This window comes from Variovorax atrisoli (genome assembly GCF_014195185.1).
Classification (GTDB): Bacteria; Pseudomonadota; Gammaproteobacteria; order Burkholderiales; family Burkholderiaceae_C; genus Variovorax; species Variovorax atrisoli.
On record NZ_JACIBG010000004.1, the window covers coordinates 226,229 to 282,958 of the forward strand.

A 56,730-nucleotide genomic window follows, 5' to 3' on the forward strand; every position below is an offset into this window, starting at 1 on the left:
TGCGCGACCCCGGCCTCGTCTGCCGCACCGTGGGCCGCATGGAGCGGGTTCTGATCGCCACGCCCGAGCTGCTCAAGCGCACCGGCCCCATCACGCTCGCCCGGCTGCCCCAGGTGCCGTGCGTGGGGCTGATCCCGTACGTGACGGGCAATGTGCGGCTCATCAATCGAGCGGGCCGCTCGCGCATCGTGCCGCTGGACACGCCCATCCGCACCGACAGCCTGCTCGCGAGCTACCGCGCGATCCTCAACAGCGCGGGCATCGGCGCGGCGGCGCCGTGGATGTGCCATGACGACATGCAGGCCGGCCGCCTCAAGCGCGTGCTGCCGAACTGGTGGCTGGAGCCCATCGGCGTGCACGTCGCGCTGCCGCCGGGGCTGTACCGGCCGGCACGGGTCACGGCCTTCGTGGAAGCGCTGCGGCGGCGCATGCACGCCCTGCCGGGCTTCAGGCCGGCGGGGTGAGACCCGGCTGCATCAGCGCGACGACGGGATAGCGGCGCCATCCCGCTTCCGCATGGCGCCGGCCGTGCGCGAAGATGAAGCCCAGCACCGCCTGCGGGTCGCCCAGCTTGTCGGGGTTGTCGGCCTTCCACTGCTCGAACAGGCGCTTCAGCCCGGGCTCGTCTTCCAGCATGCGCAGCGCGGTGTCCTCGAAGACGTAGGCCGAGAAGTTCTCCTTCTTCTCCAGCACGCTGTTGAAGAAGCCCCAGCGGAAGAAGCTGTCGTGCGCGAGCGGCTCCAGCGTCTCGACGGCATAGCGTGCACCCGGCTGGTCCAGCGAGACGAGAACGTCGCCCGCGCGCGCCTGGAAGGGCTCGGTGCTTTCCGACAGCACCACCTCGTCGTGGAACATGTGGCCTTCGTAGGCGTTGGGGCGGGAGGCCACGTCGCGGATGCGATAGACGCGCACCGCGTCGAAGAGCCGGTCTTCCTCGAGCCGCTCGAGCGCGACGCCGTTCCACGCCAGCCGCTCGATCGCCTCGCGCCATGCCTGCGGCACGAGGTAGGCCCTGGGCGCAGCGGCCGTCGCTTCCTCGATGCAGCGGTCGAAATGGACGATGTCCTTCTCCCACGGCTGGCTGCGGTCGTAGGCCAGGCGCTCGTAGTTGCCCAGCAGGCTGGGCGTGCGGACCGCACTGTAGCCCTTGAAGCGCAGGCTCGCGGGCCGGCTGCGGTCGTTGCGCCAGGTCAGCGGCCAGCGCGTCTGCCGCGCGGCTTTCGCCTTCGCCTCGCGGCGCAGTTCCTGGATGCGCGCAGCGTTCGCGATGGCGAAGTCGAGCACCGTCTCCACCAGCGCCCGCATCGAGGCCACGCGGTCGGCGAAGGGCTTGAGCATGTGGGTCTCGGGCATGAAGCCGATGGTGTGGTGCAGCGCGGCGTAGCCGGTGGAAAAGCGCGGCAGGTCGAGGAAGTCCTCGATGCCGTCGTCGGGCGTCTCGGCCAGCAGGTTCATGTACGGGCAGGTGGGCCAGCCGCGCCGCTCCATGCCTGCGTAGATCGCGGGCAGCATGCTCTCGCGCAGGAAGGCGCCGAGCCCGCCGCCGAGCTTGTCGGGCTGGGTCGGGATCAGCGTCATGGTGTAGCTGTAGTCCGCGCCGTTGGAGGTGTGGGTGTCGACCATCACGTCCGGGTCCCACGCGGTGAAGAAGCGGTTGAACACCTGCGCGGCGAGGCTGTCGCACTTGATGAAGTCGCGGTTCAGGTCCAGGTGCCGGCCGTTGCCGCGGAAGCCGAAGGATTCCGGCCCGAGCTGGTTCACGCGCGAGGTGCTCTGCCGCTCGATGCAGCCGTCCACGTTGTAGACCGGGATGAACAGGAACACAGTCCGGCCCAGCGCCGCCAGCCTGTCGGGCCGCGTGCAGAAGTCGCGCACCAGCGCCATGCAGGTGTCGATGCCCTCGGGCTCGCCGGGATGGATGCCGTTGTTGTTGAAGAACACCGGCCGGCCCTGCCGCTCGAGCGTCTCGCGGTCGAACACGCCGTCGGCGCTGACCACGCCGGCATGGAGGGGAACGCCGGTGTCCGAGGTTCCGATCTCGCCCCAGCGCAGCACGCCGGGGAAGTCCCTGGCCAGCCGCTCGTAGAAGGCGATGCATTCGGCCCAGGTGGCGGTCTGGTTGCCGTTGCCTGCCTCGAAGGGCGTGACGTACGAGGTGTCTTGTGGAGCGGTCATGGGAAGAAGGCTACAGTAGTCGCCCTTCCCGGTCATCCAGCCCTTTTCTTTCTTCCAAAGAGCCAGACAAGGCCGCAAGCAATACACATTCATTCAAGGAAACGACATGGGCGCCCAGTGGAAAGCCAAGCACAAGGACATCGCCGCCAACGCCAAGGGCCGGCTGTTCGGCAAGCTCGTCAAGGAAATCGTGGTGGCCGCGCGCAACGGCGCCGACCCCGCCTCCAACTCGCGCCTGCGGCTGGCGGTGGAACAGGCCCGCAAGGCATCGATGCCCAAGGAAACGCTCGACCGCGCCATCAAGAAGGGCGCGGGCCTGACGGGTGAATCGGTCAACTACGAGCACGTGATCTACGAAGGCTTCGCACCGCACCGAGTGGCGGTGATGGTCGAATGCCTCACCGACAACGTGAACCGCACCGCACCCGAGATGCGCGTGCTGTTCCGCAAGGGCCAGCTCGGCACCTCGGGCTCGGTGTCGTGGGACTTCGACCACGTCGGCATGATCGAGGCCGAACCCGCGAAGCCCGATGCCGACCCCGAAGTGGCCGCCATCGAGGCCGGCGCGCAGGACTTCGAGCCGGCCGGCGAGGACCACCCCGCCGTCTTCCTCACCGACCCCACCGATCTCGACCTCGTGAGCCGCGCACTGCCCGCGCAGGGCTTCACGGTGCTGTCGGCCAAGCTGGGCTACAAGCCGAAGAACCCCATCGATCCCGCGAGCCTGGGCGCCGAGGCGCTGGAGGAAGTCGAGAGCTTCCTCGCGGCCATCGACGCGAACGACGACGTGCAGAACGTGTACGTGGGCCTGGCGGGGTGAGCATCCTTGTCGGCAGGTGCCTGTGCGGCGCCGTTCATTACGAGGTGGCCGACGAGTTCGCCTACTCGCTGAACTGCCACTGCTCGGACTGCCGGCGCGCGACCGGCTCGGCCTTCAAGCCCTTCGCGGGCATCGAGCGACGCAAGTTCGCCATCACGCAGGGCGAGGACGGCATCGCGGTCTACGGCGAGCCCGACGCGGGCGACCTGCACTGCGCGAAGTGCGGCTCGCTGCTGTGCTCGGTGGTGCGCGAGGGGCAGTACGTGCACGTCACGCTGGGCACGCTGGTCGATGCGCCTTCCATCCGCCCGAGCGCGCACATCTTCGTAGGCTCGAAGGCGCCGTGGTTCACGATCACGGACGACCTGCCGCAGCACCAGGGCCACGTCGGCGCACAGTGAGCGGCGGGCTCAGGCCTCGCTCGCCTGCGCGTCGACGTGCACCAGCTCGTTGATGGCCTGCATCAGCGTGGCCGCGCTGACCGGCTTGAACAGCACCGGCACGCCCCACTCGCGCACGCGCTGCAGCCGCTCGGGCGCGGTCTCGCCGGTGATCAGCAGCATCGGCGCATCGAGCCTGAAGCGCTCGCGCAGGCGCAGCCCGACCTGCAGTCCCTCCGCGCCCTCGGCCAGGCGGTAGTCGCACATGAGCAGTGCCACGGGGTTCAGGTCCGCATCGGGCTGCATGAGCACTTCCGCCGCCTCGTCCTCGTCGGCCACGGCCACCGCGTCGATGCCGTAGGCGCGCATGAGCTCGGTCATCGCTTCGCGGATGTCCTCCTCGTCGTCGATCAGCAGCACGCGCCCGCCGAGTTCCGGGACCTGGAAGAAATGGCGCACGAGCGATTCGGAGTCCGGCAGCGGAAGGCCGTCGCGCGGCGCCTCGCCGGCCTCGGCCAGCGGCACGGTGAGCCGGAAGCGCGTGCCGCGTCCGGGGCGCGAGCGCATCTCGACCTCGTGGCCGAGCAGCCGCCCGAGCCGGCGCACGATCGAAAGCCCGATGCCCAGGCCCCGCGAGCGGTCGCGCCCCGGGTTGTTCACCTGGTAGAACTCCTCGAAGATGCGCTCGGCCTGCTCGGGGGCGATGCCGATGCCGGTGTCGCGCACCTCGATCCACACCTGCTCGCCGCGGCTGCGCGCAACCACCGTCACGCCGCCCTGGCGGGTGTACTTCAGCGCGTTGTCGACGAGGTTGGAGAGCATGCGGTAGAGCAGCTGCCGGTCGCTGCGCACCCACAGGCCGCTGGCGCGCACGCGCAGCTGCAGACGCCTGCGCTCGGCCTGCACGGAGAAGGTGTTGTGCAGCGGAAGGAACAGCTCGTCGAGCGACAGCGCGTGCGGCTCGGGCTCCACCACGCCGGCGTCGAGGCGGGAGATGTCGAGCATGGTGTCCAGCGAGGCGCCCAGCGCGTTGACGGCGCGCATCAGCCGCTCGACGTTCCTTTCCTCGGGCCGGTGGCGCAGCGTGTTGCCCAAAGCGGCGCCGAAGAGCGCGATGGCGTGCATGGGCTGGCGAAGGTCGTGGCTGGCGGCGGCCAGGAACTGGGTCTTCTCGGCGCTGGCGCGCTCGGTGGCCGCGATCTGCTCGCGCAACTGGGCCGCTAGCGCCTCGTTCTCGAACTGCAGGATCAGCGTGGCCGTCAGCCGCTTGTTCTGCCTGACGCCCTCGCTCAGCGTCAGCACCAGGTTGACGAAGGCGAAGCCCGCCAGGAACCAGTTGAGCGCGCCGCCGTACCAGGCCAGCGAGAGGATCAGCCCGCTCATCATCGGGATGCCGTAGCCGAACATCGCGTTGCGCAGCGGCCAGCGCGCCTGCACGGCGCGGGTCCAGCTGCCCATGATGACCACCGTGACGAAGGTGGTGAGCATCGAGTCCTGGATGCTCACCAGAAAAAGGCTGCTGGGCGCGGTCACGGTGCTGATCGCGGTGACGATGCGCGTGTACTTCCTGGCCCAGGCCGGCGTCTCCTCCAGCGGCACCTGCGGCGTCCAGCGCGGCGTGGCGATGGCATACAGGTCCACCAGCACGATCGCGGTGATGAGCGCCACGATCAGCAGCCTGAAGGCCGGATCGACGAAGAAGTAGCCGAAGCACCCGATGCCGATGGCGAAGCCCATGTGCGCCACGATGGCCGTGGTGTGGCCCGCGTACAGCGAGGCCACGTGCTCGCGCAGCACGCGCATCTCGAGGGTGGGGTCGAGGGGCAGGTGCCCCGGGGCCGGATCGTTCTTGTTCATGTCCCTTGTCTCCCTTCGGGGTCTTCGTCGAGCCCCGTTTGCCTGCCTGCGCAGGATTCGGCTCAGCGCAGGCTGCTGATCAACTGCGCGCGCGAACGCATGCCGAACTGCAGAAGGATGCCCGCGACATAGTTCTTGACCGTGCCCTCGCTGATCTCTGCGAGCACGGCGATCTCATGGTTGCTCTTGCCCTCCAGCAGCCAGTTGAGCACCTGCAGCTGCCGCTTCGTGAGCTTGTGCCGCGCATGGTTGGACGACGGCGCCACCGCCTCCGCCGGCGCAGGCGGCGCGGGCGGCTGGTAGTTCACCGCGTCGCCGCCGAGCAGGCCGCAGGCGCGGATGAAGCTCACGACCTCGCGCAGCGTGGCGGACTTCGGCAGGTAGGCGAAGGCGCCCAGCGTCATCGCACCCTGCGCGAGGGTGTCCTGCGCGAGCGAAGTGGTGCCGGTGCCCGACAGCACCACGACGCGCGCGGCGGGATGGCGCTCGCGGAACGCCATGAGGCCGCTCAGCCCCTGCGTGTCGGGCAGGGCCAGGTCGAGCAGCACCAGCTCGATCGCGTCCTCGTTGGCCTCGTAGACGGCCATCGCCTCGGCCAGGTCGCCGGCCTCGAGCACCTCGATGGGCATCGCCGAGGTGTTGGCCTGCAGCAGCGCGCACACGCCCATCCTCACCAGGTCGTGATCGTCCACGACCAGGATGGCGCGCGGCCGGGCGGGGTCCTGCGATGCCTCCTGTGCCGGGGATGAGGGCCTGTCGGTCTCTGTCATCCCGGGATGCTAGGGGTCGCTTGTGGGCACCGTAAGTGCCCAAAGTCATGGCCGCGCCCGGCGATGTCAGAGAGGCTCGAGCCCCACCCTCTTCATCATGGCCTCGGTGAATACCATTTCTCTAGTGAAGCCGCTCGTGTAGGCCGGCCCGTCCTGCATGTCGACCCTGCCCCCCTGCTCCTGCAGCGCCGCGATCACCCTGGGCTGTGCCAGCGCCTTCTCGAAGGCTGCGCGGATGCGCTGCACGACCGCATCGGGCGTGCCCGCCGGCACGGAGATGCCGCCCCACGAGGTGAGCTCGGCCCCCTTCACGCCCAGCTCGGCCAGCGTGGGCACCTGCGGCAGCATGGGGTTGCGCGTCGTTCCGGCCACCGCGAGCGCGCGCAGCTTGCCGCCTAGGATCTGCGGGTAGGCCACCGCGAGGATCGGCATGCCGAACGCGACCTGGTCGCCCAGCACCGCGTTGACCAGCTCCGAGGCGCCCTTGTAGGGCGCATGCAGCGAGCTGACGTTCTCGGCCGACAGCAGCATCTCCACGCCCAGGTGCGAGGGCGTGCCCACGCCGCCCGAGGCATAGGCCAGCCGCCCGGGTTGCGCCCGGGCCTTGGCCACCAGGTCGGCCAGGCTGCGGATGTCGGAACTGGCGTTCACGATCAGCACCACGTCGGAACTGGACAGCCGCATCACGTGGCGGAAGTCCTTCAGCGCGTCGTAGCCCGGGTTGCGGTACATGCGCATGTTGGCGGCCATGGGCGCGGCCGAGTAGATCCAGGTGTAGCCGTCGGCCGGGGCCTTGGCGACGATGCGCGCGCCGATGTTGCCGGCCGCGCCGGCCTTGTTCTCGATCACTACCGGCTGGCCGATGACCGGCGCCACGGCTTCCGCAAGGATGCGCGCGGTGATGTCGGGCCCGGTGCCGGCCAGGTAGGGCAGCACCCACTTGATGGGACGGCTGGGGTAGGCCTCCTCGGCCTGCGCGAGGCCCGGGCCCAGGGGCAGCAGCAAGGCGGCCAGGGCGTGGCCCAGCAGCCTGCGGCGGTGCGGATCGGTCATTCGTCTTGTCTCCGGTTTCTTGTATCTCTTCGTCTCTTCGCTGCTTCTCGGAACGCGCGAGGCGCCCTAGCCCGTCTCGGACGCCAGCAGCTCCTTGGCGATGGTGTTGCGCTGGATCTCGCTGGTGCCGGTGAGCACGCGGTACATGCGCAGCAGGCGGAAGAGGAACTCCACGCGCCGGCCCTGCACGATGCCTTCGCCGCCATGGATCTGCACCGCGCGGTCGGCCACGCGGAAGGCGGTCTCGGAGCAGAACAGCTTGGCCATGGAGGCCTCGGCGCGCGCGTCCGAGCCGGCGTCGATCTGGCGCGCGGTGTGGATCATCAGCGCGCGTGCAGCGGCCAGCTCGGTCGCCATGTCGGCCAGCATGTGCTGGATGGCCTGGAACTGGCCGATGGCGCGGCCGAACTGCCTGCGCTGCAGCGCGTAGTCGCGCGCGTCGCGCAGCGCCACCTGCGCCAGCCCGACCATCGCCGGGCAATGAAGCAGCCGGTTGACGGTGATGCGGCCCAGCGCCAGCGCCAGGCCGCGGCCCTGCTCGCCGATCAGGTTCGCGGCCGGCACGCGGGCGTTCTCGAACACGATGTTGCCGGTGCCCGACTGCCCCGCCATGGTCTTGTAGCCCGACTCCACGCGCACGCCCGGTGCAGACAGGTCGACGAAGAAGGCCGACACCTCGCGCTGCGCGGGATCGGTGGCGGTGGAGGCGACCAGCACCGCGAAGTCGGCAAAGGGCGCGCCCGAGATGAAGCGCTTGCGGCCGTTGACGACATAGTCGTCGCCGTCGCGCACCGCGTGCGTCTGCACCGCGCCGGCGTCGGAGCCGGCCTGCTCTTCCGTCAGCGCGAAGCAGATGGCCTTCTCGGCCTCGGCCACGGGCACGATGAAGTTCTTCATCTGCCACGGCGTCGCGAAGCGCGCCAGCGCACCCACGCGCGGCGGGCCGCTCAGCTCGCCGAACACGTGTGGCGCGAAGGGCGAGCCGGTGGCGTAGATCGCTTCCTTGATGAGCGCGTGGTCGAGCACCGCGAGGCCCATGCCGCCCATCTTCTGGGGCAGCGTCATGCCGTAGAAGCCCAGCTCGCGAGAGCGCTTCCACACGCGCTGCAGCAGCTCGCGGGACGCGCCGCGCTCGCTGTCGACGTCGTGCTCGCGCGCGAGATCGGCCAGTTCGCCGTTCAGGAAGGCCTGCACGCGCACGATGACTTCGGCTGCGCGCTCCGAGCCCTCGAAGGGGCCCGCGAAGATCGGCGCCATGTTGTTGGTGACGGGTGTCGTCGTCGCATCCATCTCAGTTCACCATCCTCTCCTGGCCCGCCCAGTACGGGGCCTGCACCGCCTTGCGCATCACCTTGCCGTTGGGGTTCTTCGGCAGCGATTCGACGAACTCGATGCGGCGCGGGCGCTTGAAGCCGGCCAGCCGCTCGCCGCAGAAGGCGTCGATGGCCGAGCCGTCGGCTGCGCGGCCGGGCTTGAGCACCACGTGCGCCGCCACCGACTCGCCCCACTTGTCGTCGGGAATCGCGAACACGCAGGCTTCCTGCACCGCCTCGTGCTGGAACAGCACCGCCTCGACCTCGGACGGATAGACGTTGAAGCCGCCGCTGATGACCATGTCCTTCTTCCGGTCGACGATGTAGACGTAGCCCTCCTCGTCCATGCGCGCGAGGTCGCCGGTGTGGTAGCGGCCGTTCTTCAGCACCTCGGCCGTGAGCTCGGGCGCGCGCCAGTAGCCGGCGAAGATGTCCTCGCCGCCGACCACGATCTCGCCGATCTCGCCGGTGGCCACGGGCTGGCCCTCGTCGTCGAGGATGCGCACGTCGCATTCGAGCAGCGGGCGCCCGCAGGAGGCCAGCCGCTCGGGGCGCGCGGCGCGGGCATGGAGGTGATCGTTCGTGGTCAGCGCGCACACGCCCGATGTGGTCTCGCCCGCGCCGTAGCCCTGCGAGAGCACGGGGCCGAACACGTCCATGGCCTTGAGGATGCGCGCAGGCGCCATCGGCGCGGCGCCGTAGCCCAGGCGCTGCAGGTCGGGCAGCGGGCGGTACTGCCCTTCGAGCTCGCCCAGCAGCATGTTGATCATGGTCGGGACCATGAAGGTGTGCGTCACGCGGTCGGCACGCATGTCGGCGATGAAGCGCGCCGGCTCGAAGCCCGAGAACAGGCGGATCGTCACGCCGCTGCACAGCGCCGGCACGATCTGCATGCCCGAGGCGTGCGTGACCGGCCCCACGAGGCCGAGGATGTGGCCCTCGTGCATGCCCTCGGAGCGGATCAGGAACTTGCGCAGCTGCGCGAGCCGGTTGCCGAAGGTCTGCATCGCGGCCTTCAGCACGCCCGAGGAGCCCGAGGTGTAGTGCAGCACGGCGAGTTCGTCGGCATGCACTTCCACCGGCGTGAATGCATCGCTGGCGCGGGCCAGCGCGGCCTCGTAGCCGGTGGCGTCGTCGCCATCGATCAGCAGCAGGCGGGGCATCTCGCCGCGGATGTGCGCACGGAAGCTCTCGGCGCGCTCGCGGGTGGTGACGATGATCGCCGCCTCGCTGTTGGCGGCGATCTCGCCCACTTCGCCGGGCGACAGGCGCGAGTTGAACGGCGCCTTCACGAGGCCGGCCTTGTAGCAGGCGATCTCGACCTCGACGATCTCGGCGCAGTTGGCCAGGTAGATGCCCACGCGGTCGCCGCGCGCCAGGCCGAGGCCCAGCAGCGCGTTGGCGAGGCGGTTGCTGCGCTGCTCGAGCTGCGCGTAGGTGAGCGTGCGCGCGGGGCTCATCACAGCGACGCGGCGCGCGTTGGCGCGCGCGCTGCGCGCCACGAGGGCGCCGACGTTGGCGACCATGCGCCTGGGGGGAATGGATGGGGGATTGATGCTTGTCTCCTGGGTGCCGCGACGTGCGATCGCGCATGTCGCCGTTCCGCTCTTGCGGTCAGCGGCACTGTTCCAGAAGCGCGGCTGCAGGAGAAATACTGTTTGCTGATCCGGGGCCATCACCGGAATTGATGGCCTTCGCCCGATGGCGCGTGCCCTTGTTCGCGCCCGGGCTCAGCCGCGCATCGTCCACTCCGCCATCCACTTGCGCTGCCCGATGAGGCTCTTCGCTTCAGCGGTCAGCGCATCCACCACCACCTGCGCGACGGCATCGAGCGGACGCTCGGGCGTGACCAGCGTGTAGGCGCGCGAAAGCTCCGGATTGACCACGCGAGCGACCAGCCAGCCTTCGCGAGGCGGCGGACTGTCGCTCAGCGCGCAGGCAGGCACGAAGGTGAAGCCGGCGCCATTCAGATAGAGGGAGCGGATCACCCGTGCCGAGTCGTGCTCGTGGCCGATGTTCAGCGGCACGCCGCGCGCATTCGCCGCGCCTTCCACCGACTGCCGGATCGCGAAGCGCCGCGACTGCAGCACCAGCGGCTGCGCCGCGGCGTCGGCAAGATCGATCACCGGGTACTGCGATGCCGCGGCGCCTGCGTCACCCTTCGCCGGGCGCCGCCGCCCCGCGGGCACCGTGGGCGCCGCGCGCAGCAGCCGGGCGACGCGGCCATCCGTATCGCGCCCGCAGAAGTACATGCCTTCGCGCGCCATCGGCCTGCAGCGCAGGCCCTCCAGCGGCGGCGTGTCGACCAGGATGCCGACGTCGGCGCGGCGCTCCAGAACGGCCTTGCACACCGTCAGGCTCAGGCCGTCGAGCACGAAGACGCGCACGCGCGGATGCGATTCCTTGAGCGCCGCGAGCACCGGCCCCATCAGCAGCGAGGCGAGCAGGAAGGGAATGGCCAGCGTGACGGAGCCCTCGGGACCCTGCGGCAGGCGCTGGATGCGCTCGCGCATGGCGTCGGCGTCGCTCAGCAGGCGGCGGGCGTCGTCGTAGAGGCGCAGCCCGGCCGACGTGGGCGTGACGCCGGCATGCGAACGCTCGAAGAGCTGCACGCCGAGTTCGCTTTCCAGCTTCTTGATCTGCGCCGTGAGCGCCGGCTGCGCGACGTACAGCGCCCCGGCCGCGCGGGAGAGGCTGCCGGCTTCGAGCACGGCGATGAAATAGCGGAGGGTGCGCAGGTCCATGGGTTGCGAGTGTGGGGCCGGGGCTGGCTACTATGCCTCGCGGGGTCGTTCTCGGGCCTCGCAGGCCTCCCGGGCAGGTAAACCCTGATCGGCGATCAGGCATCTGTCCGGAAACTGGACACACTATTTGCCTGAATAACTTACATACGCCGGCAGCGGCCCAGGAAATCTGTTGTGGATCAAGGCGCAGGCGCACTGGCATGTCCCGTGCAACGCAAGCCCATCCGATCCACAACATGCGCGGAGTCATCGCGGGCCGTCAAGCATCCCGCACTCGTGCCCGCGCCTGGAGACAACCATGGACACCCCCCCTCGATCCGGCGGAAATGCGCCGCAGGCACACGACAGCGTCGCGGCCTGGTTCGACCCCCTGCTGTCCGAAAGGCTCGCACAGGCCGGCTTCGGCACGCTGCAACAGCTGGCGCAGCGCATCAACGATGCCGGAGTGACCTGGTGGTATCCGGTGCGGGGCATCGGCGTGAGGCGGGCCGAGCGCGTCGTGCAATGGCTGCGCGAGCAGCAGGAGAGCACGGGCATGCAGGTGGACCTGCGCTGCGTTCGCGAACACGGACGCGCCCGCTCGGCGCCCTGCGATGCCACCCCGACGGCTGCGGCGCGCGGCTCGGATAATGCGCGCTTCGTGTCAGCAGCAACAGAGCAAGGATGAGCGCAGCGGATTTTCTTTTTTCTCCCGAAGTACAGAAGCTGCTCACGGTCCTGTACGCGGCGCCCGCCGATCAATGGTTCCCGACCGCCGAGCTCGCTCGCCGGACCAGGCTGGCCGAGCCCGAAGCCGCCGCCACCGTCGAGCATCTGGTCGGCAGCGGCATCGTGAAGCGGCAGGCCGCGAAGGGCGAGGAGCAGCCCGAGGCCATCCGGATCGACCGCTCCTTCGTCTTCCACGACCAGCTGCGCAGCATCGCGCTGCGATCCTTCGTGGCGGCGGAGCCGATCCGTTCCATGCTGCGCTCCAAGTTCAAGGACTCGGTCGTGCGCGCCCTGGTGCTGGGCGAGGACGCGCAAGGCACCATCGAACTGCTGATCGCGCACGGCCAGCTGGTGCCCGACGAAGCCGCCATGGCGGCGGCATGCCAGAAGCTGTCGAAGTCGATGGGCCGGCACCTGAATGTGCACGTCGTTCCGCTCGCGCGGCTCAACGGCATGCCCGCGCGCGATCCGCTGGCTGCGAAGCTCTCCGCGCCCACGGTGCACGAGATCATCGCGCTGGGCGACACCAAGGCGGCGCTGCCCGCCGAGCGCGGCGGCCTGCTGCAGGCGGCCAGGAAGAAGCTGGCGACGCTGGGCAGGCCTTAGCTGGCAGGCCCCGGAAAAGCGAAAAGGGCCTGCTCACCGAAGAGCAGGCCCCTTGCCTGAATCAGGAACCGGGAAGACCGGCTTCAGAACGGAATGTCGTCGTCCATGTCGTCGAAGCCCGACGACGACTTGGCCGGTGCCTGGCGCGGAGCCGGCGCGGGAGCGCGCGGTGCAGCCGCGGGTGCGCGCGGGGCATAGCCGCCACCGCCGCCGCCGCCGCCGCCACCGCCGTAGCCGTCGTCGTCGCTGGGACCCGACGGACCGCCCTGGCCCTGGCGGCTGCCGAGCATCTGCATCTGGTCGGCGCGGATCTCGGTGGTGTACTTTTCGATGCCGTCCTTGTCGGTCCACTTGCGCGTGCGCAGGCTGCCCTCGACATAGACCTGCGAACCCTTGCGCAGGTACTGGCCGGCGATCTCGGCCAGGCGGCCGTTGAAGACGATGCGGTGCCATTCGGTGGCTTCGCGCATTTCGCCGCTTTGCTTGTCCTTCCAGCGATCGGTGGTGGCCACGGTGACGTTCGCGACCTGGTCGCCGCTCGGGAATGTACGCATCTCGGGGTCGCGCCCCAGATTGCCGACGACGATGACTTTATTGACCGATGCCATATGCACTGCCCCTGATAAGTGGATGGAGGAGAAGGTTGAGAAGAACCCTCGATTGTGCCCCAAGGCGACTGCCCGCAATCCCCTGAGGTGCCAGAATGGCCCGGACCGATGAATCGCGAACCCGACTTTTTCGAGCATCTGCGCGCCGAGCTGTCCAGCGGGCGGATCTGGCTCGACCGTGCCATCGTGCTGGGCTACGCCATCGCGGCGGGCCTCTTCGTGGTGGGCTTCACGCTGGCCAGCGACTGGGTCTTCGGCCAGTTCCACCGCTTCTACCGCGCCTGGCCCTGGGCCCTGCTGCTGACCACGCCGCTGATCACGGCCGGCATCGTCTGGTTCACCCTGCGCTTCTTTCCCGGCGCGGGCGGCTCGGGCATCCCGCAGATCAAGGCCGCGCTGCACCCGGCCCTGCCCGACGAGCGGCGCTTCGTGTTCGCCTCGCTGCGGCTGACGGTCGCGAAGATCGGGCTGGGCGTGGCCGGTTTCGCGGCCGGCCTGTCGATAGGGCGCGAGGGCCCCTCCGTGCAGGTGGCGGCGGGCGTGATGCAGCACGCGCGGCGCTGGCTCTCGCCCAACACGGCCATCGACGGGCGCGCGCTGCTGGTGGCCGGCGGCGCGGCCGGCATCGCGGCGGCCTTCAATGCGCCGCTGGCGGGTGTGGTGTTCGCCATCGAGGAGCTGTCGGGCCGGCTCGAGGCTCGCTCCAGCGGGCTGATCATCACGGCGATCGTGCTGGCCGGCCTGGTGGCGGTCTCGGCCTTCGGCAACGTCAGCTACTTCGGCGTGATCCGCGTGCCGCGGCTGGGCTGGGACGTGCTCGGGCCGGGCCTGCTGGTCACGCTGTTGAGTGGCGCCGCGGGCGGGCTGTTCGCGCGGCTGCTGATCGCCTCCCTTACCGGCACGGCCGGGCGCTTAAACCGCTGGCGGGCGCGCTTTCCGGTGCGCTTCGCGGCCGTCGGCGGACTGGCTGTGGCCGTCATCGGGCTGGTCACGGGCGGCGTCACCTTCGGCGCGGGCTCGGAGGCGGTCAAGCAGATGCTGCAGGGGCATGACGAGCTCACGCCGCTCTACACGGTGCTCAAGTTCGTCGCCACCTGGCTCACGGCGTGGTGCGGCGTGCCGGGCGGGATCTTCGCGCCGTCGCTGTCCATCGGCGCGGGCATCGGCGACGCGGTGGCGCGCCTGGCCGCCAGCGAGCACGGGCCGGCGCTCATCGCCATGGGCATGGCCGGCTTCCTGGCGGCGGTGACGCAGGCGCCGCTCACCGCCTTCATCATCGTGATGGAGATGGTCGACGGCCACTCGATGGTGCTGAGCCTGATGGCCGCCGCGATGCTGGCCAGCCTGGTCTCGCGCATGATCAGCCGGCCGCTGTACGACACGCTGGCCGAGCACATGGTGAGCCGCGCGATCAGCACCTCCGCCGGCACCGAAGCGGTGCACCCGCCGCCTGCAGAAACCCCGAAGTCCGAACCGCCGGTTCCCTCCGGCTCGCCATGAAATCGTGGGCGGTCTATCATGTCCGGTTGCCCTCGGACGATCGCCTGCCTTGAATTCAAAAGCCACCGCACCCACCGCCCGTAGCGAAGCCGACGCGGAAAGCGCCCGCGACGCGGAACTCGAACGCAACACCTACCTCGGCGCAGTGCTGGCGCAGCAGCGCATCAGCATCCGCGGCGCGCGCACGCACAACCTGAAGAACGTCGATCTCGACATCCCGCGCAACAAGCTGGTGGTCATCACCGGTTTGTCGGGCTCGGGCAAGTCGAGCCTTGCCTTCGACACGCTGTATGCCGAAGGGCAGCGGCGCTACGTCGAGAGCCTCTCGGCCTACGCGCGGCAGTTCCTGCAGCTCATGGACAAGCCCGACGTCGACGTGATCGAGGGCCTATCGCCCGCGATCAGCATCGAGCAGAAGGCCACCAGCCACAACCCGCGCTCCACCGTGGGCACGGTGACCGAGATCCACGACTACCTGCGCCTGCTCTACGCGCGCGCCGGCACGCCCTACTGCCCCGACCACCACCTGCCGCTGCAGGCGCAGACGGTGTCGCAGATGGTCGATGCGGTGCTGGCGATTCCCAACGAGCCGCGCCTGATGATCCTGGCGCCCGTGGCACGCGAGAAGAAGGGCGAGTTCGTCGAGCTCTTCGCCGAGATGCAGGCCTCCGGCTACGTGCGCTTCCGCGTCGACGGGCAGATCTACGAATACAACGACCTGCCCAAGCTCAAGAAGACCGAGAAGCACGACATCGACGTCGTCATCGACCGCCTTCGCGCGCGTCCCGACATGCAGCAGCGCCTGGCCGAGAGCTTCGAGGCCGCGCTGCGCCTGGCCGAGAGCCGCGCGATCGCGCTGGAACTGGGCGCGGAAGGCGCTCCCGACAAGGAGCACCTGTTCAACGCCAAGTTCGCCTGCCCGATCTGCCACTACTCGCTGTCGGAGCTGGAGCCGCGCCTGTTCTCGTTCAACTCGCCCGTCGGCGCGTGCCCGACCTGCGACGGCCTGGGCAGCCGCGAGGTGTTCGATCCGGCGCGCGTGGTGGCCTTTCCGTCGCTGTCGCTCGCCAGCGGCGCCATCAAGGGCTGGGACCGCCGCAACGGCTACTACTTCAGCATGATCGAGAGCGTCGCCAAGCACTACAAGTTCGACGTCGACGCACCCTTCGAATCGCTGCCGGCCTCGGTGCAGCAGGTGCTGCTGTACGGCTCTGCCGCCGAGGAGATCAAGTTCAACTACACCATGGAGTCGGGCAACTTCGCGGGCAAGAAGCTCACGAAGAAGCACCCCTTCGAGGGGATCATCCCGAACATGACGCGGCGCTACCGCGAGACCGACTCGGTGATGGTGCGCGAGGACCTCGCGCGCTTCCGCAACATGCAGCCCTGCCCCGACTGCGGCGGCTCGCGCCTTCGCCCCGAGGCGCGCAACGTGTTCCTGGTCGACGAGAGCGGCGCGGACAACGGCACCGAGCGCCCGCGCATGGCGATCTTCGAGCTCAGCCGCCTCACGCTGCGCGATTCGCTCGGCTGGTTCGAGAAGCTCAAGCTGCGCGGCGCCAAGGCCGAGATCGCGGAGAAGGTGGTGCGCGAGATCGGGCTGCGCCTGAAGTTCCTCAACGACGTGGGCCTGAACTACCTGAGCCTCGACCGCAGCGCCGAGACGCTGTCGGGCGGCGAGGCGCAGCGCATCCGCCTCGCCTCGCAGATCGGCTCCGGCCTCACCGGCGTGATGTACGTGCTCGACGAGCCCAGCATCGGCCTGCACCAGCGCGACAACGACCGCCTCATCGGCACGCTGAAGCACCTGCGCGACATCGGCAACAGCGTGATCGTGGTCGAGCACGACGAGGACATGATCCACGCCGCCGACCACGTGATCGACATGGGCCCCGGCGCCGGCGTGCACGGCGGGCGCGTGATGGCGCAGGGTACCTGCGCCGAGGTCTCGTCCAACCCCGACTCGCTCACCGGCCAGTACCTCTCGGGCGCGCGCAGGATCGAGGTGCCGAAGCACCGCACCGCGTGGCTGCCTTCGACGAAGCAGCCCGCCTTCCATGAAGGCAGGAAGCCCCCGCGCTTTCCGCCGAGCCCCGCCGCCGAGCGCCGCGCCGCACGCGAGGCCGCGCACCTCGCCACGCAGACCGACCTGCAGGAGATCCGCGTGGTCGGCGCCACGGGCAACAACCTCAAGAACGTGAGCGTGGCCTTCCCCGTCGGCCTGCTGACCTGCGTGACGGGCGTGTCGGGCTCGGGCAAGTCCACGCTGGTGAACGACACGCTCTACACGGCGGTCGCGCGCACGCTCTACCGCGCGCACGAGGAGCCGGCGGCGCACGAGTCGGTGGAAGGCATCGAGTACTTCGACAAGGTCATCAACGTCGACCAGAGCCCCATCGGCCGGACCCCGCGCAGCAATCCGGCCACCTACACGGGCCTGTTCACGCCCATCCGCGAACTCATGGCCGAGACCAACACCGCGCGCGAGCGCGGCTACGGCCCGGGGCGCTTCAGCTTCAACGTGGCGGGCGGGCGCTGCGAGGCCTGCCAGGGCGACGGCGTCGTCAAGGTCGAGATGCACTTCCTGCCCGACGTGTACGTGCCCTGCGAGGTCTGCCACGGCCAGCGCTACAACCGCGAGACGCTCGAAGTGCTCTACAAGGGCAAGAACATCGCGCAGATCCTGGAGATGACGGTCGAGGCCGCGCACGACTTCCTCAAGGCCGTGCCCACCATCGAGCGCAAGCTGCGCACCCTGCTCGACGTGGGCCTGAGCTACATCAAGCTGGGCCAGTCGGCCACCACGCTGTCGGGCGGCGAGGCGCAGCGCGTGAAGCTCGCGCTCGAACTCAGCAAGCGCGACACCGGCCGCACCCTCTACATCCTCGACGAACCGACCACCGGCCTGCACTTCGCAGACATCGAGCTGCTGCTGAAGGTGCTCCACCAGCTGCGCGACGCGGGCAACACCATCGTCGTCATCGAGCACAACCTCGACGTCATCAAGACCGCCGACTGGCTGATCGACATGGGCCCCGAAGGCGGCGCCGGCGGCGGCACGGTGGTGGGCCAGGGCACGCCGGAGGACATCGCGGCGAACGAGGCGAGCCATACGGGGCGCTACCTGAAGCGGCTGCTGGAGCAGAAGTAGCCGCTGCTGGCGCCTGCAGGCCGTTCATGGACTGTGCGGGCGCTGAAGGGATCAGACCTCCGGACGCAGAGGACGCGAAGATCACGCAGAGGTCGAAGAAGAGACCGAAAACATTCTTGTGTTTTCCTTTCGCGCCCCTCGCGAAACCTTCGCGTCCTCTGCGTCCGGCTGCGCGCTCCTGATCCTGCCTCTCAAGTCGTCGTCTGCACGTGCAGGCGGCTCGTCTTGCAGCGGTGCAGCGCGCGGTAGTGCTCCAGCGGCCGGCCGTTGGCGCCGTAGGCGATCGATTCGATGCGCAGCAGCGGCTCCGGCTGCGGCAGGTTGAGGAGGTCGCAGGTCTCGGCGTCGGGCAGCACGGCGTCGATCCAGCGTTCGGCGCGCACCAGGCGCAGGCCGTACTGGCGGCGCAGCACGTCGTAGAGCGAGCGGTCGTCCAGGCGCGTGCGGTGCAGGCCGGGTGCCAGGTCGGCGGGCACCACGGTCTCCACCAGCAAGCGCAGTTCGCCGTCGACGCTGCGCAGGCGCTTGAGCGCCACCACCTGCGTGTCGTCGGTCAGGCCGAGCGAGGCGGCCTCCTGCTCGGTGGGCGCGCGCAGTTCCTGCGTGAGGATCTGCGTGCGCACCGAGCGGCCCTTGCGTTCCATCTCGTCGGAGAAGCCGAGCACGGTGGAGACGAAGTCCTCGTCGCGCTCGCGCGCCGACACGAAGGCGCCGCGGCCCTTGATCTTGTAGATGAGGTTGTTGCGCACGAGGTCGGCCAGCGCCTCGCGCACCACGATGCGCGAGATGCCGAACTGCTCGCCCAGCTCGGCCTCGGACGGCAGCTTGGCGCCGATGGGCAGCACGCCCTGCAGGATCTGCATGCGAAGCGCGTCGCGGAACTGGGCCCACAGCGGGGACTCGGAGTCGCGGTCGAGCACGGTCGAAATTTCGGTCGGAGAGTTCACGTCGAAGCTTGGCCCAGGGCCTGAGGAGTCATCAATGATGCATCGAAAGACGCCGGTGCATCGGCGGCCACCGGCGAAAGCCGCACGCCGTGGCGCTCGCGCAGCGCAGTGGCGCAGGCGTGCAGCTCGGCGTGCTGCTGCGCAGCGTCCCAGCCCAGCGCATCGGCGGCGATGCCTGCGATCTCGGCGAGCGCGGCGTCGGTGACCAGCCCGCGGATGGCCAGCAGCGTGCGGCGGATCACGAGGTCGTCGAGATGCACCACGCCGGTCTCGAGGCAGAGATACGAAAGCTCGGCCACCGAATAACCGGGCGCGTGGCGCAGCGGCATGTCGCCCGATGCGGAGAGGCGCTGCGCCAGCGGCAGGGCCTTCGATCCATAGCGCTTCAGCAGCACCTGCGCGCGCGTGCGGCTCATGCCGGAGGCGGCGACCAGGCGATCGAGAAAACGCTCGGTCGCCTGCGCATCGGCCGGCAGCTCGGCGCCGCCGCCGATCGGCAGCATGTCCGTCGATGCCGTGCGCGGACGGCCCAGTTGCTTCAGCACTTCGTCGACGGCCTCTTCCGCGAGCGCGCGGAAGGTCGTCCACTTGCCGCCGACGAGGCCGACGACCGGAATGTCGCGCGTGGCGCTGGGCGGATCGAGCACCACCGAGTGGTCGCGCGAGATCTGCCCCGGCTTGTCGGCGTCGGAGCGCGCAAGGGGCCGCACACCGACGTAGGTGTAGACCACGTCGCCGCGGCCGAAGCGCAGGTTGGGGAACACCTCTGCCAGCACTTCGAGCAGGTAGTCGACCTCCTCGGGCTCGGTCTCGATCCTGTCGGGGTCGTCCACGGGGATGTCGGTGGAGCCCACCAGCACGCGGTCGAGGAAGGGGTAGACGATGCACACGCGCCCGTCCACCGCCTCGAAGTAGGCCATGCGGCCCTGCAGCGCGTCGCGCAGCGCGGGATGGTCGAGCACGAGGTGCGAGCCCTTGGTGCCCATCACGCGCGGGCCGGCACCGCCGAGCACCGCAGTGCTGCGGTCGAGCCACGCGCCGCTGGCGTTCACCACGGTGTCGGCCGTCACGCGCACCAGCGCGCCGGTGATCTCGTCGCGCAGCGTGATGATGTTGCCGGCGCAGCCCATCACTCGGCAGTAGTTGGCCGCGGCCGATCGCGGCTGGTCGCGGCAGGCGTCGCCGATGAGTTCGAGGATGAGCCACTCGGGGTGGCTGATCCACGCATCGAAGAAGGTGGCCGTCCAGCGCACCGCCGAGCGGAACAGGCTGCGGTCGCCCGGGGGAACGCGGCTGATGCGGTGGTTGGGCATCACGCGCTGGCGGCGGCCGAGCAGGTCGTACAGGCGAAGGCCCGCGGCCACCGCCAGCAGTCCGCGCGTGCGCTGCGGCGGCTTGCGGCCGAAGAACTTCAGCGCGCTGCTCATGAGCCCACCGAAGAAGCTCGACAGCGGCACCACCGTCTTCAACGGCTGCACCAGGTGCGGCGCGTTGCGCAGCAGCAGGTTGCGCTCGCGCGTGGCCTCGGCCACCAGCGAGAAGCTGCCGTTCTCCAGGTAGCGCAGGCCGCCGTGGATCATGCGCGAGGGCGCGCTGCTGGCGCCCGCGCTGAAGTCGCCCTTGTCGACGATGAGGCAGTCCACGCGCTGCAGGCACAGGTCGCGGAACACGCCCACGCCGTTGATGCCGGCGCCGACGATGACGGTGGAGAAATGTCGGTCCGCGAGCGACGCGGGGCGCACGAAGGGCAGTTGCCACGCGCTCATCGGGAGACCTCCGCGCTGCGCGCTGCGGTGCTGCCGGCGGCGGCCGTCACGCCGCCCGCCAGATGGGAAAACACAGGAGACATGGTGTCGATCAGTTCGTTGAAGCCGGCGTTGAAGTCGGCATGGGCGCGCGCCAGGGCGGCGTCGGGCTCGACGGTGTCGCAGGGCGCGAGCAGCGCGCTGCCCTGCTCCGCTCGGTCGATGCCCTGCGACATGGCGGCGTAGATGGCGGCGCCGCGCGCCCCGGTCTCGTCGTCGGCGCAGCGCTCGACCGGATGGCCGAGCAGGCCCGCGAGCAGGCGCACGAGGCGCGTGTCGCTCGCGCCGCCGCCAAGCACGGTGCACGCGGACACAGGCAGCCCGCAGGCCGCGAGCCGCGCGATGTGGCGCGCATGCAGCGCCGCGACCGCATCGACCACCGCGCGCGCCATGTCGCCGCGCGTGTGATGGCTCTTGAGGCCGACGAAGCCCGCGGTCACGCCGCCGCCTCCGTTCACGAACGGCAGGAAGCGCAGCCCGCCCGCGCCCAGCGGCACCGACATCGCGAGGTCGACCACCGCACGCGCATCGGGCAGGCCGAGCACGCCGGCCAGCCATGCGATGTTAGCCATCGAGGAGGGGCTGTTCTCCATGTAGAGCCGCTTGTCCTCGCGGCCGAAGTTGACGACGGCGGCCACGGCGGGCTTGGGCTCGATCACCGGCCCGATGACGGCGTTGACGCACCAGGTGCCGAAGACCGACACCGCGCGCGAGCGCCCTTCGGCGCAGATCGCGGTCATCGAGGCCAGCAGGTCGATGGCGCCCATCGCCACCGGAATGCCCGCGGGCAGGCCGCACAGCGCGGCCTCCGAAGGCCGCAGCCTGCCGACGATCTCGCCGCTGGGCACCAGCGGGCCGAAGACGCGCGGCCCGAGATCGGCGATGCCCGAGGCATCGAAGGCCGCCTGCGACCACGTGCCCGTTTCGATCGACACCAGCCCGGCCGTGCTCGCGTCGCTGGCGTCGGTGGCGACCTCGCCCGTCAGCAGGAAGCCGAGGTAGTCCTTCGCGAACATCAGCCGGCGCACCGCGCCGCGCTGCACGGCGTCGGTGCCCAGCAGCTCGGCCGCGATCACCGTGGGCTGGCCGGGCCAGGGCTGGCAGCCCACGTCGGCGAAGAGTGCCGGGCCGTGGCCGAGCGCGAGGGAGCGGGCGCGCGCGTCGGCGCGCTGGTCGGTGGAGGCGACGGCCCGTCCGCCCACGAGCTCGTTGCGCGCGTCGAGCGCATAGAGCCCGGCGCCGTGGCCGGTGCAGCCGATGGCGCGGACCTCCGACACGCGGTCTCCGAGTTGATGGGCGACGTCGCGCAGCACGTGGGTCAATGCGGCGCGGATGGCCGCGGCCCCCACTTCGCATCCCCCTCCGGGCAGCCGGTCGTGCGGCAATGGCATTCGTGACAGGGCGACGCTGCGGCCGTTCCCGGCTTCGAGGGCCAGGGCTTTCAGGCTGCTCGACCCCATGTCGATGCCGATCAGTATGTTGGGCTTCATGTCATAACAGCTTCGGCTGAATAAAAGCGGCCTGCCAGTAGCGTTTCCCCTAGTTATCCCTCCAAATGGCCAGCGCGTACATTCTAGCCTGTCATAACAACTGATGTGACAAAGCGGTTCCGAGAGCTGCCCTGAAAAGCGGCATCCACAAGCTGTGCACCCAACGTGAGGAGACAAAGAATGAGGCGTAATTTCCTGAAGTCCGCCGCGGCCGCCGGCATCGGCCTGGCCGGCGCGAGCGCATTCGCGCAGCAGCAGGCGGCTGCCCCCGCCGCCGGCGGCGGCCTGCGCGGCAATCCCAGCGACGTCTACGTGATGAACGTGATGGTGTCGGGGGTCGAGTACTGGTTTCCGGTCTACGAAATGATGAAGCAGCTCGGCCGCACGCTCGGCGTTCGCACCCGCTACACCGGCACGCCCGAGTACGACGTGAACAAGCAGCTCGCGTCCTTCGAGCAGGAGCTGGCGCGCAAGCCCGCGGGCATCCTGCTGCACCCGATGAACCCCGACCCGTTCATCGAGCCGATCAACCGCGCCGCGGCGATGGGCATCCCGGTCGTCACCTTCGCGGCCGACTCGCCCAACTCCAAGCGCACCTCCTTCGTCACTTCCGACAACGACCGCGAGGGCAACCAGGCGGCCGACGCCATCGCCGCGTCGCTGGGCGGCAAGGGCGAATACGCGGTGCTCGAGAACCCCGGCCAGGACAACCACGACCGCCGCATCGCCGCCTTCATCAACCGCATGAAGACCAAGCACCCCGGCATGAAGCTGGTGGGCCGCGCAGCCAGCAACCAGGACCCGAACAAGGCCTACCAGGCGGTGCTGAGCCTCGCGCAGGCCAACCCGAACCTGGGCGCCCTGTTCATGCCCGAGGCCAACTCGGCCCTCGGCGCGGCGCAGGCCAAGGTGGAGACCAAAAAGAACATCAAGGTGATGTGCTGCGACGTGAACGCCAAGATCCTCGACATGATCAAGTCGGGCGACGTGTTCGGCGCCATCAACCCCAACCAGGGCATGCAGGGCTACATGGGCATGATGATGCTGTTCCTGGCCAAGAACCCCGGCCTCATCGACCCGATGAACGACGCCAAGCGCAACGGCACCAACCCGATGTCGGTGCCCTTCCTGGACAACGGCCTGTCGGTGGTCAGCAAGGCCAACGCCGACGACTTCTACTGGGACAAGTACCTCGCCCGCCGGGGCACCAAGGGAATCGGCGAGTGAACGCAGTGGGCGCATTGCTCGAACTGCGCGGCATCAGCAAGCGCTTCGGCGCTTCGCGCGCGCTCACGGGCGTGGACTTCTCGCTGCGCCGCGGCGAGATCCACGCCCTTTGCGGCGAGAACGGCGCGGGCAAGTCCACGCTGATGAACATCATCGACGGCATCCACCAGCCGGACGAGGGCACGATCTCGCTCGACGGCAAGAAGGTGGTGATCGACGGCCCCGCGCACGCGATGCGCCTGGGTATCGGCCTGGTCCACCAGGAGATCGCCCTGTGCGGCGACGCCACGGTGGCCGAGAACATCTTCATGCCGGAGATCAACGCCGGCAGGAGCGCGTGGATGAACTACGCGAGCCTCGACGAACGCGCCGCCAAGGTGCTGCAGCGGCTGGGGCAGGACATCGACCCCGCCGCGCTGGTGAAGGACCTGAGCATCTCCACGCAGCAGCTCATCGAGATCGCCAAGGCGCTCACGCTCGACTGCAAGGTGCTGATCCTCGACGAGCCCACGGCCGCGCTCACCGACAACGAATCGGCCGCGCTCTTCCGGGTGCTGCACGACCTCAAGGCGCAGGGCATCGGCATCATCTACATCAGCCACCGCATGGCGGAGATCTTCGCGCACTGCGACAGCGTCACCGTGCTGCGCGACGGCCGCCACGTGCACACCGGCCCGCTGGCCGAGCTCGATGCCGACGGCCTGGTGCGACGCATGGTCGGGCGCGACCTGGGCAACTACTACCCGCCGAAGCAGGAAGAACCGGCATCGGGCGAGCATGTGCTGGAGGTGACCGACATCGCCGACGGCGAGCGCGTGCACGGCGTGTCGTTCAGGCTCGGGCGCGGCGAGATCCTCGGCATCGCGGGGCTGATGGGCGCCGGCCGCAGCGAGCTCGCGGAGACCATCTGCGGCCTGCGCACCGCGCGCAGCGGCAGCGTGCGGCTGCGCGGCAGGCCGCTCACGATCCGCAAGTACAGCGACGCGCTGCGCGAAGGCATCGCCTACCTCAGCGAGGACCGCAAGGCGGCGGGCGTGTACCTGGAACTGCCGATCGCGCAGAACATCGCGTCGATGGCGCTCGCGCGCGTGAGCTCGCGCTTCGGCCTGCTGCAGCGCGCCGCCGAGCACAAGCTGGCCGTGAGCCTCGGCGCGCGGCTCAAGCTCAAGTCGGACGGCGTGGACATCGACGTGGCGAGCCTGTCGGGCGGCAACCAGCAGAAGGTGGCCATCGCCAAGCTGCTGGCCACCAACCCGTCTGTGCTGCTGATGGATGAACCCACGCGCGGCGTGGACGTGGGCGCCAAGTCGGAGATTCACCACATCCTGCGCGACCTGGCCAGCCAGGGCGTGGGCGTGATCGTGATCTCCTCGGAGCTGCCCGAGATCATCGGCCTGTGCGACCGTGCGCTGGTGATCCGCGACGGCCGGCTCGCCGGCGAGGTGCAAGACAAGGACATGACGGAAGAGGCCCTGCTGCGGCTGGCCTCCGGACTTTGCGAAGAGGAAACGACAGCATGAACTACCCAGCACAACTGGACGCGGGCGCCGCGGGCCTGACGCCGCCGCAGACGACCGAGGGATCAGGAGGAGGAACGAAAGGAGGCCCCGTGAAACCCGCCAGCAGGCTCGCCAGCATGCGCGAGCTGGGCCTGTTGATCATCATCGCCGCGCTGTGCGTGGGCATGAGCTTCGCATCGCCCTACTTCCTCACCTGGGACAACGTGCGCGCGATGCTGCTGTCGTTCTCCATCGAGGGCATCGTGGTGGTGGGCATGACCATCCTGCTGATCGTCGGCGGCATCGACCTGTCGGTGGGCTCGGTGGTGTGCTTCGCGATGGTGATCACCGGCAAGCTCTTCCTCATGGGCTTCGATCCGTGGACGGCGGGGCTCATCGCTATCGCGGCCAGCGCCATGATCGGCGCGATGATCGGCGGCTGCGTCACGCGCATCGGACTGAACCACTTCATCGCCTCGCTGGCCTTCATGGTGATCGTGCGCGGCCTGTGCCTGGCGCTCACGCAGGGCACGCCGCAGTCGCTGTTCTCGCTGCCGGCCGAGTTCAAGTTCATCGGCCAGGGCACGCTCTTCGGCGTTCCGGCGGTGATCCTGATCTTCCTGGCGATCGTGGTGGTGAGCGACTTCGTGCTGCGCCGTTCCTCGCTGCTGCGCCGCGTGTTCTACACCGGCAGCAACGAGAAGGCGGCGCTGTATTCGGGCATCCGCGTGGGCCACGTCAAGTTCTGGGTCACGGTGCTGTGCGCCGCATCGGCCGGCCTCGCGGGCGTGATCTACACCGCGCGCTTCGGCGCCGCCACGCCCACCTTCGGCGTGGGCATGGAGCTCAACGTGATCGCCGCAGCGGTGATCGGCGGCGCCAGCCTCAAGGGCGGCTCTGGCACGGTGCTCGGCGCGGTGCTGGGCCTGGCGCTGCTGTCGGTGGTGACCAGCTCGCTGATCCTGCTGGACGTCTCGCCCTACTGGCAGGACGTGATCAAGGGCGTGATCCTGCTCGCGGCCGTGACCATCGACCACCTCATGAACACGAGAAAGACCAAGCGATGAACAACATCAGCACCAGCAACGCATCGGCCATGAAGAAGACCACCCTCGGCCCCTCGGGCATCGAATGCTCGGCCATCGGCCTGGGCACCTGGGCCATGGGCGGATGGATGTGGGGCGGCGGCGACAACGCGGCCGCCGTGCTCGCCATCCAGGCCTCGCTGGATGCGGGCGTGAACCTGATCGACACCGCGCCGGCCTACGGGCTGGGCCGCTCCGAGAGCATCGTCGGCACCGCGCTGAAGGGCCGCCGCCACGAGGCGGTGATCGCCACCAAGTGCGGGCTGGTGTGGCACACCCGGAAGGGAACGCACTTCTTCGAAGAAGACGGCCACCCGGTGTACCGCTACCTCGGGCGCGAGTCGATCATCCACGAGGCAGAAGAGAGCCTGAAGCGCCTGCAGACCGACTACATCGACCTCTACATCACGCACTGGCAGGACGCCACCACGCCCGTGGCCGAGACCATGGACGCGCTGCTCGAGCTCAAGAAGCAGGGAAAGATCCGCGCCATCGGCGTGAGCAACGTGAGCCCCGAGACCCTGGCCGAATACCTGCAATATGGCCCGGTCGACGCGGCGCAGGAACGCTACAGCCTGATCGACCGCGAGATCGAGCAGACGCTGGTGCCGCTTTGCACGGAGAACAACGTGGCGGTGCTGGGCTACTCCTCGCTCGCGCTGGGCCTGCTCGCGGGCCCCATCGACCCCGAGCGCAAGTTCACCGGCGACGACCAGCGCGCGACCAACCCGCGCTTCAGCGCCGACAACCGCGCGAAGCTAAAGGCCTTCTTCGAGGAACTGGAGCCGCTGCGCCGGCAGCTCGAATGCTCCTTCGGCCAACTCATGATCGCCTGGACGCTGGCGCGCGGCAGCGTGTCGGTGGCGCTGTGCGGCGCTCGCGCGAGCAAGCAGGCCATCGAGAACGCGGGCGCCGGCTCGGTGCGCCTGCACGACGCGGCGCTGGAGCTGATCGACGGCGCCGCGAGCAGGCACCTGGGCTCGCTCGGCTGAGCCCTCCTCTCTTCTGTCACACATCAACAAGCAAGGACTTCTCTCCGTATGTCGAAGGACAAGACCGCACGCCTGAACCGGCTGCTCAACAACGGGCGCTGCCTGGACATCGCGCTCGACCACGGCGTGTGCAACGAGCCCACCTTCCTCGAAGGCCTCGAGGACATGCCCGCGGTGATGGAACGCCTCGTGGCCGCGCGCCCCGACGCGATCCAGCTCAACTACGGCCAGTCGGACCTGCTGCAGGACCGCCCGGGCCGCGACAAGCCTGCCCTCGTGATGCGCATCGACATGGGCAACCCCTACAACGCCACGCGCCACCGAGTGATGTGGGCGGTGCTGCAGAACGAGCACGACCCGGTGCTGCCCGCCGTGCAGCAGGATGCCGCCTGCGTGGTGGTCAACCTCTTCATGCTGCCCGACGAGCCCGACCTGTTCCGCCAGTGCGTGCAGAACATCGCGCGCGTTCGCGCCGACTGCGACCGCTACGGCATGCCGCTGATGATCGAGCCGCTGGTGATGCAGGCACCGTCGGCCGGCAGCCGCTACTCGGTGGACGGCGATGCCGAGAAGATCGTCACGCTCGTGCGCCTGGCGCGCGACATGGGCGCAGACATCGTCAAGGCCGACCCCACCACGGATCCCAAGGACTTCCACCGCGTGGTGCAGGCCGCGCGCTGCCCAGTGCTCGTGCGCGGCGGCGGCCGCGAGGACCTGCAGCAGGTGTTCGCGCGTTCGCGCGTGCTGATGGACGAAGGCGCCGTCGGCATGGTGTACGGGCGCAACGTCTACCAACACGGCGATCCGTCGGCGGTGGTGGACGCGCTGATGGCCATGATCCACCGCGGCGCGAGCGCCAAGGAGGCATGGGACATCTACGAATCGGGTGGCGCGAAATGACATGACGAAGACGCGCCCTCTCTAGGAGGAGGAAACAAGGAAGAAAAAGCCTCACGGCGGGCGGCGGATGCGTCGCCCGCCGGGGTGCGTCCTGCGCGCGCGTTTTCCATCCCACGCGCGGCAGGCGGCAAGGAAGAGAAGAGAGAGACAAGAAGACAACAAGACAAGACGGACACGGAAGTTAGTTGGCCAAGAAGAAAACGGTTCCCCTGCGGACTTCAAACAACCTGGAGGCAACGATGAAAATCCGGTATTACTTGATGGCGTTCCTGCTGCCGTTCGTCACGCTGCTGACGCACGCGGCAATCACCGGGGTCAGTCCGATGACGACCCTGAGCAACATGGCGACGGCGATGGCCGAAGCCGTGGCCGACCCGCTGCCGCTGCAGGGGCCCGGCCTGGGCAATCTCACCTACACCTCGGCGGAGCTGTTCAAGCCGGTCTCGATGATCACGAGCGCCGCGCACCCGCTGGACCCGGCGCACAGCAGCGCCTACGAGTCGCGAGAGGTGCCCGCCACCTACCCGGGCCGCAAGGACTACGGCATGAACGCGGGCATCATGATCAACGGCTACTTCCTGACGTCCTTCGCGCCGGACAGCGGCCTCGGCCCGGGCGGCTTCCTGCTGTACGACATCTCGAACCCCCGTCAGATCAAGCTCGTGAAGAAGATCTACGAGCCCGAGGGCCGCACGCAGGAGTTCCGCGAGACGCACTCCTTCGGCACCGCGAAGATCGGCGGCAAGACCTACGTCACGCTGCCCAGCATCAACGGCATCGAATTCTGGGACTTCACCGACGTCAACGACATCAAGCAGGTGAAGAAGCTCGCGCTGCCCGGCGTCAACGGCGGCGACTACGAGAACGTGGCCTGGCAGCTGTGGTGGCAGGCGCCCTACGTGTACGTGGCCTCGGCGGGCCGCGGCATCTTCATCGTCGATGCCTCCGACCCGGCCAACGCTGTGGTGGCGAACCGCGGCGCGAACAAGCCCAACCCGGTACCCACGGGCGAACTCGGCGGCTTCCGCGTCGGCCCGATCTTCACCATCGGCAACCACATGGTGCTGAGCTCGATGGACAACACCGCGGGCTTCTCCAGCCTCGACATCTCCGATCCGCTGAACCCCAAGGTGCTGGACGCGATCGGCTCCAACCCCAACTACTACGCCACCTGCTTCGACGGCAAGACCCTGCACGCATCGGCGCGCGGCGGCGGCGCCAAGATGTACAGCTACGACCTGAGCGACCGGTCCAAGTTCGTGGCCGAGGACAACCGCCTCGTCGTCGACGAGCAGCTCTACTGCGCCACGCAGGACAGCTACGTCTTCCAGGGCGCGCAGACGCGCATCCACAAGGTCGACGTGAGCAATCCGCTGAACCACGTCGAGGTGGGCCGCGGCAGCATCCTGCGCGAGGACGATCCGAACTTCTCGCACTCGGACAACGGCCAGGTCGCCGTCTTCGGCAACCTGGTGTTCGTGGGCAACGACCACGGCTCGGGCAGCGGCTTCATCGTGCACCAGGTCGACCCCGACACCACCAAGCCGGAGGTGCGGCAGGTCTCGCCCGCCAACAACGCGAAGCAGCAGGCGCTGACCTCGCGCATCGGCCTGGGCATGAGCGACAGCATCCTGCCCGAGAGCGTGAACTCCAACACCTTCATCGTGCGCCCGGTGGGCGGCAACACGCTGGCGGGCACCTACAGCGTGCAGCTGGGCATCATCAACTTCCACCCCGCGCAGCCGCTGCAGCCCGGCACCAGCTATGAAGTGTTCCTGCCGGCCAACGGCGTGAAGGACTATGCGGGCAACGCCATCGCCGCGGACTACAAGTCGGTGTTCCACACCGGCAACGCCGCCGAGATCGGCCTGATGCACCACTGGACGCTGGCGGGCAACCTCTCCGACCAGATCGGCAACAACAACGGCACGCCCGCCACCGGCGACGCCTTCGAGAGCATCGGCCTGAACTTCGCGAACCGCACGGCGGGCGTGACGCTCAAGAGCGACAGCGTGGCGACCGTGCTCGGCGGCAGCGCCTCGGTGAGCCTCTACATGAAGACCACGCAGGCCGGCGGAGCCAACTCCTGGACGGCGCCCGGCATCTTCGGACGCGACCAGTCCGGCGGCGCCGACGATGTCTTCTGGGGCTGGCTCGACAACGGCGGGCGCATCAAGCTCTCGGTGGGCAACGATGCCGGCACCGTCTCCACCGCGGCGGTGAACGACGGCAACTGGCACCACGTGGTGATGACGCGCGACGCCGCCTCCGGCGCGCAGGCCCTGTACGTGGACGGCGTGAAGACCACCTCCACCGGCCCCACAGGCAACAAGGGCCTGTCGAACAAGTTCGCCGTGCTCGGCCAGATCCAGGGCAACACGGCGCTCTTCAAGGGCACGCTGGCGGAAGTGCGCGTCTACGGCCGCGTGCTGAGCGACACCGACGTGAGCACGCTGCGCAGCCAGGCCATCATCGGCGACCCCGGCATCGGCGGCGGTCCGAAGCTGGTCAACGGCCAGCTGGTGTTCAACCCGGCCACGCTGGGCAGCAGCGGCGCGCAGTACCGCTGGAACTTCGGCGACGGCACGCAGACCGCCTACGCGAACCAGCCGAACTACACCTACACCTACACGCGCCCCGGCCACTTCACGGTGACACTGACGGTGAAGGACGCCAGCGGCCGCGAGACCTTCTACACCTACAACCTCACGGTGATCATGCCGGTGACGCCGAACGCGCCGACGCACAGCACCAACATCGCGGGCGACGCGAACTCGGTGTATTCGGTCAACCCCGACAGCGGCACGGTCGCCGCCATCGACTCGCAGAGCCTCGTCAAGCGCTGGGAAGTGCGCGTGGGCGACGAGCCGAAGACGCTGGCCGTGGGCCCCGACGGGCGCATCTGGGTCACGGTGCAGGGCGAGGACAAGCTGGTGGCGCTCAACGCCGCCGACGGAAGCCTCTCGGCCACCGTGCCGCTGGCCTATGGCAGCGGCCCCTACGGCGTGGCCTTCACGCCCGACGGCACGAAGGGCCTGCTGACGATGGAGAGCAAGTCGATACTGATGAGCTTCAACCCGAGCACCGGCGCCACCACCGGCGCGGTCGCGCTCGACGGCGCGCTGCGCGGCATCGCGGTCGAGTCGGGCTCGCAGGTGGCCTACGTCACGCGCTTCAAGTCGAAGATGACGGGCGGCCAGCTGCACAAGGTGAACCTGCAGAGCATGAGCGCCATGAGCACGATCGCGCTGCCGGTGGACACCACCACGATCGACACCGAGAACCGTGCGCGCGGCGTGGCCAACTACCTGAGCCAGGTGGTGATCTCGCCCGACGGCGCCCGTGCGGTGCTGCCCTCGAAGAAGGACAACATCGTGCGCGGCAAATTCCGCGACGGCAACAACCTGGTGCACGACCAGACGGTGCGCTCCATCCTGTCGCAGGTCAACCTGCAGACCGCGGCGGAGGTGTTCGCCGAGCAGATCGACTTCGACGACCGGGCGCCGGCGCGCGCGGCCCTGTTCTCTCCCTCGGGCGACTACCTGTTCGTCGCGCAGATGGAAGGCAACCGCGTCGCCATCGTCGATCCGTACAGCCGCGCGGTGCGCGGCGAGATCAACGCCAGCAGCGCGCCGCACGGCCTGTACCTCGACGCGGTGCGCAAGCGCCTGTTCGTCAACAACTTCCTGGCGCGCTCGGTGACGGTGCATGACGTGGCATCGGTGCTCTCGTCGGAAAACAATGTGCCGACCTTCCTGCAGACGGTGTCGACCGTGGCGGCGGAACCCATGTCGGCGGCGGCGCTGCGCGGCAAGCAGGTGTTCTACAACGCGTCGGACCGCCGCATGAGCAAGGACAACTACATCTCCTGCGCGAGCTGCCATGCGGACGGCGGCGACGACGGCATGGTGTGGGACTTCACCCAGCGCGGCGAAGGCCTGCGCCGCACCATCAGCCTGCAGGGCCGGCGCGGACTGGGCCACGGCAAGCTTCACTGGACGGCCAACTTCGACGAAGTGCAGGACTTCGAGAACGACATCCGCAACGAGTTCGGCGGCCTCGGCTTCCTGACCAACGCGGACTTCGCGGCCACCTCCGACCCGCTGGGCGCGCCCAAGGCCGGCAAGAGCGCGCAGCTCGACGACCTCGCGGCCTACCTGAGCTCGCTGACCAAGTACATGCGCAGCCCGGCGCGTGCGGCGGACGGCAGCCTCAGCGTGGACGCGGCGCGCGGCCAGACCGTGTTCAACACGGCCCAGTGCGCGACCTGCCACACCGGTGCCACCTTCCGCGACGGCGTGCGGCATGACGTGGGCACGATCCAGGCGTCCTCGGGCAAGGGCCTGAACCAGCCGCTGGCGGGCGTGGGCTTCGACACGCCGACGCTGCTGGGCACCTGGAACACCACCGCGTTCTTCCACAACGGCCAGGCGGCCACGCTGCAGGACGTTCTCACGAGCGGCCACGGCAATGCCTCCAGCCTGCCGGCCAACGACGTGGTGGCACTGCGCGAATACGTGCGATCGCTTGACAACGACCCGACGCCGGTGGTCTCGCGCATCCGCTCGAACCACAGCAACCTGTGCGTGAACGTCCGCGGCGCCTCGACGGCGAGCGGCGCGACGGTGGTGCAGTGGCCGTGCGGCAACGACGGCAACGAGCGCTTCACCATGACGCAGACCAACGACGGCTTCGTGCAGTTCAAGGTCGAGCACAGCGGCCTTTGCCTGGCCCAGAGCGGCACCGCGACGACCAACGCCGCGGTGGTGCAGCTGGCCTGCTCGGCCGGCAACACCACGCAGTGGAGCCTGGTCGGCTCGACCCTGCGCAACCGGGCCTCGGGCTCGTGCCTGGACGTGCCGAACAATGCGACGACGCAGGACACGGCGCTGATCACCTGGACCTGCAACGGCGGCAACAACCAGAACTGGACGCAGCTTCAGTAGACCTCCAGGCTTCGCGCACTTCGTGTCGCTTCGCCACCCCCTTCCGGGGGCAACACCTGCGGCCCGGCTAAACCGGTTCCGCGGTGGCACTGGGCTCACCCCCAGGCTTCGCGCACTTCGTGTCGCTTCGCCAACCCCCTTCCGGGGGCAACACCTGCGGCCCGGCGAAGCCGGTTCCGCGATGTTCCACGAAGGAGCCGCCCGTTTTCACGGGCGGCTTTTTTTCTTTGTGGCGTTGCATCTGCTGCGCGCCGGCCATGACCTCCCACGTCATGGACCGTGCGCAGGCGCTCTGGGAAAGTACGTCCATCGAGGAAGCAACCAGTGCCTCGATTCACCAACCAACCAGGAGAAAACACATGACCGGCTTCAACATCCTTCCCCTCGCAGTGGCCCTGCTGATCGGCGTCGCAGCCCTCGGCTCGTGCCTGGGCATCGGACTGGTCGGCCAGAAGTTCCTCGAGAGCACCGCGCGCCAGCCCGAGCTGGTCGACACGCTGCAGACCAAGTTCTTCCTGGTGGCGGGCGTGACCGACGGCGCGTTCATCATCGCCACCGGCATCGGCCTGTGGTTCGCGACCGCCAACCCCTTCGGCTGAGCAGGAAGGAGACGGCGCATTGGCACCATTCGTGCTAGCACTGTTGACACCAAATTGTTTACAGCTAAAGTATTTAGCTATCAACGGTTTGATGTCGCCGGTGCCGCATGGGGCGGTGCCGGTGCGTTGTCTGCATCCTTCCCGCCGGAGAATCCATGCGCCACCTGCCCCCGAAGTCGCCCGCGCTGCCGCGCACCCTGCTCTCGCTGCTGCTGTGCGGCTCGGTCCTCGCCACCGCGGTGTCCGCCACCGCCGCCCCCGTCAAGGTGGGCCTGGCCCTCGACATCTCCGGACCTTTCGCGGCGTTGGGCGCCGAGGCGCGCGACGGCTTCGCGCTCGGCATCAAGCAGCTGGGCGGCAAGCTCGGCGGGCAGGACGTCGAGTTCGTGCAGGCCGACATGGCCGGCAGCCCCGACCAGGCCAAGCAGCTGGTCGACCGCATGATCCAGCGCGACAAGATCGACCTGTTCAGCGGCCCCATCGGCTCCAACGTGGCGCTGGCCGTGGGCCCGACCCTCTTCAACGCCAAGGTGCCGTATCTCTCGGCCAACGCCGGCCCGAGCCAGTTCGCCGGCGCGCAGTGCAATGCCTACTTCTTCGGCACCGCCTACCAGAACGACCAGTTCCACGAGGCCGCAGGCAAGTTCGCGCAGGACCGGGCCTTCAAGAAGATCGTGCTGATCGCTCCCAACTACCCGGCCGGCAAGGACGCGCTGGGCGGCTTCAAGCGCCAGTTCAAGGGCCAGGTGGCCGACGAGCTCTACACCAAGCTCGGCCAGATCGACTACGCGGCCGAACTCGCGCAGCTGCGCGCGGCCAAGCCCGACTCGATCTACTTCTTCCTGCCCGGCGCGATGGGCATCAACTTCATCAAGCAGTTCGTGGGTGCGGGCCTGTCGAAGGACATCACGCTCGTGACCAGCGGCTTCTCGGCCGACGAGGACGTGATCGGCGCCGTGGGCGAGCCCATGCTCGGCCTGTTCAACACCTCGCACTGGGCGCACGACCTCGACAACGCCGCCAACAAGGCATTCGTGGCCGCGTTCCGCAAGGAATACAACGGCCGCTACCCGTCGGTGTATGCGGCGCAGGCCTATGACGCGATCCTCGCGATGGACGCCGCCGTGAAGCAGGCCGGCGGCAACGCGCAGAACCGCGAGGCCGTGGTGGCCGCGCTGAAGAAGGCCAACTACGCATCGACGCGCGGCAGCTTCAAGTACGCGAACAACCACTTTCCCATCGAGAACTTCTACCTGCGCGTGATCGGCAAGGACGCACAGGGCAAGGTCACGAACAAGCTGATCAACACGGTGCTGACCAACTACGGCGACTCCTACGCCGACAAGTGCGGGCTGAAGTAGCTCGCCCCCAGGCTTCGCGCACTTCGTGTCGCTTCTCCCACCCCCTACCGGGGGCGACACCTGAGGCCCGGCAAAGCCGGTTCCTCGGTGTCTCCCGAATGAATGCGGGCAACCCTCCTGATGGTTCTATGAGTGGAATTCTTGTTCTCGAGCAGCTGCTCAACGGCCTCGGCTACGGGCTGATGCTGTTCCTGCTGGCTGCGGGGCTCACGCTGGTGTTCGGCATCATGGATGTGCTGAACCTGGCGCACGGCTCGCTCTTCATGGCCGGCGCCTACGTGGCGGCCGAGGCGCACACGCGCACCGGCTCGTTCTCGGCGGCCATCGTCATCGCGGTGGCAGTCACGGTGGTGGTGGCGCTGCTGCTCGAGGTGCTGCTGATGCGGCGGCTCTACACGCGCGACCATCTCGCGCAGGTGCTCGCCACCTTCGGCGTGATCCTGGTGGCCGACGACATCGTGAAGATGGCCTGGGGCCCTTCGCCGGTGATGGCGCCGACGCCCGCCGCGCTCTCGGGCCCGATCGACCTCGTGGAGGGCCTGCCCTACCCGGCCTATCGCCTCGTGATTCTCGTCGGCGGCCTGCTGGTGGCGCTGGCGCTGTACCTGCTGGTGAACCACACGCGCATCGGCATGCGGGTGCGCGCGGGCGCGTCCGACCGGCCCATGGCCGAGCTGATGGGCGTGCGCGTGGGCCGCATCTTCAACGGAGTGTTCCTTCTCGGCGCGGCGCTGGCCGCGCTGGCGGGCGCGCTGATGGGGCCCATCGTCGCGGTGCAGGTCGGCATGGGCGAGGCGATCCTGATTCCGGCGCTCGTGGTGCTGGTGATCGGCGGCATCGGTTCGGTGCGCGGCGCCTTCGTGGCCGCACTGCTCGTGGGCGTGGTCGACACCGTGGGCCGCGCCTTCGTGCCGATGCTGCTGCGCGCCACGCTGCCGCCTTCGACCGCGGCCGACCTGGGCCCGCTGTTCGCCGAGGTCGCGATGTACGCGCTGATGGTGGTCGTCCTCATCTTCCGGCCCTCCGGGCTCTTCTCGGCACGCGCATGAAGACATCGTCAAGCTACATCGGCCTCGGGCTGCTCTTCGTGCTGCTCGCGGCGTTTCCGCTGGTCGCGCCCGTCTTCGGGCTCGAGTTCTACATCGGCTTCGTGCGGCGCGTGCTCATCGTGGCGCTGGCGGCCGCGAGCCTCAACTTCATCCTCGGCTTCGGCGGCATGGTGGCGCTGGGGCACGCGGGCTTCATCGGCGTGGGGGCGTACACGGTGGTGGCGCTCAGCGACGCGGGCGTGATGTCGGGCTGGCTCATGTGGCCCGCGGCCGCGCTCGTGGCCGGCATCGTCGCCGCGCTGATCGGCACGGTGGCGCTGCGCACGCGCGGCGTGTACTTCATCATGACCACGCTGGCCTTCGCGCAGATGCTGTACTTCGTGGTGGTGTCGCTGCGCCGCTATGGTGGCGACGACGGCTACACGCTGATGTCGCGCCCCACGCTGCTGCCGGGCCTCGACCTGGGCAGCGAGGCGAACTTCTACTGGGTGGTGCTGGCGATCGTGGCGCTCGCGCTGTGGTGGCTGCACCGCGCGACGCGCTCGCGCTTCGGCCATGCGCTGATGGGCATCCGCGACAACGAGACGCGCATGCGGGCGCTGGGCTATCCGGTGTTCCGGCTGCAGCTGGTGGCCTTCACCATCGCGGGCGCCATCGCGGGGCTGGCCGGCGCCCTGCTCGCAGGCGGCAACGGCTTCGTCAGCCCGGCGACGATGCACTGGACGCAGTCGGCCACGCTCCTGGTGATGGTGGTCATCGGCGGGCTCGGGCGCAGCTGGGGCGGGCCGGTGGGTGCCGCCGTCTGGCTGGTGCTCGAAGAAGCCTTGAAGCAGCACACGGAGCATTGGCACATGCCGCTGGGGCTGCTGCTGATCGCCGTGGCGTTGTGGGCACCCAAGGGACTGGCCGCACTGTACAAGCGCCGCATGCCCCTCACCCCAACCCTCTCCCCAGAGGGGCGAGGGAGCAAGTCATGAGCCTTTTCAGAATCGAAGGTCTGGTCAAGCGCTTCGGCGGACTGCTGGCGACCGACCATGTGAGCCTCACCGTGGAACGCGGCGAAGTGCATGCGCTGATCGGACCGAACGGCGCCGGCAAGACCACGCTGGTGAACCTGATCACCGGCCTGCTGAAGGCCGATGCCGGGCGCATCCTGCTCGACGAGGTCGACATCACGAAGCTGAAGGACCACCAGCGCGTGGCCGCCGGCATGTCGCGCTGCTTCCAGGTGACGCGCGTGTTCCCGAAGGAGACCGTGCACGACAACCTGATGCTCGCGGCGCAGGCCCATGCGGGCAGCAGCCTGCGCTTCATGGCGCCGCGCGCGAAGGAGCGCGACCTCGTCGATCGCGCCATGGCGCTGGCTGACCGCGTCGGCCTCGGCGCCGAGCGCACACGCATCGCGGGCACGCTGCCGCACGGCGCGCAGCGCGCGCTCGACGTGGCGCTGGCGCTCGCTGCCGAACCCAAGCTGCTGCTGCTCGACGAACCGATGGCGGGCATGGGCCCCGACGAATCGGCGCGCATGGTGGAGCTGATCGAATCGCTGCGCGCGTCGATGGCCATCCTGCTGATCGAGCACGACATGGACGCGGTGTTCCGCCTCGCCAACCGGCTCACCGTGCTGGTGCAGGGCAAGGTGCTGATGAGCGGCACGGCCGACGAAGTGCGGGGACACCCCGACGTGCAGGCCGTCTACCTCGGCACCGAAGCAGAGGGGCATACATGACTCGCCCCCAGGCTGCGCGCACTTCGTGTCGCTTCGCCCACCCCCTTCCGGGGGCAACACCTGCGGCCCGGCGGAGCCGGTTCCACGGTGTTTCCCGAGCTGAAAACGCCCGCTTCGAACGGCCGTGAACGACGAGACACCGAGATGCTGCTAGAAGCGAAATCCATCGAAGCCGGCTACGGCGCAAGCCAGGTGCTGTTCGGCATCGACCTCGACATCCGCCCCGGCGAAGTGCTCGCGCTGCTCGGGCGCAACGGCATGGGCAAGAGCACGCTGCTGAAGGTGCTGACTGGCACGCTCCCGCCGATGCGCGGCAGCGTGCACTTCGGCGGCGCGGCCATCGGCGGCCACAAGCCCGACGCCATCGCGCGCCGCGGCGTGGCCATCGTGCCCGAGGGCCGGCACGTGTTTCCGAACCTCAGCGTCGACGAGCACCTGCGCGCCTTCGCAAGGCCGCGCCCCGGCGGCGCGCCGCGCTGGACACTCGATGCGCTCTACGGCCTGTTCCCCCGCCTGTCGGAACGCAAGGCCAACGCTGGCAACCAGCTCTCGGGCGGCGAGCAGCAGATGCTGGCCATCGCGCGGGCGCTGTCGACGCACCCGCGCCTGCTGATCCTCGACGAAGCCACCGAAGGCCTGGCCCCGGTGATCCGCGAGGAGATATGGAACTGCATCGCCACGCTCAAGGCGGAAGGCGAGGCGATCCTGGTGGTCGACAAGTACGTGCAGCGCCTGCTGCCGCTGGCCAACCGCCATGTGATCCTCGAACGCGGACGCGTGGTGTGGCAGGGCGACTCGGCCGCGCTGGATGCCGACCGGTCGTTGTGGACGCGCTACCTGGGCGTGTAGCAGCGGCTTCGCCGCGTGCTCACGGCTGCTGCGGCCGGCGCGCCAGGAAGTAGACCCAGGCCTCGTCGTTGCGGCCGATGCGCTCCATCTCCCAGCAGGGATGCAGCCCGGCCGCCACGAGCGCCGCGGCGAACCGCTCCTTCTCCCAGCACACGGTGTGGTAGTCGCCGTGCTTCTCGCCTTCGCCGACGCGCATGGACACCAGGAAGACGCCGCCGGGCCTGAGCGCGCCGAAGATCTTGTGCAGCACCGCGGCGACCTGCACGCGATCGACGTGGATCAGCACGCACATCGCGAGGACCGCGTCGTAGGGCCCGCCCAGCGCATCGGTGACGACGTCGAGCAGCTCGCCCTTCCTGCCCCGCTGCGCCTGCAGATCGAGAAATGCCTGGGCCGCGTCGGTGCGACGGACCACCGCGCCCAGGGATTCGACGAAGTCGGCGTCACGCCCCGGTCCGGAGCCGATCTCGAGCACGCTGCCGCCGGCGGGCACGTACTCCATCATCCGCCGCATCGAATCCGCGATTTCGGGCTGCAGCGGGTGCTCGGCCACGATCGCGTTGTATTCGCGGGCATGCGCATCGTAGGACTGGATGGTGCGGCGCGATCTCTCCAGCGCCTGTGCAGGGACCTTCATGAGCAGCCTTTCCGGTCCCATCGGACATCCGGCGGGACCTGGATGGACAGTCTAGGCCCACGAGGAAAGCGGCCTAGGCATTGAGCGGTGCCGCCGTGTGCGCGGGCCGCAGCGCACGCAGGGCCAGCACCAGCACGACGGCCGAGCAGCACGCGATGCCCGCCACCATCGGCAGCGGCGTGCCATCGGCGAACGGCGACACCAGCGCCACCATCACCGCGCCGCCCGCGAAGTTCAGCGTGCCGAGCAGCGCCGAAGCCGTGCCGGCGCGCGCGGCATGCCCTTCCATCGCGACCACGAATGCCGAAGGCACGATCACGCCGTTGAGCCCGTAGACGACCACCAGCATGCCGACCAGCACGTCGAGCCGGTCGACGCCCGCCAGTGTCAGCACCAGCAGCAGCCCCGTGACGGCGGCATGCGCAATGACGGCCGTGCGCAGCACGCGCCGGATGCCGAAGCGCGCGGCGAGCCATCCGTTGGCCTGCGAGACCGCGATCATCGACACCGCATTCGACGCGAACAGCAAGGCGTACATGCGTGGGGAAATGCCGTAGTGCGTGCTCATCACGAACGACGAGTTCGCGACGTAGACGAAGAAGCCCGACAGCGTGAGCGAGGCCATGAAAGCCACGGCAAGGAAGTGCCTGTCGCGCAGCAGGGCGCCATAGGCGGCCATCGCGCCGCGCAGGCTGCCCTGCGCACGCGCGGCGGGCGGCCGTGTCTCGGGCAGCAGCACCGCCACCATCGCCGCGGCAAGCACCGCCAGCGCACCGATCACCCAGAACACCGCGCGCCAGCTCGCGGCCTCGGCCACGAAGCTGCCCACCAGCGGCGCCAGGATCGGCGACACGCTGTAGACCAGGATCAGCAGCGACATCAGCCGCGCCGCCTCGGTGCCGGTGTGCAGGTCGCGCACCACCGCGCGCGGCGTCACCATGCATGCGCAGGCGCCGAGCCCCTGCAGGAAGCGGAAGGCGATCAGCACGCCGATGTCCGGTGCCAGCGCACAGCCGATGCTCGCCGCGACGAACACGGCAAGGCCCACGTACATCGGCCGCTTGCGTCCGAACATGTCGGACAGCGGACCGGCCACCAGCTGGCCCGCGCCGGTCGCGATGAAGAAAGCCATCAGGCTGGCCTGCACCGAATGCACATCGGCGCCGAGCGCATGGCCGATGGCAGGCAGCGCGGGCAGGTACATGTCGATGGCGGAAGGTCCGATCGCGGTGAGCAGGCCCAGCACGATGGCGTAGCGTGAAAGTTGATCGTTCGATGAGGACATGAGCCGATGGTCGCGCGTCGAACTGAATGATTGAATAATGAAGAGACCGCTTTTCTTATTCATTCGTACACAAGAAGCCATGGATCCCCTGTCCGATGTGCTGTCGATGCTCACGGTGAACAGCACGCTCTCCTCGCGCTTCGAGGGACGCGGCCGCTGGGCATTCCGCTATCCGCACTACGACTCGCACATCAAGCTCGGCGGCGTGCTGACGGGCCGGGTGAGGCTGCAGATCGAGAACAGGGGCCCGGCGGTCCTGCTGGAGACGGGCGACTTCTACCTGCTGACGAACGGCCAGCCTTTCACCTCCTCCAGCGATCCGCCGGGCCCGGTGCAGGACGGCATGCAGGTCAGCCGCGACCACCGCGGGCCCGACGGCGTGCTGCGCTACGACGGCCGCGGTGCAGGCGACGCCGAGCCGGTCAGCATGGCGAGCGGCCGCTTCACGCTCGACAGCGAAGCCGGCGAACTGCTGCTGCGCCACCTGCCGCCGCTGATCCACCTGCGCGCGAGCGACCCCGGCGCGCGGCCGCTCGTGGGGCTGCTCGACCTGCTGGGCTGGGAGACGGCCGAGATGCGGCCGGGCGCGTCGATCGCCCGCACGAATCTCGCCTCGCTGGTGCTGGTTCAGGCCTTGCGCGTGTACCTGGCGAATGCGCCGCAGCCCGAAGGCTGGCTGGGCGCGATGGCGGACGCGCGCATCGGCCAGGCCCTGTCGCGCATGCACGGAGACATCGCGCACCCATGGACCGTCGAACGCCTCGCGCAGTCGGCGGGCATGTCGCGCACCGCCTTCGCGGTGCGCTTCAAGTCACTGACGGGATCGACGCCGCTCGACTACCTGGGCGGCTGGCGCATGACGGTGGCGCGCAACGCGCTGCGGCACAGCGACGAGGCCATTGCGCGCATCGCCGAGCGCATCGGCTACCAGTCGGAAACCGCCTTCAGCGCCGCCTTCCGGCGGATGGTGGGCGAAAGCCCCGGGCGCTTTCGCACGCTGAGTCGGGGCGCGGCTACACCGAGCGCGTGATGCCGCCATCCACGCGCAGGTTCTGGCCGGTGATGTAGCCCGCGCCTTCGGATGCGAGAAAGCCGATGACGGCGGCGATCTCGCTGCTCCTGCCATAGCGGCCCATCGGAATGCGCGAACGGAACTCGGCCTTCTCGGGCAGGCTGTCGATGAAGCCGGGCAGCACGTTGTTCATGCGCACGTTCTTCGCTGCATAGGTGTCTGCGAAGAGCTTGGTGAAGGCCGCCAGGCCGGCGCGGAACACGCCCGAGGTGGGGAACACCGGGTCGGGCTCGAAGGCCGCGAAGGTGGAGATGTTGATGATCGCGCCGCCGCCCTGCTGCACCATGAGCGGCGCGACGAGCCGCGCGGGACGCACAGCGCTCAGCAGGTAGACGTCCATGCCGCGGTGCCAGTCTTCGTCGGTGATGTCGAGGATGGGCGCGCGCGGGCCGTGGCCTGCGCTGTTGACCAGCACGTCGACGCGGCCCCACTGGGCCACGACCTTGTCGACGAGGCGCCTGAGGTCGTCGTTCGACTGGTTGGAGCCGGTCACGCCGATGCCGCCGAGTTCGGCGGCCAGCGCCTCGCCCTTGCCCGACGACGACAGGATGGCTACGCGGAAGCCGTCGTCCGCGAGCTTGCGCGCTGCTGCGGCACCCATGCCGCTGCCGCCCGCGGTGACGATGGCTACTTTTTTCTGGTCTTCAGAAGACATTCGTGATTCCTTGGTTCATGCGAGAGACCGCATTTAGCCAAGGAATCCGGTCTCCTGCCAGATGAGGCCGAGGGCCGGTGAGGGCCGGGCGATGTCAGGCCGCAGGCAGGGTCGCCTGCATCGAAGCCCGCCGGTTGAACGCCTCGAACCACTTCGCGCTGTTCGGCGCCGCGGTGCGCCAGTCCACGGAGGGAAAGCGGAAGTCCATGTAGCCCAGCGCGCAGCCGAAGGCGATGGTGCCGATGTCGACGCGGTCGCCGAAGGAAGGCGCGGCGGTCTCCAGCCATTCGAGGCCGGTGTGCACCTTGGCGAGCTGGCCCTCGGTCCAGTCGGGCCAGCGCAGCTCCTCGGGGCGCAGCACGTTCTCGTAGCGTGCGAGCAATGCGGCGCCGGTCATGCCGTCGGCCAGCGCGAGTTCGGTGAGGCGCGCCCAGCGTTCGGAGCCGTCGGCCGGGAACAGCTTGCCCGACTGCGTGGCGTTCAGGTACTCGCAGATCACGCGGCTGTCGAACAGCACCTGGCCTTCATCGGTGATGAAGGTCGGCACCTGGCCGAGCGGGTTCTTCGGGATGATGGTGGCGTCGCGCTTCACCGGGCCGGCCGCGCTGGGCAGCTTCTCGATGCGGTCGGCGATGCCCAGTTCGTGGGCCACGACCATGCATTTGCGCACGAAGGGGGAAGCGGGGGAGAAGAAGATTTTCATGACGATGTCGGGAGCTTGTGTTTCAGACGCGTGCCTCGCAGCCGTGGGCCAGGTGCATGCCTGCGACCCAGCCGAAGGTTAGCGCGGGTCCGAGGGTGATGCCGGGTGCGGGGTACTCGCCGCCCATCACCGAGTGCATGTCGTTGCCCGCGACGTAGAGGCCGGCGATGGGCGCGCCCTGCGCGTCGAGCACGCGGGCGTTGCCGTCGGCGCGGATGCCGAGCGCCGTGCCGATGTCGCCCGGGTACACCTTCACCGCATAGAACGGTGCCTTCTGCACCGGCGCGAGGCAGGCGTTGGGTTGATGGTCGGGGTCGCCGAGGTAGCGGTTGTAGGCGTCGCCGCCCTTGCCGAAGGCCGGGTCCTGGCCCTGCGCGGCGGGCGGGTTGTATGCGGCGACCGTGCGCACGAGGCCGGCCGGGTCCACGCCCGCCTGCTTCGCCAGGCCTTCCAGCGTATCGGCGCGCAAGAGGTAGCCCGCCCGCACGAGGTGCTCGCGCGGGCGCCCGCCGGGCAGCGCCAGGCCCAGGCCCCACTTCTCGACGAAGTCGCTGTCGCACACCAGCAGCGCTGGAATGGCCGGCGCCTTTTCATTCGCGCGGTACATGCCGCGCACGAACTCGTGGTACGAGGTCGATTCGTTGACGAAGCGCTCGCCGCGCGCATCGACCGCGATGAGGCCCGGCTTGGCGCGGTCCCACACCAAGTGCGGATAGCCCAGCACGCTGCCGTCGGGCCGCGTGAGCAGCGACACCGGCGCCCACAGCGCCGGACCCGCGTGGCCGGTGCCGAGCGTCCCTCCGGCATCGCGCACCATGGCGATGCCCTCGCCCGTGTTGTCCTGCGGGGACATCGAATACGGCCCCGTGGGCGCCGGATAGTGCTGGCCGCGCAGGGCCGCATTCCAGGGAAAGCCGCCCGTCGCGACGACCACGCCGCGGCGCGCATGCACCGTGATCTCCCTTCCGTCCCGACGAAGCTTCACGCCCGTGACCCTGCCGTCCGCGTCCTGCTCCAGGCCCAATGCCGGCGTGCCGGTCCAGAACGGAATGCCCTCCTTCAGCACGCTGTGGAAGAGCCGGGCCGCCAGCGCATTGCCCAGCAGCACGCGCGTGCCGCGGTGGTGGCCGCTCAGCCGGTCGCCGAAGTAGCGCAGCACCAGCTTCACGCCGTGCTTCCACGAGGCAAGGGAGCGCCAGACGCCGAGCAGATGCTTCACGTCCGTCATGTTGACCATCATCCCGCCGAGCACGCAGAACTCGGGCAGCGGATCGCGCAGGGTCTTGAAGTGAGCGCCGAGCAGGCGGCCGTCGAACTCGATGGGGTCGAGCGAACGTCCGCCCATGGCGGCGCCTTCGCGGTCGGGGTAGTAGTCGGGCGAGTAGGTGCGGGCCGCGAGCTTCACGTCGGTGTGCTCGCGCAGGTAGCGCAGCGCACGCGGACCGGCGTCGAGGAAGGCGTGGCGCAGCGCCTCGTCGCCGGCTGCGCCCACCGTGTTCTGCAGGTAGGTCAGGGCCTTCTCGCGGGTGTCGGGATGGCCGGCTGCTTCCGCCTGGTCGTTGAGGGGCACCCAGACGGCACCGCCCGAGATCGCCGTCGAGCCTCCGATGCGGTCGGTCTTCTCGACCACCAGCACGTCGAGCCCCTCGAGCTTCGCGGTGAGCGCGGCCGAGAGTCCGCCCGCGCCACTGCCGATGACGACGACGTCGTACCCGCTCTTGTCCTGCGGTTCCTGTTGTTGCTGCTGTTGCGCCATCAGGCCCCCGAGCCGCCGAGCGACTTTCCGCCATCGACGAAGAGTACCTGTCCGGTCACGAAGCAGGTCGATGGCGATGCGAAGAAGGCCACCGCGTTGGCGATGTCCTCGGGCCGGCCGGCGGCGCCGGTGGGCTGCAGCGCGAGCTGCGCGGCCAGCCGCTCGGGCGTGAGCGCGCGCAGCAGCGGCGTGTCGATGAGCCCCGGCGCGATGGCGTTCACCATGATGCCGCGCGGTGCCAGCTCCATCGCGCTGGCGCGCGTGTAGCCCACCAGCGCGGCCTTCGAGGCCACGTAGTGCGGATGGTTCTTCGCACCCAGGTAGGCGCGCGACGCGATGTTGACGATGCGTGCGCCGTCCACCATCCTGCGCGCGGCCTCCTGCGTGAGCGTGGCCACGGCCAGCAGGTTGACCTCGTACATGCGGCGGAAGTCGGCGGAGCTCACCTCCAGGAACTTGCGCTCGTCGAAGATGCCCGCGTTGTTGACCAGCGCGGTGAGCGGCGGCAGCGCCTGCACCATCGCGCGCACCGCAGGCTCGTCGGTGAGGTCGATGGCGCGGCAATCCACGTCCAGGCCCGCGGCGCGCAGCGCCTGCGACTCGCGTTCGGCGAGCTCGCCGTTGTAGTCGGCCATCACCACTCGCCATCCGTCGCGTGCCATGCGCTCGACGATGGCGCGGCCCATGCCGCTGGCACCGCCGGTCACGAGGACCAGCGGTTTCTCTTCACTGCTGTTGTTCATGTTCGTTCCGTTGGAAGGCGGCCGTCAGACCGCCAGGTAGCCGCCGTCGACAGGCAGCACCACGCCATTGACGTAGCTCGCCATCGAGGAAGCGAGAAAGACGACCGGCCCCGCGATCTCGTCCGCCTCGCCGTGACGCTTGACGGGCACGCGGCTCAGATACCAGTCGGTGCCGTGCTCGGTCTCGCGCTGCCCTGCCGTCATGTCGGTGACCATCAGGCCCGGCGCCACCGCGTTCACGCGCACGCCGTAGGGCGCGAGGTCGCGCGCCAGCACCTGCGTGAGCGAGCGCACCCCGCCCTTGGCCACCACGTAGCCGGCCGACGAGATGCCCGCACCGAAGGCCACGATAGACGAGAGGTTCACGATGCTGCCCTGCGTGCGCTTGAGCGCGGGCACGAAGGCCTGCGACACGTTGAACACGCCCTGCAGGTTGACCGACATCACGCGGTCCCAGGCTTCGCGCGCGCCGGGCTCGTCGAACTTCGAGCGCGCGGAGATGCCGGCGTTGTTCACCAGGATGTCGATGTCGCCGTGCGACGCGGCGATGCGCGCGGCCAGTGCATCGACCGCCGCGGCGTCGCTCACGTCGACGCTGTCGGCATCGGCGCGGCCGCCAGCTTCGCGGATCGACGCGGACACCTGCCGGGCCACATCGAGGTCGCGGTCCACCACCAGCACATGCGCGCCCTCGGCGGCCATGCGCCGCGCGATGGCTTCACCCAGGCCGCGCGCGGCGCCGGTGACGAGCGCGAGTTTGTCTTCGAGAAGCATGGAATTGCCTTATGGAGATCGTTGAACGTCAATGGTTGGCAGGTCTCTCGCGCAAGCACTTCTTTGCGAGGCGGTCGGAATCCTTTCGCGGAACACCGCGGAACCGGCTTTGCCGGGCCGCGGGTGTCGCCCCCAAGGGGGAAGGCGCGCGCGACACGAAGTGCGCGAACACTGGGGCTGAGCAACATGACTAGACGCCGAGGTAGGCACGGCGCACGGCCTCGTCGTTGGCCAGCTGCGCAGCAGGCCCGTGCAGCGAGATCTCGCCGTTCTCCAGGATGTAGCCGTAGCTCGATACCGCCAGCGCGAGCTGCACGTTCTGCTCGACCAGCAGGATGGTGATCTTCTGTTCGCGGTGCAGCTGCTCGATGATCCCGAACATCTGCTCCACCAGCAGCGGCGACAGTCCCATCGACGGCTCGTCGAACAGCATCACGCGCGGGCGCGCCATCACGGCGCGGCCGATGGCCAGCATCTGCTGCTCTCCGCCCGAGAGCGTGGCGGCCATCTGGCCCTGGCGCTCCTTCAGGCGGGGGAACATCGCGTACACCGCCTCCAGGTCGTTGCGGATGCCCGTGCGGTCGCGCCGCAGGTAGGCGCCAAGGTCGAGGTTCTCGCGCACGCTCATGTCGCGGAACACCTGCCGGCCCTCGGGCACCTGCACGATGCCGCGCTTGACCAGCGCGTCGGAGCCGAGCCTGTCGATGCGCTCGCCCGCGAGCCGCACTTCGCCTTCGGTGCAATCGACGATGTTCGAAATGCAGTTCAGCGTGGTGGTCTTGCCCGCGCCGTTGCTGCCGAGCAGCGCGACGATCTGCCCCTCGGGCACTTCCACCGACACGTCGCACAGCGCCTGGATGCGGCCGTACGCCGCCGAGATGCCGCGCAGCGACAACAGTGCTTCCTCAGCCATGCGCGGCTCCCTTCCCATTCCCCTTGCCCAGATAGGCCTCGATCACGCGCGCATTGCTGCCGATCTCCGAAGGCGTGCCCTCGGCGATCTTCTCGCCGAAGGCCATCACGGTGATGCGATCCGAGATCGACATCACCAGCTGCATCACGTGCTCGACCAGCAGCACGGTGATGCCGTCGCGCGCCACCAGCTCCTTCAGCAGCCGGTCGAGGCTCTCGATCTCGCGGTTGCGCAGGCCGGCGGCGGGCTCGTCGAGCAGCAGCAGCCTGGGCCTGATGGCCAGCGCGCGCGCCAGTTCCAGCAGCTTCTGGCGGCCGAAGTCGAGGTCGCGCGCGGGCTGGTCGCGCTCGTCGGCCAGGCCCACGCGCTCCAGCAGGTGCAGGGCGTAGTCCTCGGTCTCGCGGTCGGGCCGGCGCAGCAGGCGGCCCAGCGTGCCGGCGGCGCGTGCGTGGGTGCCGAGCAGCACGTTCTCCAGCACCGACAGCTCGGCGAAGAGCTCCAGGTTCTGGAAGGTGCGCGCGATGCCCAGCGAGGCCATGCGGTGCGGCGCCACGCGCGTGAGCTCTCGGCCCTCGAAGCTCACGCTGCCGCTGCTGGGCGTGTAGAAGCGCGAGATGCAGTTGAAGGTGGTCGACTTGCCCGCGCCGTTCGGCCCGATCAGCGCGTGGATGCGGCCCTGCTCCACCTGGAACGAGAGGCCGTTCACCGCCTTGAGGCCGCCGAACACCACGCTGATGTCGCGCACGTCGAGGAATGCCGTCGCGCTCATCGCACGGCCTCCTGCACGCTGACCGAGCTCGCGCGGTGCGCCTTGCGGCGCACCGCGAACAGGGATGCCATGCCCTTGGGCAGGAACATCATGAAGAGCATGAGGATGCCGCCGTAGATGATCTCCTGGTACGACGGCGCCTGCCGCAGCAGCTCCGACACCAGGCCGAACACGATGGCTCCCGCCACCGCGCCGCGCACCGAGCCGAGGCCGCCCACCACCACCATCGTGAGGATCAGGATCGTGGTCTGGAAGCCCAGGCTCTCGGGGTGGATGAACGAGGTGAAGAGCGTGTACATGCCGCCCGCCACGCCCGCGAAGGCCGCCGACAGCACGAAGGCCGTGACCTTCACCGCGCGCGTATTCACGCCCATGGCCACGGCCGCCACGTCGCTCTCGCGCACCGCGCGGAAGGCCGAGCCCAGCCGCGATCGCGACAGCGCCACCGTGAGCCACAGCATGGCCGCCGCGATGACCACCACGAAGGGATACGCCTGCAGGTCGTTCATCAGCTGCAGGCCGCCCAGAGACGCCGGCTTCATCTGCATGCCGTTGGAGCCGTTGGTCACCGACTCCCAGTTCAGGAACACCCATTGCATCGCCTCGCCGAAGGCGAAGGTGGCGAGCGCGAGGTAGATGTCGCGCATGCGCAGCGCCAGCAACCCGATGACCCAGCCCAGCGCGGCCGACAGCAGCGCGCCCGCGAGGATGGACACGAAGAACGGCGGCTGCCACTGGTTGTTGATGAGCCCGGCGGTGTAGATGCCGATGCCGAAGAAGGCCGCATGCGAGAGCGCGAACTGCCCCGTCTCGCCGATGACCAGGTGCATGCCGAGCGCGAGCACGGCGAACACCATCAGCAGGTTGACCACGTACAGCACGTAGCCGCTGGTGGTGAAGGGCAGCACCGCGAGCACCAGCGCCATGGCCAGCAGCACCGCGCGGTCGCGCCAGGGGGAGGAAGAGGAAGAAGCCGACGACGCGTTCATACCTTCTTCACCTGCGGCTTGCCGCCCAGCAGGCCCTGCGGGCGCGCCAGCAGCACCACCATGATCGCCACGAAGGGCGCGACCACGATGGCGTTGGACGAAATGAAGAGCCCCACCAGGTTCTCGACGATGCCGATGATGAAGCCGCCCACCACCGCGCCTGGCAGGCTGGTGAAGCCTCCGACGATGGCGGCCGCGTAAGCCAGGATCGCGATGTGGCCGATGTCGGGCGTGATGAGGATCTTGGGCGTGATGAGCAGCGCCGAGATGGCCGAGATGACGCCGGTGAGCGCCCAGATCTGCATGCGGATGCTGCCGAGCTTCACGCCCACGATCTGCGCGCCGCGCGGGTTCATGCCCACCGCGCGCATGGCCTGGCCGGTGCGGGTGCGCGTGAACATCAGGTACAGCAGCACCATCGTCACCAGCGCCGAGCCGAGGATGGCGAGGTCGAGCAGCGTGAGCGAGGCCTGGCCGATGGTGATCGGGTCCTGCGGCACCAGCGAGGGCAGCGAGCGCGGCGTGTCGCCCAGGCCGGTCTTGCGAACCAGGCCCTTGAGCAGGTAGGCGAAGCCCAGCGTGGCGATGACGAGCTGCACGCCCACGCCGCGCGAGGCGGTCACGCGCTGCATCACCGCGCGCTGGAAGAGCGCCGCGAGCAGGGCCGTGACCGCGATGCTCGCGAGCACCGCGCCCCAGTAGGGCCAGCCCCACACCACGAGCGGGAAGAGCGCGGCGTAGCCGCCGGCCATGAAGATCTCGCCCTGCGAGAAGTTGGGCACGTCGGTGGTCTTGAAGACCATGACGATCGCCACCGCGAGCAGCGCGTAGACGCTGCCGGTCACGATGCCGGACAGCACGCCCTGCTGCACGAAAAGCCAGATATCGGAAAGGCTCATGGGTTCGCGGCCGTCCTCAGGGCTTGTACTTCCACACGCTCTTGTAGCTGCCGGGCACGAGCGTCATGTTGGTTGCGTCGAACTTGATGTAGATGGCGGCCTCCTGCGCGGCGCGGTCGTCGGGGCCGAACTCGATCGGGCCCGCCATCACGCCGGAGTCGAACTTCATCGTCGACAGCGCCGTCAGCACCTTCTCGCGCGTCGGGTTCGGCCCGGCCGCCTTGAGCGCGTTGACCACCGCCATGGCCGAGGGAATGCCGTAGGGCATGTAGGTCTGCGGATAGCCGGGTTTGGAGGCCAGGTCGGGGTAGGCGGCCTTGTACATGTCGTACACCCACTTCAGCTTGGGGCCGCCGGGCACGTCGGCCAGCACTTCCTGGATGTAGACGTTCTTGAAGGCGTCCTTGTTGCCCACGTTCTCCACCAGCTGCTTGAGGTCGGCGGTGGAGTTCACGGCCAGCACGATGGGCTTGTTGAAGCCCAGCTCGAAGGCGCGCTTGACGATCAGGCTCACGGGGCGCGCATAGGTGGTGAGCAGCAGCACGTCGGGGTTGGCGGCCTTGATCTTCAGCATCGGCGCCGTGACGTCGGTGATGTTCGGGTTGACCGACTGCACCTGCAGGTCGATGCCGCCGAGCGCCTTGGCCTGCGCCTGGGCCGACTCCAGGTTCCAGCCGCCGTAGGCGTCGTCGTGGTTGATGTAGCCGATCTTCTTCGCCTTGAGGTGCTCGCTCGCGAACTGCACCATCGAGCCGCCCACCGCGTGCTGCGAGATGGAGAAGGCGCCGTAGATGTACTTCGAAGGCGGATACAGCGCGCCGTCGCCCGATGCGTTGAGCATCACCAGCGGGATCTTCGCGCGCTCGACGTATTCGCGCGCGCCCACCACTGCCGCCGAGCAGGAGCCGCCGTTGAGCAGGAACACCTGGTCCTGCTCGGTGAGCTTCTTCACCGCGGCCAGCAGGTCGTTGGCGTTGCAGCGGTCGTCCTCCACCACCAGCTCGATCTTGCGGCCGTTCACGCCGCCTTCCTTGTTGATCTTGTCGTAGTACATCTTCGCGGCGTTGATGACGTCGAAGCCGTAGTTCATCGACGCGCCCGACATCGGCGAGAACATGCCGATCCTGATGGTCTTGTCGGTGATGCCGGGCTCGGCGTGCGCCAGCGCGGCGGGCGCCGTCGCGCACAGCGCCGCGCCGAGTGCGAAGGGTGCGAGGGCAGAAACAAGGAAGTTCTTTTTCATGAGCTGTCTCCGTTGGAATGAATGCTGAAGGACCCGCGCCGCCGAGCTACTGCATGCGGTAGCCGCCGTTGACGTCGATCACGTTGCCCGTGATGTAGGCCGCCTGTTCCGAGACCAGGTAGTCGACTGCGCCGGCCACGTCGTCCACCGTGCCGATGCGCCCGAGCGGGATGTTGGCGGCGGCCGCGTCGAGCGCGCCGCTGCTGCGCACGGTGCCGCGCAGCATGTCGGTGTCGATCAGGCCCGGCGCCACCGAATTGACGGTGATGCCCATGTGCGCCGACTCGCGCGCCATGGCCTTGGTGAGGCCCAGCACCGCCGACTTGGCGCCGATGTAGGTGGCGCTGGAGCGGTAGCCGCCGAGCTGTGCCGCCACCGAGCCGAAGGTGACGATGCGCCCGTGCGCCACGGGCTTCGCCTCGCGCCGGCGCAGGTATGCACGCCCGCACAGGAACACGCTGCGCGCGTTCACGGCGAAGGTGCGTTCCCAGTCTTCCAGCGTGGTGTCCTTGATGAGGGAGCGCTCGCCGCCCGGCATCAGCAGCACGCCGGCCACGCAGACCAGCGCCGCGACCGGGCCGATGCTGCCCTCGATGTCGTCGAACACGGCCTCGACGGCCGCTTCCTCGCTCACGTCGAACTGGCGGAAGTGGTGCCCTTCCCCGAGCGACTGCGCCACGGCGCGCGCATTGGCGCCGTCGATGTCGGCCACGACGACGCGATAGCCGCTGGCGGCGAGGCGGCGGCACACGGCCTCGCCGATGCCCCGGCCGCCGCCGGTCACGAGGGCCAGCCGGCCGTGGGGTTGTGCATGATGGTCCGCCATGGGCTGAAGGGTCTCCGGGCCGCGCAGGGGCGGCTTGAAAGTTGATCGAGGGCCGCATTGTGTATACATGAAATCATTCATGCGCCCTCGTTTACCCTAACAATTCGAACTATCGGCCCAATTTCCCGGCATCATGTATACCTGACATGGACACACTCTCCCAACAAGTCACAGAGACGCTGCGCACCTGGATCCTTCACGGCAGGCTCTCGCCGGGCATGCGCGTGGAGGAAGTACCGATCGCCGAAAGCCTCAAGGTCTCGCGCACGCCGGTGCGCGCCGCGCTTGCCGCGCTGGCGATGGAAGGGCTGATCGACCACCAGCCGAAGAAGGGCTACCTGGTGCGCGCCTTCGCGCTCGAGGACATCCTCGCGGCCTACGAGGTGCGCTCGGTGCTCGAGGGCCTGGCCTGCCGGCGCTTCGCTTCGCTGGGCGTGGACGAGCCCACCGCGGCCCTGCTGCGCGAGTGCCTGCGCGAGGGCGACGAGATACTTGCCAAGGGAAAGCTGCTGGTGGAAGACCTCGCGCCCTACCAGCAGATGAACGTGAAGCTGCACAACACGCTGATGCACGGCGCGCGCAACCCGTGGGTGGTGCGCTTCGGCGCGCAGGCGCAGGCGGTGCCCTTCGCGTCGGACCGGATCATGCTGTGGAACGACCACGGCGTGATCCTGCGTTCGCACGACGACCACCACCGCATCGTGCAGGCCGTGATCTCAGGCGACGCGGCCCGCGCCGAGCAGCTGATGCGCGAGCACGTGTACTACGCGGGCATCCTTTTGCGCGACAACTACCAGCGGCTGCTCGACGAGCGCAGCCGCGAGGGGCTGCCGCCCACGCTCGTCACGAACGAGCCGCCGGCTTCCTGATGCGCAGCATGCCCTCCTGCGCCGCCGAGGCCACGAGCCGGCCGTCGCGCGCATAGAGGCTGCCGCGGCACAGGCCGCGCGCGCCGCCAGCGCTGGGCGAATCGAGCACGTACAGCAGCCAGTCGTCCATGCGGAAGTCGCGGTGGAACCACATCGCGTGGTCGAGGCTGGCGGGGCGCACCTGCCCGCTCATGAAGCTCAGGCCGTGCGGCAGCATCGCGGCGCGCAGCAGACCGTGGTCGGAGGCGTAGGCCAGCAGCGCGCGGTGCACCATCGGGTCGTCGGGCAGCGGCGCGATGGCGCGCATCCAGATCGCGCTCTGCGCCGAGGTCGGGCGCACCTGCGGCGCGATCAGGTCCTCGGGGTCGACGCGGCGGTACTCGATGCCGTGCGGCTGGATCGCCTTGGTGCGCCATGGCTCGGGCAGGCGATCGCCGAGCGCGATGCGCTGGTCCAGCTCGCTGACGAGCCCGTCGGGGCCTTCCACCTCGGGCATGTCGAACTGGTGCTCGACGCCTTCGTCCACGGTCTGGAACGAGGCGGACATTTCAAAGATGATGCGCTCCTGCTGGCGCGCCACCACGTGGCGAGTGGTGAAGCTGCGGCCGTCGCGCACGCGGTCGACGCTGTACTCGATGGGCGCATGCTCGCCCGGCAGCAGGAAATAGGCGTGCATGGAATGCACCGGCCGCTCGGCGCCCACGGTGAGGCTCGCGGCCATCAGCGACTGGCCGAGCACCTGGCCGCCGAACACGGCGGGCGTGCCGATATCTTCGCTCTGGGCCAGAAAGCGGTCGCCGCCCAGCGGCTCGAGCTGCATGAGCGAGACGAGTTCATCGACGAGGCGGGAGGCGGTGGCGGGATCGGTGGTCATCGGGAAGGCAGGCAAATCGTTCGAAAAGGCAACCCTCGAACATAGCAAAGCCTGCGCCCGACGCCTGTCGCGGGGCTGTCAGCAGCAGCCCGGGGCCGCTACCTGAAGAAGCAGACGTCCATGAAGCGCGCGCGGCAGCTGTAGTCGGTGCCGCCCTGCACCACGGCCAGCGGGGCCCCGCCGAGCACCAGCGAGCCGTCGGCGGCGCGACCCAGCGGCGTGGGGGCGGCCTTCTCGGCGGGGCCGGTGGCGGTTTCCTCCTCGACGTACTTCAGGTAGTGGGTGCGCGAGAAATCGACGCCCTCGCCTTCCTTCAGCACGCCGGCCTCGTAGCGCTTGCCCCTGGCGGTGCCGATGTAGCGCAGCGCCGGGCCGGTGCGGTCGCCGTACTTCACCTCGGTCTTCGCGAAGCCGGTCTGCGTGAGAAAGACCTGGTCCTCGGGGGTGAGGTCGGCGTCGAAGGCCATCAGCACGTACTGGCCCTCGAAGCTCTGGTTGCGCGCCACCTTGACTTCGCCGGCCAGCGCCGGCGAGATCTTCGTGCGCCCCTCCCAGCGCAGCATCGAGGCCACGGACGGGTCACCGTCGAACACGTAGTGGTGCTTCTCGCCGACGATGACCAGCTTGCGGCCGTCCTTGCTGGCCAGGAAGCTCACCATCGCCTCCTTGCCATGCACCGGCTCGCCCTCCGGCGTGCTCGCGCAGCCCCACAGCATGAGGCCGGGCACGGCGCACGAAAGTGCCAGGAGAGCGCGGCGCGTGGCGGCGGGCAACGAAGTGGCCGGCGGCGAAGGGAGGTTCACGTTGCGTCCGGGGTCGAGTTCATCCTGCCCCGGACTCTAGCGCGCCCCGCCGCTCAGCGGTCGAGGTCGACGCCGTCGGCGGCCAGCTTTTTCTGCAGCGCCGGGATGTCGACCGAGGCGAAGCTGCCCGCGCCCACCGACGCCGCCGCCGTGCCCGCGGCCTGCCCCATGACGAAGCAGCCGCCGCTGGCGCGCGCGGCCGACTGGCCCTCGTGCGTCATCGACGCGCAACGCCCTGCCACCAGCAAGTTGTCGAGGGTCTGCGGCACCAGCATGCGCCAGGGCAGGTGGTTGTAGGCGTTGTCCTCGTCGCGCGGGAAAGCCCACTCGATGCGGCCGTCGGCGTGCATCTCCATCGGCCAGGCATTGAGGCCGATGTTGTCGTCGAACTTCGCCGAACCCAGGATGTCCTCGCGACCGAGCGCGTACAGGCCCTGGATGCGCCGCGTCTCGCGGATGCCGACCTGCGGCGCGATCTCGACGATGGCCGACTGCGCGAAGCCCGGCACCTCGGCCTTCAGGAACTTGAAGTACTCGCTGATCTGGCGGCGCCCTTCGAGCTCGCCCTCGGAGAGTTCGCGCGCATCGACGCCGTTCATCGCGCGGCCCTGCGAATTGCGGATCTGCGTGACGTTGGCGCGCCACTCGCGCGGGTCCTTGTTGGGACGCAGGATCGCGCCTTCGCGCGGGAACCTGTAGACGCCGGGCTTGTGCTGCTCGGCGCGCGCCATGAAGTCGTTGATGGCCTTGAACTCGCCCACCGCCTCCAGCGCGGCCGGCGCGTCGACCTGGCCGATGCGGAACATGGTGGTCGGGAAGAGCCCGCTGCCGTGGCCGTCGCCCACTTCGAAGGGCACGCCCGCGAAGGCGGCCACGTCGGCGTCGCCGCTGGCGTCGATGAAGGCGTTGGCGCGGATCGCCTGGCGGCCCGACTTGGTCTCGACCACCAGCGCGGCGATGCGCTTGCCCTCGAGCACCACGGCCGCCGCCAGCGCGTGGAACAGCAGCTTCACGCCCGCGTCGCCCAGCAGCTGGTCGGCGGCGAGCTTGTAGGCCGATGTGTCGTACGAGCGCACGCAGATGCGCCCGCCCATGCCGTTCTGCGGCTGGTTCATGCCGTTGAGCGCGGCGATGCGGTCGATGAGCTCGTCGACGACGCCGCGCACCAGCTGCGTCATCTCGCCCTTGCGCTTGCCGTACAGGCCCGCGAAGTTGGTGACGCCGCCTGCGGTGCCCATGCCGCCGAGGAAGCCGTAGCGCTCCACCAGCAGCGTGCTGGCGCCGTGGCGCGCGGCGCTCACGGCGGCCGCGATGCCGGCGGGGCCGCCGCCGACCACCACCACGTCGTACTCGCCGAACACCGGCAGCGCGCGCGCCGGTTCATGCAATGTGGAAGTCATTCAGATAGGTCCATGGATGTCTGTTCGGGAGACACCGCGGATCCGGCTTTGCCGGTCCGTCGGTGTCGCGCCCTGCAAGGGGGTCGGCGCTGCGGCACGAAGTGCGCGGCGCCTGAGGGTGTGCTTACTGCAGCTTGATGCCGCGGGCCGAAATGATCTTGGTCATGATGGCGGCCTCTTCATTGACGCGCGTGCGCATGCCGTCCGGCGAGGTGCCCACGGCCTGCCAGCCCTGCTCGAAGAGCTTGCGGCGCACGTCGGGGTTCTTCATGATCGCCTCGAGCTCGCGGCTGATGCGAGCCTGCGCCACCTTCGAGAGGTTGGCCGGGCCCAGCAGCGCCACCCACACCTCGAGGTTGAAGTCCTTCACGCCGGCGTCCGACAGCGGCGGGATCTCGGGCACCAGCGCACTGCGGCCGCCCGTGAGGCCGATGGCCTTGAGCTTGCCGGCCTTGATCTGCGGCATGGCCACGCCCGGCGGGATCAGGCCCATCTGCACCTGGTCGCCCAGCATCGCGGTGATGACCTGCGGGTTGCCCTGGTAGGGCACGTGCTCGGGCTTGAAGCCGGGCACGCGGGTCTTGAGCAGTTCCATGCCCAGGTGACCGACAGAGCCGATGCCCACCGAGCCGTAGTTCCACTTGTCGCCGGCCTTGCGGCCTTCGTCGAAGAAGGCGGTGCCCGAGGGCAGGTTGTTCTGCGCCACCAGCACCAGCGGGGCGGTCGCGATCAGCGAAAGGTAGGTGAAGTCCTTGACCGGGTCGTAGGGCAGCTTGGGGTACAGCATCTTCGACGACGTGAGGTTGCCGTTGATGACGATGCCCAGCGTGTGGTCGTCGTTGGCCTTGGCCACCTGGTCGGCCGCGATGTTGCCCGAGGCGCCGGCCTTGTTGTCGACCACCACCGGCTGGCCCAGCGCCTTGGCCAGCGGCTCGGCGATGGTGCGCGCGGCGATGTCGGGCGTGGAGCCGCCCGGGAAGCCCACGAGCAGGCGGATCGGCTTGGTCGGCCAGGCGGCGTTGTCTGCGTTGGCGCTCAGCGGCAGCATGGCGGCGGCGGCGGCCAGGCCGCAGGCGATCAAAAGGGCTCTCTTGGTGGCGTGCATGGAGAAAAAGTGTGAAAAAGTCGTCAAAAAAACCAAAGAGGGCCAGCTTAACTGCCGCGCAAGACGCCGGGCAAGACCGAAGTCCGGCGCGCCCCCGCTATTCGAGGCTGATGTTGCCCCTTCGCACCAGCTCGCCGTACACCTTCGACTTGGCCTCGGCATTGCGCTCGATTTCCTCGGGCGACCATGCGAGCGGCTCGAAGGCGAATGTGTCGAAGCGGGCGCGGATCTCGGGATCGGCGATGACCTTGG

At 69.0% G+C, this 56,730-nt stretch carries 49 protein-coding genes and 1 pseudogene (2 of these 50 only partly in view); 21 read left to right on the forward strand and 29 right to left on the reverse strand.

Going from position 1 to position 56,730, the window contains the following annotated elements; translation table 11 throughout:
* On the forward strand, positions 1-464 hold the 3' portion of the coding sequence (locus FHY06_RS16235; protein ID WP_019655540.1) for a LysR family transcriptional regulator. It extends 454 nt beyond the left edge of the window; only the last 464 of its 918 coding nucleotides appear in the window; its start codon lies beyond the left edge, outside the window; the stop codon is at positions 462-464.
* Here the strand turns inward: FHY06_RS16235 and FHY06_RS16240 are convergent.
* On the reverse strand, positions 448-2,175 hold the full coding sequence (locus FHY06_RS16240) for a M14 family zinc carboxypeptidase (RefSeq protein ID WP_184605775.1): 1,728 nt from the start codon (positions 2,173-2,175) through the stop codon (positions 448-450). The two genes, FHY06_RS16235 and FHY06_RS16240, sit on opposite strands and share 17 nt — an antisense overlap.
* Before the next feature lie 106 nt (positions 2,176-2,281).
* Here FHY06_RS16240 and FHY06_RS16245 point away from each other — a divergent pair, with 106 nt between their 5' ends.
* Together FHY06_RS16245 and FHY06_RS16250 are read left to right on the forward strand one after the other, a co-directional pair.
* A complete protein-coding gene (locus FHY06_RS16245) occupies positions 2,282-2,995 on the forward strand; it encodes a YebC/PmpR family DNA-binding transcriptional regulator (protein ID WP_019655538.1) in 714 nt (237 codons plus the stop codon).
* The gene (locus FHY06_RS16250; protein ID WP_184605776.1) at positions 2,992-3,396 is read left to right on the forward strand and encodes a GFA family protein; all 405 of its coding nucleotides are present in this window, start codon (positions 2,992-2,994) and stop codon (positions 3,394-3,396) included. Before FHY06_RS16245 ends, FHY06_RS16250 begins: the two co-directional genes overlap by 4 nt.
* A 9-nt stretch (positions 3,397-3,405) precedes the next feature.
* On the opposite strand, the gene FHY06_RS16255 is transcribed toward FHY06_RS16250, so the two are convergent.
* From FHY06_RS16255 to FHY06_RS16280, 6 genes are all read right to left on the reverse strand, one after another.
* Positions 3,406-5,232: an ATP-binding response regulator gene (locus FHY06_RS16255; protein WP_184605777.1), complete on the reverse strand. Its 1,827-nt coding sequence runs from the start codon at positions 5,230-5,232 to the stop codon at positions 3,406-3,408.
* A gap of 62 nt (positions 5,233-5,294) precedes the next feature.
* Entirely contained in the window at positions 5,295-6,002 is a 708-nt protein-coding gene (locus tag FHY06_RS16260; RefSeq protein WP_132751973.1) for a response regulator transcription factor, read from the reverse strand.
* Between the two features lie 66 nt (positions 6,003-6,068).
* Entirely contained in the window at positions 6,069-7,055 is a 987-nt protein-coding gene (locus FHY06_RS16265) for a Bug family tripartite tricarboxylate transporter substrate binding protein (RefSeq protein WP_184605778.1), read from the reverse strand.
* Between the two features lie 66 nt (positions 7,056-7,121).
* Positions 7,122-8,345: an acyl-CoA dehydrogenase family protein gene (locus FHY06_RS16270; RefSeq protein WP_126184038.1), complete on the reverse strand. Its 1,224-nt coding sequence runs from the start codon at positions 8,343-8,345 to the stop codon at positions 7,122-7,124.
* Position 8,346: 1 nt separating this feature from the next.
* Positions 8,347-9,894 (reverse strand): AMP-binding protein, encoded by a 1,548-nt coding sequence (locus FHY06_RS16275; protein WP_184605779.1) that lies wholly within the window; start codon positions 9,892-9,894, stop codon positions 8,347-8,349.
* Positions 9,895-10,098: 204 nt separating this feature from the next.
* Complete coding sequence (locus FHY06_RS16280; protein WP_184605780.1) at positions 10,099-11,112, reverse strand: LysR family transcriptional regulator; 1,014 nt, start codon at positions 11,110-11,112, stop codon at positions 10,099-10,101.
* A gap of 298 nt (positions 11,113-11,410) precedes the next feature.
* Here FHY06_RS16280 and FHY06_RS16285 point away from each other — a divergent pair, with 298 nt between their 5' ends.
* Together FHY06_RS16285 and FHY06_RS16290 are read left to right on the forward strand one after the other, a co-directional pair.
* Positions 11,411-11,779 carry a phage integrase family protein gene (locus FHY06_RS16285; RefSeq protein WP_126184040.1) on the forward strand — a complete coding sequence of 123 codons (369 nt, stop codon included), beginning with the start codon at positions 11,411-11,413 and terminating at the stop codon, positions 11,777-11,779.
* Positions 11,776-12,426, forward strand: coding sequence for a hypothetical protein (locus FHY06_RS16290; RefSeq protein ID WP_184605781.1), 651 nt, complete (start codon positions 11,776-11,778; stop codon positions 12,424-12,426). Before FHY06_RS16285 ends, FHY06_RS16290 begins: the two co-directional genes overlap by 4 nt.
* Before the next feature lie 83 nt (positions 12,427-12,509).
* On the opposite strand, the gene ssb is transcribed toward FHY06_RS16290, so the two are convergent.
* On the reverse strand, positions 12,510-13,034 hold the full coding sequence (gene ssb, locus FHY06_RS16295; RefSeq protein WP_184605782.1) for a single-stranded DNA-binding protein: 525 nt from the start codon (positions 13,032-13,034) through the stop codon (positions 12,510-12,512).
* A 108-nt stretch (positions 13,035-13,142) separates the two neighbouring features.
* Here ssb and FHY06_RS16300 point away from each other — a divergent pair, with 108 nt between their 5' ends.
* Both FHY06_RS16300 and uvrA read left to right on the forward strand, forming a co-directional pair.
* Positions 13,143-14,534: a chloride channel protein gene (locus FHY06_RS16300; protein ID WP_184605783.1), complete on the forward strand. Its 1,392-nt coding sequence runs from the start codon at positions 13,143-13,145 to the stop codon at positions 14,532-14,534.
* Positions 14,535-14,679: 145 nt separating this feature from the next.
* Entirely contained in the window at positions 14,680-17,685 is a 3,006-nt protein-coding gene (gene uvrA / locus FHY06_RS16305; RefSeq protein ID WP_311733706.1) for an excinuclease ABC subunit UvrA, read from the forward strand.
* 191 nt (positions 17,686-17,876) lie between these two features.
* On the opposite strand, the gene FHY06_RS16310 is transcribed toward uvrA, so the two are convergent.
* The 3 genes from FHY06_RS16310 to FHY06_RS16320 are packed head-to-tail and all read right to left on the reverse strand — an operon-like array spanning position 17,877 to position 21,927.
* Positions 17,877-18,632 (reverse strand): GntR family transcriptional regulator, encoded by a 756-nt coding sequence (locus tag FHY06_RS16310; protein ID WP_019655526.1) that lies wholly within the window; start codon positions 18,630-18,632, stop codon positions 17,877-17,879.
* Positions 18,629-20,398, reverse strand: coding sequence for a glycerol-3-phosphate dehydrogenase/oxidase (locus tag FHY06_RS16315; RefSeq protein WP_184605785.1), 1,770 nt, complete (start codon positions 20,396-20,398; stop codon positions 18,629-18,631). Before FHY06_RS16315 ends, FHY06_RS16310 begins: the two co-directional genes overlap by 4 nt.
* Complete coding sequence (locus FHY06_RS16320; protein WP_184605786.1) at positions 20,395-21,927, reverse strand: FGGY family carbohydrate kinase; 1,533 nt, start codon at positions 21,925-21,927, stop codon at positions 20,395-20,397. The genes FHY06_RS16315 and FHY06_RS16320 overlap by 4 nt, the downstream gene beginning before the upstream one ends.
* 180 nt (positions 21,928-22,107) lie before the next feature.
* On the opposite strand from FHY06_RS16320, the gene FHY06_RS16325 reads away from it, so the two are divergent.
* From FHY06_RS16325 to FHY06_RS16380, 12 genes and pseudogenes are all read left to right on the forward strand, one after another.
* On the forward strand, positions 22,108-23,154 hold the full coding sequence (locus FHY06_RS16325; protein ID WP_019655523.1) for a substrate-binding domain-containing protein: 1,047 nt from the start codon (positions 22,108-22,110) through the stop codon (positions 23,152-23,154).
* Positions 23,151-24,674 (forward strand): sugar ABC transporter ATP-binding protein, encoded by a 1,524-nt coding sequence (locus FHY06_RS16330; protein WP_405054317.1) that lies wholly within the window; start codon positions 23,151-23,153, stop codon positions 24,672-24,674. The genes FHY06_RS16325 and FHY06_RS16330 overlap by 4 nt, the downstream gene beginning before the upstream one ends.
* Positions 24,671-25,720: an ABC transporter permease gene (locus FHY06_RS16335; protein ID WP_019655521.1), complete on the forward strand. Its 1,050-nt coding sequence runs from the start codon at positions 24,671-24,673 to the stop codon at positions 25,718-25,720. The genes FHY06_RS16330 and FHY06_RS16335 overlap by 4 nt, the downstream gene beginning before the upstream one ends.
* Positions 25,717-26,730, forward strand: a complete 1,014-nt coding sequence (locus FHY06_RS16340; protein WP_240650010.1) for an aldo/keto reductase — start codon at positions 25,717-25,719, stop codon at positions 26,728-26,730. The genes FHY06_RS16335 and FHY06_RS16340 overlap by 4 nt, the downstream gene beginning before the upstream one ends.
* Before the next feature lie 48 nt (positions 26,731-26,778).
* A complete protein-coding gene (locus FHY06_RS16345) occupies positions 26,779-27,630 on the forward strand; it encodes a class I fructose-bisphosphate aldolase (protein ID WP_184605787.1) in 852 nt (283 codons plus the stop codon).
* A gap of 239 nt (positions 27,631-27,869) precedes the next feature.
* Positions 27,870-32,576 carry an RICIN domain-containing protein gene (locus tag FHY06_RS16350; protein ID WP_184605788.1) on the forward strand — a complete coding sequence of 1,569 codons (4,707 nt, stop codon included), beginning with the start codon at positions 27,870-27,872 and terminating at the stop codon, positions 32,574-32,576.
* A gap of 359 nt (positions 32,577-32,935) precedes the next feature.
* Positions 32,936-33,175, forward strand: a complete 240-nt coding sequence (atpE, locus tag FHY06_RS16355) for a F0F1 ATP synthase subunit C (RefSeq protein ID WP_012745530.1) — start codon at positions 32,936-32,938, stop codon at positions 33,173-33,175.
* 155 nt (positions 33,176-33,330) lie between these two features.
* Positions 33,331-34,536 carry an ABC transporter substrate-binding protein gene (locus FHY06_RS16360; protein WP_126184046.1) on the forward strand — a complete coding sequence of 402 codons (1,206 nt, stop codon included), beginning with the start codon at positions 33,331-33,333 and terminating at the stop codon, positions 34,534-34,536.
* 128 nt (positions 34,537-34,664) lie between these two features.
* A complete protein-coding gene (locus FHY06_RS16365) occupies positions 34,665-35,585 on the forward strand; it encodes a branched-chain amino acid ABC transporter permease (RefSeq protein ID WP_184605789.1) in 921 nt (306 codons plus the stop codon).
* On the forward strand, positions 35,582-36,562 hold the full coding sequence (locus FHY06_RS16370) for a branched-chain amino acid ABC transporter permease (RefSeq protein WP_184605790.1): 981 nt from the start codon (positions 35,582-35,584) through the stop codon (positions 36,560-36,562). Before FHY06_RS16365 ends, FHY06_RS16370 begins: the two co-directional genes overlap by 4 nt.
* On the forward strand, positions 36,559-37,314 hold the full coding sequence (locus FHY06_RS16375) for an ABC transporter ATP-binding protein (protein WP_019655514.1): 756 nt from the start codon (positions 36,559-36,561) through the stop codon (positions 37,312-37,314). The genes FHY06_RS16370 and FHY06_RS16375 overlap by 4 nt, the downstream gene beginning before the upstream one ends.
* Positions 37,315-37,524: 210 nt before the next feature.
* A pseudogene (locus FHY06_RS16380) lies at positions 37,525-38,163 on the forward strand (ABC transporter ATP-binding protein); the annotation flags it as partial.
* Between the two features lie 19 nt (positions 38,164-38,182).
* Here FHY06_RS16380 and FHY06_RS16385 read toward each other — a convergent pair.
* The gene (locus FHY06_RS16385; RefSeq protein WP_132751962.1) at positions 38,183-38,800 is read right to left on the reverse strand and encodes a class I SAM-dependent DNA methyltransferase; all 618 of its coding nucleotides are present in this window, start codon (positions 38,798-38,800) and stop codon (positions 38,183-38,185) included.
* Positions 38,801-38,873: 73 nt separating this feature from the next.
* The gene (locus tag FHY06_RS16390; RefSeq protein ID WP_132751961.1) at positions 38,874-40,085 is read right to left on the reverse strand and encodes a multidrug effflux MFS transporter; all 1,212 of its coding nucleotides are present in this window, start codon (positions 40,083-40,085) and stop codon (positions 38,874-38,876) included.
* Between the two features lie 79 nt (positions 40,086-40,164).
* Here FHY06_RS16390 and FHY06_RS16395 point away from each other — a divergent pair, with 79 nt between their 5' ends.
* Complete coding sequence (locus FHY06_RS16395; RefSeq protein ID WP_184605792.1) at positions 40,165-41,115, forward strand: AraC family transcriptional regulator; 951 nt, start codon at positions 40,165-40,167, stop codon at positions 41,113-41,115.
* Here the strand turns inward: FHY06_RS16395 and FHY06_RS16400 are convergent.
* The 11 genes from FHY06_RS16400 to FHY06_RS16450 all read right to left on the reverse strand — a co-directional run bounded on the left by FHY06_RS16400 (position 41,099) and on the right by FHY06_RS16450 (position 51,427).
* A complete protein-coding gene (locus tag FHY06_RS16400) occupies positions 41,099-41,812 on the reverse strand; it encodes an SDR family oxidoreductase (RefSeq protein WP_019655509.1) in 714 nt (237 codons plus the stop codon). The genes FHY06_RS16395 and FHY06_RS16400 overlap by 17 nt on opposite strands.
* A gap of 94 nt (positions 41,813-41,906) precedes the next feature.
* Positions 41,907-42,515 (reverse strand): glutathione S-transferase, encoded by a 609-nt coding sequence (locus tag FHY06_RS16405; RefSeq protein ID WP_184605793.1) that lies wholly within the window; start codon positions 42,513-42,515, stop codon positions 41,907-41,909.
* Positions 42,516-42,537: 22 nt separating this feature from the next.
* The gene (locus tag FHY06_RS16410; protein ID WP_184605794.1) at positions 42,538-44,271 is read right to left on the reverse strand and encodes an FAD-dependent oxidoreductase; all 1,734 of its coding nucleotides are present in this window, start codon (positions 44,269-44,271) and stop codon (positions 42,538-42,540) included.
* Positions 44,271-45,014 (reverse strand): SDR family NAD(P)-dependent oxidoreductase, encoded by a 744-nt coding sequence (locus FHY06_RS16415; RefSeq protein ID WP_184605795.1) that lies wholly within the window; start codon positions 45,012-45,014, stop codon positions 44,271-44,273. The genes FHY06_RS16410 and FHY06_RS16415 overlap by 1 nt, the downstream gene beginning before the upstream one ends.
* Positions 45,015-45,038: 24 nt before the next feature.
* Positions 45,039-45,788, reverse strand: coding sequence for an SDR family NAD(P)-dependent oxidoreductase (locus FHY06_RS16420; protein WP_184605796.1), 750 nt, complete (start codon positions 45,786-45,788; stop codon positions 45,039-45,041).
* A gap of 190 nt (positions 45,789-45,978) precedes the next feature.
* On the reverse strand, positions 45,979-46,701 hold the full coding sequence (locus tag FHY06_RS16425) for an ABC transporter ATP-binding protein (RefSeq protein ID WP_132751956.1): 723 nt from the start codon (positions 46,699-46,701) through the stop codon (positions 45,979-45,981).
* The gene (locus FHY06_RS16430; protein ID WP_184605797.1) at positions 46,694-47,470 is read right to left on the reverse strand and encodes an ABC transporter ATP-binding protein; all 777 of its coding nucleotides are present in this window, start codon (positions 47,468-47,470) and stop codon (positions 46,694-46,696) included. The genes FHY06_RS16425 and FHY06_RS16430 overlap by 8 nt, the downstream gene beginning before the upstream one ends.
* On the reverse strand, positions 47,467-48,459 hold the full coding sequence (locus tag FHY06_RS16435; protein ID WP_184605798.1) for a branched-chain amino acid ABC transporter permease: 993 nt from the start codon (positions 48,457-48,459) through the stop codon (positions 47,467-47,469). Before FHY06_RS16435 ends, FHY06_RS16430 begins: the two co-directional genes overlap by 4 nt.
* A complete protein-coding gene (locus tag FHY06_RS16440; protein ID WP_184605799.1) occupies positions 48,456-49,358 on the reverse strand; it encodes a branched-chain amino acid ABC transporter permease in 903 nt (300 codons plus the stop codon). The genes FHY06_RS16435 and FHY06_RS16440 overlap by 4 nt, the downstream gene beginning before the upstream one ends.
* A 16-nt stretch (positions 49,359-49,374) precedes the next feature.
* Positions 49,375-50,601, reverse strand: coding sequence for an ABC transporter substrate-binding protein (locus FHY06_RS16445; protein WP_019655500.1), 1,227 nt, complete (start codon positions 50,599-50,601; stop codon positions 49,375-49,377).
* A 46-nt stretch (positions 50,602-50,647) separates the two neighbouring features.
* The gene (locus FHY06_RS16450) at positions 50,648-51,427 is read right to left on the reverse strand and encodes an SDR family NAD(P)-dependent oxidoreductase (protein ID WP_019655499.1); all 780 of its coding nucleotides are present in this window, start codon (positions 51,425-51,427) and stop codon (positions 50,648-50,650) included.
* Positions 51,428-51,573: 146 nt separating this feature from the next.
* On the opposite strand from FHY06_RS16450, the gene FHY06_RS16455 reads away from it, so the two are divergent.
* On the forward strand, positions 51,574-52,296 hold the full coding sequence (locus FHY06_RS16455) for a GntR family transcriptional regulator (RefSeq protein ID WP_126184060.1): 723 nt from the start codon (positions 51,574-51,576) through the stop codon (positions 52,294-52,296).
* Here the strand turns inward: FHY06_RS16455 and FHY06_RS16460 are convergent.
* The 5 genes from FHY06_RS16460 to FHY06_RS16480 form a co-directional block, all read right to left on the reverse strand.
* Positions 52,271-53,170, reverse strand: a complete 900-nt coding sequence (locus FHY06_RS16460) for an acyl-CoA thioesterase (protein ID WP_019655497.1) — start codon at positions 53,168-53,170, stop codon at positions 52,271-52,273. The two genes, FHY06_RS16455 and FHY06_RS16460, sit on opposite strands and share 26 nt — an antisense overlap.
* 98 nt (positions 53,171-53,268) lie before the next feature.
* Positions 53,269-53,973, reverse strand: a complete 705-nt coding sequence (locus FHY06_RS16465; RefSeq protein WP_020723155.1) for a hypothetical protein — start codon at positions 53,971-53,973, stop codon at positions 53,269-53,271.
* 53 nt (positions 53,974-54,026) lie between these two features.
* Entirely contained in the window at positions 54,027-55,373 is a 1,347-nt protein-coding gene (locus FHY06_RS16470) for an FAD-dependent oxidoreductase (protein WP_132751951.1), read from the reverse strand.
* A gap of 124 nt (positions 55,374-55,497) precedes the next feature.
* A complete protein-coding gene (locus FHY06_RS16475; protein ID WP_126184064.1) occupies positions 55,498-56,478 on the reverse strand; it encodes a Bug family tripartite tricarboxylate transporter substrate binding protein in 981 nt (326 codons plus the stop codon).
* A gap of 97 nt (positions 56,479-56,575) precedes the next feature.
* On the reverse strand, positions 56,576-56,730 hold the end of the coding sequence (locus FHY06_RS16480; protein WP_019655493.1) for a Bug family tripartite tricarboxylate transporter substrate binding protein. The gene runs 823 nt beyond the window's last position; 155 of the gene's 978 nt are visible here — the last part of the coding sequence; its start codon lies beyond the right edge, outside the window; its stop codon occupies positions 56,576-56,578.

Excerpts from the sequence above, each read along its gene's own strand:
- FHY06_RS16240 (WP_184605775.1), bottom strand. The coding sequence starts at position 2,175 with ATGACCGCTCCACAAGACACCTCGTACGTCACGCCCTTCGAGGCAGGC.
- FHY06_RS16245 (WP_019655538.1), top strand. The coding sequence starts at position 2,282 with ATGGGCGCCCAGTGGAAAGCCAAGCACAAGGACATCGCCGCCAACGCC.
- FHY06_RS16255 (WP_184605777.1), bottom strand. The coding sequence starts at position 5,232 with ATGAACAAGAACGATCCGGCCCCGGGGCACCTGCCCCTCGACCCCACC.
- FHY06_RS16260 (WP_132751973.1), bottom strand. The coding sequence starts at position 6,002 with ATGACAGAGACCGACAGGCCCTCATCCCCGGCACAGGAGGCATCGCAG.
- FHY06_RS16265 (WP_184605778.1), bottom strand. The coding sequence starts at position 7,055 with ATGACCGATCCGCACCGCCGCAGGCTGCTGGGCCACGCCCTGGCCGCC.
- FHY06_RS16270 (WP_126184038.1), bottom strand. The coding sequence starts at position 8,345 with ATGGATGCGACGACGACACCCGTCACCAACAACATGGCGCCGATCTTC.
- FHY06_RS16275 (WP_184605779.1), bottom strand. The coding sequence starts at position 9,894 with ATGGTCGCCAACGTCGGCGCCCTCGTGGCGCGCAGCGCGCGCGCCAAC.
- FHY06_RS16280 (WP_184605780.1), bottom strand. The coding sequence starts at position 11,112 with ATGGACCTGCGCACCCTCCGCTATTTCATCGCCGTGCTCGAAGCCGGC.
- FHY06_RS16285 (WP_126184040.1), top strand. The coding sequence starts at position 11,411 with ATGGACACCCCCCCTCGATCCGGCGGAAATGCGCCGCAGGCACACGAC.
- FHY06_RS16290 (WP_184605781.1), top strand. The coding sequence starts at position 11,776 with ATGAGCGCAGCGGATTTTCTTTTTTCTCCCGAAGTACAGAAGCTGCTC.
- ssb (WP_184605782.1), bottom strand. The coding sequence starts at position 13,034 with ATGGCATCGGTCAATAAAGTCATCGTCGTCGGCAATCTGGGGCGCGAC.
- FHY06_RS16300 (WP_184605783.1), top strand. The coding sequence starts at position 13,143 with ATGAATCGCGAACCCGACTTTTTCGAGCATCTGCGCGCCGAGCTGTCC.
- FHY06_RS16315 (WP_184605785.1), bottom strand. The coding sequence starts at position 20,398 with ATGAGCGCGTGGCAACTGCCCTTCGTGCGCCCCGCGTCGCTCGCGGAC.
- FHY06_RS16320 (WP_184605786.1), bottom strand. The coding sequence starts at position 21,927 with ATGAAGCCCAACATACTGATCGGCATCGACATGGGGTCGAGCAGCCTG.
- FHY06_RS16325 (WP_019655523.1), top strand. The coding sequence starts at position 22,108 with ATGAGGCGTAATTTCCTGAAGTCCGCCGCGGCCGCCGGCATCGGCCTG.
- FHY06_RS16335 (WP_019655521.1), top strand. The coding sequence starts at position 24,671 with ATGAACTACCCAGCACAACTGGACGCGGGCGCCGCGGGCCTGACGCCG.
- FHY06_RS16340 (WP_240650010.1), top strand. The coding sequence starts at position 25,717 with ATGAACAACATCAGCACCAGCAACGCATCGGCCATGAAGAAGACCACC.
- FHY06_RS16345 (WP_184605787.1), top strand. The coding sequence starts at position 26,779 with ATGTCGAAGGACAAGACCGCACGCCTGAACCGGCTGCTCAACAACGGG.
- FHY06_RS16350 (WP_184605788.1), top strand. The coding sequence starts at position 27,870 with ATGAAAATCCGGTATTACTTGATGGCGTTCCTGCTGCCGTTCGTCACG.
- atpE (WP_012745530.1), top strand. The coding sequence starts at position 32,936 with ATGACCGGCTTCAACATCCTTCCCCTCGCAGTGGCCCTGCTGATCGGC.
- FHY06_RS16360 (WP_126184046.1), top strand. The coding sequence starts at position 33,331 with ATGCGCCACCTGCCCCCGAAGTCGCCCGCGCTGCCGCGCACCCTGCTC.
- FHY06_RS16365 (WP_184605789.1), top strand. The coding sequence starts at position 34,665 with ATGAGTGGAATTCTTGTTCTCGAGCAGCTGCTCAACGGCCTCGGCTAC.
- FHY06_RS16370 (WP_184605790.1), top strand. The coding sequence starts at position 35,582 with ATGAAGACATCGTCAAGCTACATCGGCCTCGGGCTGCTCTTCGTGCTG.
- FHY06_RS16375 (WP_019655514.1), top strand. The coding sequence starts at position 36,559 with ATGAGCCTTTTCAGAATCGAAGGTCTGGTCAAGCGCTTCGGCGGACTG.
- FHY06_RS16385 (WP_132751962.1), bottom strand. The coding sequence starts at position 38,800 with ATGAAGGTCCCTGCACAGGCGCTGGAGAGATCGCGCCGCACCATCCAG.
- FHY06_RS16390 (WP_132751961.1), bottom strand. The coding sequence starts at position 40,085 with ATGTCCTCATCGAACGATCAACTTTCACGCTACGCCATCGTGCTGGGC.
- FHY06_RS16395 (WP_184605792.1), top strand. The coding sequence starts at position 40,165 with ATGGATCCCCTGTCCGATGTGCTGTCGATGCTCACGGTGAACAGCACG.
- FHY06_RS16400 (WP_019655509.1), bottom strand. The coding sequence starts at position 41,812 with ATGTCTTCTGAAGACCAGAAAAAAGTAGCCATCGTCACCGCGGGCGGC.
- FHY06_RS16405 (WP_184605793.1), bottom strand. The coding sequence starts at position 42,515 with ATGAAAATCTTCTTCTCCCCCGCTTCCCCCTTCGTGCGCAAATGCATG.
- FHY06_RS16410 (WP_184605794.1), bottom strand. The coding sequence starts at position 44,271 with ATGGCGCAACAGCAGCAACAACAGGAACCGCAGGACAAGAGCGGGTAC.
- FHY06_RS16415 (WP_184605795.1), bottom strand. The coding sequence starts at position 45,014 with ATGAACAACAGCAGTGAAGAGAAACCGCTGGTCCTCGTGACCGGCGGT.
- FHY06_RS16420 (WP_184605796.1), bottom strand. The coding sequence starts at position 45,788 with ATGCTTCTCGAAGACAAACTCGCGCTCGTCACCGGCGCCGCGCGCGGC.
- FHY06_RS16425 (WP_132751956.1), bottom strand. The coding sequence starts at position 46,701 with ATGGCTGAGGAAGCACTGTTGTCGCTGCGCGGCATCTCGGCGGCGTAC.
- FHY06_RS16430 (WP_184605797.1), bottom strand. The coding sequence starts at position 47,470 with ATGAGCGCGACGGCATTCCTCGACGTGCGCGACATCAGCGTGGTGTTC.
- FHY06_RS16435 (WP_184605798.1), bottom strand. The coding sequence starts at position 48,459 with ATGAACGCGTCGTCGGCTTCTTCCTCTTCCTCCCCCTGGCGCGACCGC.
- FHY06_RS16440 (WP_184605799.1), bottom strand. The coding sequence starts at position 49,358 with ATGAGCCTTTCCGATATCTGGCTTTTCGTGCAGCAGGGCGTGCTGTCC.
- FHY06_RS16445 (WP_019655500.1), bottom strand. The coding sequence starts at position 50,601 with ATGAAAAAGAACTTCCTTGTTTCTGCCCTCGCACCCTTCGCACTCGGC.
- FHY06_RS16450 (WP_019655499.1), bottom strand. The coding sequence starts at position 51,427 with ATGGCGGACCATCATGCACAACCCCACGGCCGGCTGGCCCTCGTGACC.
- FHY06_RS16455 (WP_126184060.1), top strand. The coding sequence starts at position 51,574 with ATGGACACACTCTCCCAACAAGTCACAGAGACGCTGCGCACCTGGATC.
- FHY06_RS16460 (WP_019655497.1), bottom strand. The coding sequence starts at position 53,170 with ATGACCACCGATCCCGCCACCGCCTCCCGCCTCGTCGATGAACTCGTC.
- FHY06_RS16470 (WP_132751951.1), bottom strand. The coding sequence starts at position 55,373 with ATGACTTCCACATTGCATGAACCGGCGCGCGCGCTGCCGGTGTTCGGC.
- FHY06_RS16475 (WP_126184064.1), bottom strand. The coding sequence starts at position 56,478 with ATGCACGCCACCAAGAGAGCCCTTTTGATCGCCTGCGGCCTGGCCGCC.